Source organism: Symbiopectobacterium purcellii (assembly GCF_052050035.1).
In the GTDB taxonomy this organism is placed as follows: Bacteria; Pseudomonadota; Gammaproteobacteria; order Enterobacterales; family Enterobacteriaceae; genus Symbiopectobacterium; species Symbiopectobacterium purcellii_A.
In genome coordinates this window covers 56884-114554 of record NZ_CP189880.1, presented here as the reverse complement: position 1 = coordinate 114554, position 57671 = coordinate 56884, and the positions used below count along the sequence as shown (strand labels likewise).

General features: G+C 50.6%; 42 protein-coding genes and 11 pseudogenes (2 of these 53 only partly in view). 28 read left to right on the top strand and 25 right to left on the bottom strand.

The window, feature by feature from the left end:
• On the bottom strand, nt 1-5653 hold the 5' portion of the coding sequence (locus tag ACQGXV_RS00605) for a neuraminidase-like domain-containing protein (protein ID WP_440862530.1). 1862 nt of this gene lie to the left of the window's left edge; only the first 5653 of its 7515 coding nucleotides appear in the window; its start codon is at nt 5651-5653; the stop codon falls past the left edge of the window.
• 1282 nt (nt 5654-6935) lie between these two features.
• Here ACQGXV_RS00605 and ACQGXV_RS00600 point away from each other — a divergent pair.
• Nucleotides 6936-7082, top strand: coding sequence for a hypothetical protein (locus ACQGXV_RS00600; RefSeq protein WP_440862608.1), 147 nt, complete (start codon nt 6936-6938; stop codon nt 7080-7082).
• Nucleotides 7083-7111: 29 nt separating this feature from the next.
• On the opposite strand, the gene ACQGXV_RS00595 is transcribed toward ACQGXV_RS00600, so the two are convergent.
• The 8 genes and pseudogenes from ACQGXV_RS00595 to ACQGXV_RS00560 all read right to left on the bottom strand — a co-directional run bounded on the left by ACQGXV_RS00595 (nt 7112) and on the right by ACQGXV_RS00560 (nt 13249).
• Nucleotides 7112-8149: an IS3 family transposase gene (locus tag ACQGXV_RS00595; RefSeq protein ID WP_440862529.1), complete on the bottom strand. Its 1038-nt coding sequence runs from the start codon at nt 8147-8149 to the stop codon at nt 7112-7114.
• The gene (locus ACQGXV_RS00590; protein ID WP_440862606.1) at nt 8146-8490 is read right to left on the bottom strand and encodes a transposase; all 345 of its coding nucleotides are present in this window, start codon (nt 8488-8490) and stop codon (nt 8146-8148) included. Before ACQGXV_RS00590 ends, ACQGXV_RS00595 begins: the two co-directional genes overlap by 4 nt.
• A 51-nt stretch (nt 8491-8541) precedes the next feature.
• Nucleotides 8542-10169, bottom strand: a pseudogene (locus ACQGXV_RS00585) (ISL3 family transposase).
• Nucleotides 10170-10197: 28 nt separating this feature from the next.
• On the bottom strand, nt 10198-10431 hold the full coding sequence (locus tag ACQGXV_RS00580; protein WP_440862528.1) for a transposase: 234 nt from the start codon (nt 10429-10431) through the stop codon (nt 10198-10200).
• A gap of 143 nt (nt 10432-10574) precedes the next feature.
• On the bottom strand, nt 10575-11126 hold the full coding sequence (locus tag ACQGXV_RS00575; RefSeq protein ID WP_440862527.1) for a single-stranded DNA-binding protein: 552 nt from the start codon (nt 11124-11126) through the stop codon (nt 10575-10577).
• A gap of 100 nt (nt 11127-11226) precedes the next feature.
• Nucleotides 11227-11562, bottom strand: a complete 336-nt coding sequence (locus tag ACQGXV_RS00570) for a TrfB-related DNA-binding protein (RefSeq protein WP_440862526.1) — start codon at nt 11560-11562, stop codon at nt 11227-11229.
• Nucleotides 11563-12064: 502 nt separating this feature from the next.
• Nucleotides 12065-12705, bottom strand: a pseudogene (locus ACQGXV_RS00565) (replication protein RepA); the annotation flags it as partial.
• Nucleotides 12706-12925: 220 nt separating this feature from the next.
• Nucleotides 12926-13249: a hypothetical protein gene (locus ACQGXV_RS00560; RefSeq protein ID WP_440862525.1), complete on the bottom strand. Its 324-nt coding sequence runs from the start codon at nt 13247-13249 to the stop codon at nt 12926-12928.
• A gap of 186 nt (nt 13250-13435) precedes the next feature.
• Here ACQGXV_RS00560 and ACQGXV_RS00555 point away from each other — a divergent pair.
• Together ACQGXV_RS00555 and ACQGXV_RS00550 are read left to right on the top strand one after the other, a co-directional pair.
• Nucleotides 13436-13786 (top strand): annotated as a pseudogene (locus ACQGXV_RS00555) (transposase); the annotation flags it as partial.
• Between the two features lie 369 nt (nt 13787-14155).
• Nucleotides 14156-14470: an RAQPRD family integrative conjugative element protein gene (locus tag ACQGXV_RS00550; protein ID WP_440862524.1), complete on the top strand. Its 315-nt coding sequence runs from the start codon at nt 14156-14158 to the stop codon at nt 14468-14470.
• A gap of 262 nt (nt 14471-14732) precedes the next feature.
• Here ACQGXV_RS00550 and ACQGXV_RS00545 read toward each other — a convergent pair whose 3' ends face one another.
• Together ACQGXV_RS00545 and ACQGXV_RS00540 are read right to left on the bottom strand one after the other, a co-directional pair.
• Entirely contained in the window at nt 14733-15110 is a 378-nt protein-coding gene (locus tag ACQGXV_RS00545; protein ID WP_440862523.1) for a type II toxin-antitoxin system VapC family toxin, read from the bottom strand.
• Nucleotides 15110-15313 (bottom strand): type II toxin-antitoxin system VapB family antitoxin, encoded by a 204-nt coding sequence (locus ACQGXV_RS00540; protein ID WP_440862522.1) that lies wholly within the window; start codon nt 15311-15313, stop codon nt 15110-15112. The genes ACQGXV_RS00545 and ACQGXV_RS00540 overlap by 1 nt, the downstream gene beginning before the upstream one ends.
• A 393-nt stretch (nt 15314-15706) precedes the next feature.
• On the opposite strand from ACQGXV_RS00540, the pseudogene ACQGXV_RS00535 reads away from it, so the two are divergent.
• The 12 genes and pseudogenes from ACQGXV_RS00535 (at nt 15707) to ACQGXV_RS00480 (ending at nt 26247) form a co-directional block, all read left to right on the top strand.
• Nucleotides 15707-16512: pseudogene (locus ACQGXV_RS00535) on the top strand (IS5 family transposase).
• 33 nt (nt 16513-16545) lie between these two features.
• Nucleotides 16546-17680: pseudogene (locus ACQGXV_RS00530) on the top strand (IS3 family transposase).
• Between the two features lie 15 nt (nt 17681-17695).
• A pseudogene (gene istA / locus ACQGXV_RS00525) lies at nt 17696-18847 on the top strand (IS21 family transposase); the annotation flags it as partial.
• Nucleotides 18844-19614, top strand: a complete 771-nt coding sequence (istB, locus tag ACQGXV_RS00520; protein ID WP_440862521.1) for an IS21-like element helper ATPase IstB — start codon at nt 18844-18846, stop codon at nt 19612-19614. The pseudogene istA and the gene istB, both read left to right, overlap by 4 nt.
• 132 nt (nt 19615-19746) lie before the next feature.
• A pseudogene (locus tag ACQGXV_RS00515) lies at nt 19747-19971 on the top strand (phospholipase D-like domain-containing protein); the annotation flags it as partial.
• Nucleotides 19972-20121: 150 nt separating this feature from the next.
• On the top strand, nt 20122-20388 hold the full coding sequence (gene repA, locus ACQGXV_RS00510; protein ID WP_440862520.1) for a replication regulatory protein RepA: 267 nt from the start codon (nt 20122-20124) through the stop codon (nt 20386-20388).
• A 224-nt stretch (nt 20389-20612) separates the two neighbouring features.
• Nucleotides 20613-20687 carry a RepA leader peptide Tap gene (tap, locus tag ACQGXV_RS00505; RefSeq protein WP_440862605.1) on the top strand — a complete coding sequence of 25 codons (75 nt, stop codon included), beginning with the start codon at nt 20613-20615 and terminating at the stop codon, nt 20685-20687.
• Nucleotides 20680-21771, top strand: coding sequence for a Replication protein (locus ACQGXV_RS00500; protein ID WP_440862519.1), 1092 nt, complete (start codon nt 20680-20682; stop codon nt 21769-21771). The genes tap and ACQGXV_RS00500 overlap by 8 nt, the downstream gene beginning before the upstream one ends.
• 1171 nt (nt 21772-22942) lie before the next feature.
• Nucleotides 22943-23917, top strand: a complete 975-nt coding sequence (locus ACQGXV_RS00495) for an IS30 family transposase (RefSeq protein ID WP_440862518.1) — start codon at nt 22943-22945, stop codon at nt 23915-23917.
• A 169-nt stretch (nt 23918-24086) separates the two neighbouring features.
• A complete protein-coding gene (locus ACQGXV_RS00490) occupies nt 24087-24737 on the top strand; it encodes a recombinase family protein (protein ID WP_440862517.1) in 651 nt (216 codons plus the stop codon).
• A gap of 74 nt (nt 24738-24811) precedes the next feature.
• A complete protein-coding gene (locus ACQGXV_RS00485) occupies nt 24812-25765 on the top strand; it encodes an Rpn family recombination-promoting nuclease/putative transposase (RefSeq protein ID WP_440862516.1) in 954 nt (317 codons plus the stop codon).
• A 263-nt stretch (nt 25766-26028) separates the two neighbouring features.
• Nucleotides 26029-26247, top strand: a complete 219-nt coding sequence (locus tag ACQGXV_RS00480; RefSeq protein ID WP_440862604.1) for an amidohydrolase family protein — start codon at nt 26029-26031, stop codon at nt 26245-26247.
• 467 nt (nt 26248-26714) lie between these two features.
• Here the strand turns inward: ACQGXV_RS00480 and ACQGXV_RS00475 are convergent.
• A pseudogene (locus ACQGXV_RS00475) lies at nt 26715-27854 on the bottom strand (IS256 family transposase).
• A gap of 556 nt (nt 27855-28410) precedes the next feature.
• On the opposite strand from ACQGXV_RS00475, the gene ACQGXV_RS00470 reads away from it, so the two are divergent.
• The 5 genes from ACQGXV_RS00470 to ACQGXV_RS00450 all read left to right on the top strand — a co-directional run bounded on the left by ACQGXV_RS00470 (nt 28411) and on the right by ACQGXV_RS00450 (nt 30440).
• Nucleotides 28411-28893, top strand: coding sequence for a transposase (locus tag ACQGXV_RS00470; protein WP_440862515.1), 483 nt, complete (start codon nt 28411-28413; stop codon nt 28891-28893).
• Nucleotides 28890-29186, top strand: a complete 297-nt coding sequence (locus ACQGXV_RS00465) for a transposase (protein WP_440862514.1) — start codon at nt 28890-28892, stop codon at nt 29184-29186. Before ACQGXV_RS00470 ends, ACQGXV_RS00465 begins: the two co-directional genes overlap by 4 nt.
• A 139-nt stretch (nt 29187-29325) precedes the next feature.
• Nucleotides 29326-29907: a recombinase family protein gene (locus ACQGXV_RS00460; RefSeq protein ID WP_440862513.1), complete on the top strand. Its 582-nt coding sequence runs from the start codon at nt 29326-29328 to the stop codon at nt 29905-29907.
• Complete coding sequence (locus ACQGXV_RS00455) at nt 29888-30190, top strand: DUF1640 domain-containing protein (RefSeq protein WP_440862512.1); 303 nt, start codon at nt 29888-29890, stop codon at nt 30188-30190. The genes ACQGXV_RS00460 and ACQGXV_RS00455 overlap by 20 nt, the downstream gene beginning before the upstream one ends.
• A 1-nt stretch (nt 30191) precedes the next feature.
• A complete protein-coding gene (locus tag ACQGXV_RS00450; RefSeq protein WP_440862511.1) occupies nt 30192-30440 on the top strand; it encodes a DUF2442 domain-containing protein in 249 nt (82 codons plus the stop codon).
• Nucleotides 30441-30681: 241 nt separating this feature from the next.
• Here ACQGXV_RS00450 and ACQGXV_RS00445 read toward each other — a convergent pair whose 3' ends face one another.
• Nucleotides 30682-31656, bottom strand: coding sequence for an IS30 family transposase (locus tag ACQGXV_RS00445; protein WP_440862510.1), 975 nt, complete (start codon nt 31654-31656; stop codon nt 30682-30684).
• Between the two features lie 141 nt (nt 31657-31797).
• Here ACQGXV_RS00445 and ACQGXV_RS00440 point away from each other — a divergent pair, with 141 nt between their 5' ends.
• Together ACQGXV_RS00440 and ACQGXV_RS00435 are read left to right on the top strand one after the other, a co-directional pair.
• A complete protein-coding gene (locus ACQGXV_RS00440; RefSeq protein ID WP_440862509.1) occupies nt 31798-32076 on the top strand; it encodes a hypothetical protein in 279 nt (92 codons plus the stop codon).
• Nucleotides 32073-32432, top strand: a complete 360-nt coding sequence (locus ACQGXV_RS00435) for a DUF2726 domain-containing protein (RefSeq protein ID WP_440862508.1) — start codon at nt 32073-32075, stop codon at nt 32430-32432. The genes ACQGXV_RS00440 and ACQGXV_RS00435 overlap by 4 nt, the downstream gene beginning before the upstream one ends.
• 25 nt (nt 32433-32457) lie before the next feature.
• Here the strand turns inward: ACQGXV_RS00435 and ACQGXV_RS00430 are convergent, their stop codons facing one another.
• From ACQGXV_RS00430 to ACQGXV_RS00415, 4 genes are all read right to left on the bottom strand, one after another.
• The gene (locus tag ACQGXV_RS00430; protein ID WP_440862507.1) at nt 32458-32796 is read right to left on the bottom strand and encodes a plasmid partitioning/stability family protein; all 339 of its coding nucleotides are present in this window, start codon (nt 32794-32796) and stop codon (nt 32458-32460) included.
• 6 nt (nt 32797-32802) lie between these two features.
• The gene (parM, locus tag ACQGXV_RS00425) at nt 32803-33759 is read right to left on the bottom strand and encodes a plasmid segregation protein ParM domain-containing protein (protein ID WP_440862506.1); all 957 of its coding nucleotides are present in this window, start codon (nt 33757-33759) and stop codon (nt 32803-32805) included.
• 296 nt (nt 33760-34055) lie between these two features.
• Nucleotides 34056-34979 carry an IS5 family transposase gene (locus tag ACQGXV_RS00420; protein WP_440862505.1) on the bottom strand — a complete coding sequence of 308 codons (924 nt, stop codon included), beginning with the start codon at nt 34977-34979 and terminating at the stop codon, nt 34056-34058.
• A 65-nt stretch (nt 34980-35044) separates the two neighbouring features.
• Nucleotides 35045-35269, bottom strand: a complete 225-nt coding sequence (locus ACQGXV_RS00415; RefSeq protein WP_440862504.1) for a hypothetical protein — start codon at nt 35267-35269, stop codon at nt 35045-35047.
• A 288-nt stretch (nt 35270-35557) separates the two neighbouring features.
• Here ACQGXV_RS00415 and ACQGXV_RS00410 point away from each other — a divergent pair, with 288 nt between their 5' ends.
• On the top strand, nt 35558-36481 hold the full coding sequence (locus ACQGXV_RS00410; protein WP_440862503.1) for an IS5 family transposase: 924 nt from the start codon (nt 35558-35560) through the stop codon (nt 36479-36481).
• A gap of 85 nt (nt 36482-36566) precedes the next feature.
• The gene (locus ACQGXV_RS00405; RefSeq protein WP_440862502.1) at nt 36567-37775 is read left to right on the top strand and encodes an IS256 family transposase; all 1209 of its coding nucleotides are present in this window, start codon (nt 36567-36569) and stop codon (nt 37773-37775) included.
• Between the two features lie 1124 nt (nt 37776-38899).
• Here ACQGXV_RS00405 and ACQGXV_RS00400 read toward each other — a convergent pair.
• The 5 genes and pseudogenes from ACQGXV_RS00400 to ACQGXV_RS00380 all read right to left on the bottom strand — a co-directional run.
• A pseudogene (locus tag ACQGXV_RS00400) lies at nt 38900-40966 on the bottom strand (RHS repeat-associated core domain-containing protein); the annotation flags it as partial.
• A gap of 71 nt (nt 40967-41037) precedes the next feature.
• Entirely contained in the window at nt 41038-45321 is a 4284-nt protein-coding gene (locus ACQGXV_RS00395; protein ID WP_440862598.1) for a SpvB/TcaC N-terminal domain-containing protein, read from the bottom strand.
• A gap of 48 nt (nt 45322-45369) precedes the next feature.
• A complete protein-coding gene (locus tag ACQGXV_RS00390) occupies nt 45370-52884 on the bottom strand; it encodes a neuraminidase-like domain-containing protein (protein ID WP_440862597.1) in 7515 nt (2504 codons plus the stop codon).
• 834 nt (nt 52885-53718) lie between these two features.
• Entirely contained in the window at nt 53719-54750 is a 1032-nt protein-coding gene (locus tag ACQGXV_RS00385; protein WP_440862596.1) for an IS3 family transposase, read from the bottom strand.
• Nucleotides 54747-54869, bottom strand: a complete 123-nt coding sequence (locus tag ACQGXV_RS00380; RefSeq protein ID WP_440862595.1) for a hypothetical protein — start codon at nt 54867-54869, stop codon at nt 54747-54749. The genes ACQGXV_RS00385 and ACQGXV_RS00380 overlap by 4 nt, the downstream gene beginning before the upstream one ends.
• A gap of 123 nt (nt 54870-54992) precedes the next feature.
• Between ACQGXV_RS00380 and ACQGXV_RS00375 the strand changes: the two genes are divergently transcribed.
• A complete protein-coding gene (locus ACQGXV_RS00375) occupies nt 54993-55133 on the top strand; it encodes a hypothetical protein (RefSeq protein ID WP_440862594.1) in 141 nt (46 codons plus the stop codon).
• Nucleotides 55134-55142: 9 nt separating this feature from the next.
• On the opposite strand, the gene ACQGXV_RS00370 is transcribed toward ACQGXV_RS00375, so the two are convergent.
• Nucleotides 55143-55433, bottom strand: a complete 291-nt coding sequence (locus ACQGXV_RS00370) for a transposase (protein ID WP_440862593.1) — start codon at nt 55431-55433, stop codon at nt 55143-55145.
• Between the two features lie 157 nt (nt 55434-55590).
• Between ACQGXV_RS00370 and ACQGXV_RS00365 the strand changes: the two are divergent.
• Nucleotides 55591-55986: pseudogene (locus ACQGXV_RS00365) on the top strand (ATP-binding protein); the annotation flags it as partial.
• A gap of 46 nt (nt 55987-56032) precedes the next feature.
• Here ACQGXV_RS00365 and ACQGXV_RS00360 read toward each other — a convergent pair.
• Both ACQGXV_RS00360 and ACQGXV_RS00355 read right to left on the bottom strand, forming a co-directional pair.
• Nucleotides 56033-56167: pseudogene (locus ACQGXV_RS00360) on the bottom strand (amidohydrolase family protein); the annotation flags it as partial.
• A 41-nt stretch (nt 56168-56208) separates the two neighbouring features.
• Nucleotides 56209-57186 (bottom strand): Rpn family recombination-promoting nuclease/putative transposase, encoded by a 978-nt coding sequence (locus ACQGXV_RS00355; protein WP_440862592.1) that lies wholly within the window; start codon nt 57184-57186, stop codon nt 56209-56211.
• Between the two features lie 161 nt (nt 57187-57347).
• On the opposite strand from ACQGXV_RS00355, the gene ACQGXV_RS00350 reads away from it, so the two are divergent.
• Nucleotides 57348-57626 (top strand): transposase, encoded by a 279-nt coding sequence (locus ACQGXV_RS00350; RefSeq protein ID WP_440862591.1) that lies wholly within the window; start codon nt 57348-57350, stop codon nt 57624-57626.
• Nucleotides 57623-57671, top strand: the 5' end (the start) of a protein-coding gene (locus tag ACQGXV_RS00345) for an IS3 family transposase (RefSeq protein WP_440862590.1). Its footprint extends 737 nt past the window's final position; only the first 49 of its 786 coding nucleotides appear in the window; it begins with the start codon at nt 57623-57625; the stop codon falls past the right edge of the window. Before ACQGXV_RS00350 ends, ACQGXV_RS00345 begins: the two co-directional genes overlap by 4 nt.

Genomic DNA, 57671 nt, shown 5'->3' with positions numbered 1-57671 from the left:
GAACGTACCACATTTTGGCTTCTTTTAGTGTATCGCGTTCAAGCTGGCGGTATGCCGCGTCGCCGCGGGCGATTAACAAGTCAAGGTACGACATAAAGGTGGCGACCTTATAGTGCATCGGGTCCGCCTGCGCCACCGCGTCCGGGTCGCTGGAATCTATCTGGCTAGATTTCCAGATGGTTTCCTCCTCCAGCGGCCGCACGTTCCATACCCAGTTTGCAGGCTGGTTATTCACCAGATAGCCATACGGGTTCCAGACGTATTTAATCCAGTGCATGGCTTCAGTAAATTTACTTTCGTTCAGCAGGCGCTTAAACACCATCATCGGGACATAGTAGAACATCTCCCAGAAGTAGAGGGCATTGGCGCCGCTGAAGTCCATCGGTTCAGTTGTCTGGTCGTTTAATATAATAACATTAGAAAACATGGTGATGTCTGATATATCGGGGTTCAGTTCAACAGTGGTATCAGTGGCGTCTGTATATTTAAAATGAGCCCCCACATTATCTGCATCGGTGGTTGTTTTGTTTGTAAGCAGAAACACCTTGGCAATGTAAGTTGGATGTAAAATATTGTCTTTATTCGCTAAAGGAATAAACAGCCTAACGCTTAAATATTCATCAGTAAACATCCCTGAATATATTTTATATATGTTATTATCATCAATAACATGTCTGAGATTGAGAGAAAACTCACGGCTTTCACCATGAACCGCCGGATTGTACGCAGGAAGAATAAAATCGACATAAAATCCAATGCCCAGCTTCGGTTCTTGCAGTTCTTGGGTATCCATTGATAGTACGGCATTCAGCCCTCTGTTCGCCTTGGAAATAAGCTTTTTAGCAAACAGCGTATTCACCCTCACGCGATAAACTCCGTATTCCAGATACTGCGCATAGGTATCCGTACGGTTAATGGAAATGATTGGCATGGTGTTTTCATCCACCCGGATCAAGGTAATACCTAATGTATCAGAACCGAGAAAACGAAGATCCCCTTGGGGGGCTGTAGCGTTTATCTTTAATTCAAGCCGAGTGATATTGTTGCTGAATGCACTGAGAGGGATTGAGATATTTTTTTCTAAAAAAGAAAATCCTGTTCGTTCAAAGGAGTAAGCCTGATAGTTATCTGCCGTAAAACTTGCACTTACGGGACCGCTAACGGAAAGTATTATACTATTCAAGTCTATTGTTGTATCAATTTTTTTAAAATCACCAAAACATAATTCGACTGGGGTTTTATTTACACGTGATGCCTCCGACATAAAGGCATATACATAGTTATCAGCTTTTATATTATTAGATGTCCATTCTCTACGGTCGTACACATTTTTTTTAAATGGATACGGGTCACCATAGCAGTAGTAATTTAGATAACTAGTATTAGGATAATTAAAGCAATAAATAGTATCATTAAGAGCCGGCTCTATATTATCTAGCACCTTAATAAAGCAAGTTACGCTATTAATAACACATTCAAAGTTCCTGCCAGAGTGCTGTGAGATTGTGCTCCGAAGCTTAGTGTTCGGCACATAAAAAACATCACCCTCATTCCATAGGTAATTCATCATATTAACCAGAGTGCCGCTTCTCCCATCTGATTTTAGGTTGTAACCTATATTTCCGGAGACGTTAAATTTAATATTTGCGTCGGTACCCACTATGCTAGAAGAGATGTTTTCCCATTGAACATTATTCAGACTAGTATAGTTACCATATCCCAATTCATGATCAACTTCGGAAACATCTAAGATATTTACTTTTGTCTTTCCGCCGGTGTAAGGCGTATTAATCCTGAGAGTGGATGTGGTGTCCATCTGAAGATAGATATAACCAGCCATTTTGGCGACGAGATCAGCGGAAGCTATTTCAATCTGACCATCGATAGATATAATCAACCCGCTGGTTCCGGATGGTAAATTAGAATAATCGTCTTCTTTTTTATAAAAGAAGACGTAGAGTTTTTCCTGCTCCACATCTTTTGCACTGTACATGCTGTAGCCAGCAATATCCGTACTGGAGGTAGGCAGGTTAGTACTGTCGAGTTCAATGGTTATGGGTGCACTCCAAGTGCCGTCATGCAGGATATGCGTATATTTTAGCTGGCATTCCGTGTATTCTTGGGGCGTACTGTCGCCCGTAATTAACTTTACCCTACCTTCCACCCAGGTCAGATACAGTCGCGACTGAAATATGACAGGGCGCACCATACTATTTATGGGCGACAGCCCGACGGTAATTTTTTTCCACTCGCTCCAGGCGTTGGCAGGGAGCTTGCCGTCAGACATTTCATCAATGACCGCGCTACGCCAGTAGTACTCTCCGATAGCCGATTTGCCAATCAGGTATGTCTTACCACTACTTTTATTGACACCGTCATGGTAGCCGCTGATAACATCAAGGTTGGATACTTCCTCAAAGCGGGTCATGTAGGTTTTAAACGCGTCTTCTACAATATCATCGGTCAGCTGGCTCTGGCTAAGCGTCTGCAGCATCTCGTCCATCATGCCGGTCTGCCCGATACGCAGCGTCGGGTCAATGTAGTTTTCGGGATAATAAGCCAGCTGCGACACCCCCGCCCAAGTGCTGTAACTTTTGTTGTAAGTGTCCCAGTCGCTGGCAAAGAAGGTTTTCGACTTCACTTCGAAGACCACATCCTCTTCCTGAAGGCTAAGCGCACGGTTGATGTACAGCTGCACACTGGTTATGGCCTCCGCAATCCGGGTAGTTTTAATCTGGGCCGACACTTGGTTGTCAATCAGCAGCCAGCTGTATAGCTTGTCACGGCTGATCACCCATGACGGTGCGATATTTTTGATAACGTACCCGCTAGCGGCCGCGCTGATCGCTTCGTCCAGAGTGGCGCTCAGCTGTGCGGTCTGATTCGTATTCAGTCCGGCCTGCAGGGCGTAACTGGCGGCATCCCAGTCGGCATCCGGCGAGGTATGAGTCAGTTTCACCAGCATGGCCACGTTCGCCGGGCTGATGTGGAAGGTGGTAGCAACATCCAGCCACTGCAGGGCGTCCCGCAGCTGTATCCAGCTGTAGAAATACGTGTACGAGGAGCACTGCGCCAGCGCCTGGGTAAGCGCCTGCTCATCTAGGTTGAGTGCTGCAGCCACCGTTCTTACGGCAAGGTTGTTTTCTTCAGACCCGAAATTACCACTCAACGAGGTGAGAATTTCAGAGGCAGACGTACCGCAGAGGGAAAGCAACGCGTGCAGCTGTGTCAAATCATACAGCGTGCCGATGTCATGGTTCAGTACGGTGGCTTTTTCGGTAATAATGCTGGGGTGTGCCACCACCCATGACAGTTCTGCTGAACTCATGCCGGTATTGCGCACAATCAGCACCAGCTGTCCCATCACCTGACAGTATGACACCAGCGCGTCGGTCTGGGTGTCTTTGTCTAACAGCGTCAGAAACGCGGACACTGTTAGCGTCTGCGGCTGCAGTTGACTCAGCCACTGAAGGACGGCAGCAGCCGTTTCGGCTGACTCAAGCTGTGTGGCCGCGGCAATAAAGGGGGCTGCCGCGGTTATTAAATCTGCCTCACTGTCATTGCTAAGGTCTTGGCTGGCAAGCCCATTTTTCAGTGTGGTAATCAGGTTTTGAATGTCCGGTGAAAAAGTCGTGCTGAAGCGGTCAGTCAGCATCAGATACAGGTCGCTGACCGTCCAGTTAATCACTTTCAACCACTGCATGTGCCGGTCAATAAAGCCCACCAGTGGTGACAGTGCTTCGCCAGACAGGCTGCCAACAGGTGTTGAAGCATAAGGCGAAACGGACAGCAACATGGCCAGTTCGGTTACGCTCAGAGCGTGGATATCTGCCAGCAGGCTGACGCGGTACAGGGCGGACAAATTTTCAATCGTACAGGTAAAAACCGACGGACTTGTGTCGCCCGAAACCAGTTTCCAGAGCGTGTACAGTTCCGTATCATTAACACCAAAAGCGCGCTTTATCACACCTGTGTGGAAAGTATCGGTGAACTCGTCCGGATCGTCGGGATCTAGCGTAATGGTGACGCCGTTAGCAAAAAACTCGGTACCATTCAGCATTGGCGTGTTAAATAGACGCGTAAAGGCGCTGGCCTGGTTACTGTGCGCCGTCTGCCCGATAGCCGCGCCGGAAAGCACGATGGAGGCAGATACACCAATTCCGTAGCGCTGCATATTATAATGCACTTGGAACAGCTGTCTGAGAACATCAGGAGTAAGATTAAAATTACTATTGCTGCTCTCAACAATGTTGCGGATATCTGACGGGTCAATGCCGATGGCTTTGTAAAGCCGGATGAGTTTGTTCAGTTTCAGCAGGAAAAAATTAAATGGATATGTAGTCTGCTGAAAAATAAAAGAGCTGTACGCACCGCTGGAGTTAGTGGTTCTGCTAATTCCTATTTCAACAGGGTTGCTTAACTGTGCTTCACTTAATGAAAAGGTGATGGAGTAAGGTGTATTGATTTTGGGGATGAATTTTTCGGTTGCGAGCAAGTCATCAGATAAAAAACTTTCTGTACCAATGGAGAAATCAGTATAGGATAAGGCGTGAGAAAAATTGTAATTGAACTGAAACTGTCCTCCTCCCAAAGGGAGTAATTCAGCATAATTCAAATTGTTTGTGTTGTCGCCATTTTTGCGGGTCATCAGTAGCGCATTTAGCTGACCATCTGACTCCAGTAATGAAATCAGATGATCATCCTGGTAATACTCTACGCCCGGCATTATAATGTCAAATGGTCTTAAAATTCTCAGCAGCGAACTCATTTCATCGAAGGTTATCCCATACCAGTTGGAGAGATAAGTGATATCCTGGAAAGGGGTTATGGGAATATCCCCGAAATTTTCCTTGATCAGGTCATCCACATTATCTTCAGTAATGTCCTCGGTCAGGATTTTCTGCAGCTCAGGTGAAATGTCCCCTTGAATACTGAGCAGCGCGGCGGTATCCATTTCCGACGAGACGGTGGGATTATTACGGAACGAAGCAAACTCAGGGTCCTGCATGGTGATGCACTGGCGGACCATTTCATAACTCTGGTTGTAAGGTGTGTCACTGGTCTGTCTGTAAGTCGCGAGCATATTCATAACGGCGTCATAGTCTTTATCTTCCTGCTTCTGAATATTATTCAACAGCAGTTCGTTAGACAGGGACAGGGTGGACAGCTCATCATCCATGTTGGTCTGGGACAGGGAAAGGGATGCCAGATCCGGACGACGATTGTCGAGGTGGTAATGTGATGTTTCCGGGTGCAGGTCCCTGGCCTCCCGGTACAGTTCAGTTAGATACGCTGCCGGTGAGAACATTGATGCCACGGAGCCGGTTTTTACGAAGCTGCTGGACCGCGCAGGAAACAGGTCGTCATAGCCGCCCAGCATGGGTGACTGCTGGATGCCTAACCGGACGGCGCTCTCAAGCTGGGGATTAGCTCTACTTAGAATGCGGGATTCCGCCATTTTGTTTTCTTGCAGTTCTTTCTGCGCCAGCTGATAGAGGAAGTTCTTTTCGCCCCAGCTGAGCGCGTCACCGGCCAGCGCTTTTACTTCGGAAAATGAGCGGATCATGATGTGCGGCAGGGTGATCTGTTCATTTGGGGAATAATTATTCCGGCTGGCGTTCAGCTTGCCAAGTATTTCGTCGATTAGATACATATAAAATCCTCATCTCATTATTAAAGCATGGGATAACAGGTGAAGACAGAGCTTTTTTTTGCATGTCTATAATGTTTGGCTCACTAGGCTGTGTCCCTTAATTAATTTTCACTGATTGGAAATGAGAAAAACACATCGAATCTGTTCGTTTTTTGGACTGATTTTGGGTGTTTTTACTGTCAAAAACAGCCTGCTTTGTACGATTTTTCATCTATCGTGCAATTAAGGGACACAGCCTAAGTCTGAGCTTCAAACAGCGCCTTTTTTGACTCCCACCTTAGCGGAAAAATATAAGTAGTCTTCTCATTCTACGGAAAGCGCGCTTTCCGGGCGTAAAGTGTATGATTCAGGGAAAGGCAGTAATGACGTCGGGACCACGAAGCTCCCCAAGAAAATTTATCCGCATGGCTGATTCAATCGTTTATTAATTACTTATAGGTAAGTATTGACTATAAACAGAAAGATTTGGAATTTCTGAAATTTATGCTTTTCGTTAAATTGATTTAAAATCAATACATTAACAATATTTTACTTGATTTATATTATACTTAATTTCTCAATTAAAAGCTGAATTCTGGAGTTTTATTTTTCATCTAAATTTAATTTAGAATAAAAAACCGAAGATGTGTTTTTTTTTACTTTTTTATATTTATCACCATTAATAAGATGTTTCGACAATAATTAACTGAATTTTACGGCGTTATTGAATAATAGTGAATAACGCTGTTATGACACGCCTGTTTTGGAGTAACATGCTGATAACCTCTCGATACATCGGCGTTTTTGAATAAATTAAGACGTTGTTTTATAATGGTTATTATAAGAAACAACAATGAAAAAATCTGTCTATAATGACTTTCCTTAGGTTAACATTTTGATTTTTTGGTTAAAAAATAAATTTTCCATAACAGAATATTATCCTATTGATTCAAAATTAATACAAATTAATTACGGTGCATGTTAAGGTAGTTGCCGCCCCAGTATGATTCATACGGCCTGCTTTTCCCGTTCCGGATTTAGCCACACTTCGTCCTGCCGATCCCAGTTTCTTGTTGGCCCTGACCAACGATGCGGGTTCTGCATTTTTGCTGCCTCATACACCGATTTTCGCTTTACCAGCAACTGGCTGTCTTCGTCTCTGCGGTGAGTGTCAAGGTGTCAGGCGACAATTACAAAATGCCCCTTGGCGTCAATTACCATTAAAAAAAGTGACAGATTCCTTTCTGTAAAATGCGGCTGTATGACTTACAGAATCCTTCCGCTTTTTAGCCATAACTGTTCGGTGCTCACTTCGCTGCGCTCCGCCTCAGTCCTGACTAAAAAGCGTTACTGGGTGGAAACCTTCGTCGGCTGGTACAACGAAGAACATCGCCACAGCGGCATCCGCTACGTCACACCGGGTCAGCGGCACAGGGGTGAAGATCGGTGAGTGTCAAGGTAGTTGTCGCCTCCGTTAACTCATGCAGCGGGAGTTCCCCGCTCAGGATTTAGCCATACTTCGTCCTGCCGACTCCAATTCCGTGTTTGACTTGACCAACGATGCGGATTTCGCATTTTGGCTGCCTCATACACCGATTTACGCTGCGTCAGCAGCAGGCGGTCTTCGCCCCTGTGGCGCTGACCTGGCGTCACATACCGAATGGCGCTATGGAGATGCTCTTCGTTGTACCAGGCGACGAAGCTTTCCACCCAGGTTCGAGCCTCTTCCCGCGTAGCGAAGCCTTTTTCCGGCCACGCTGGTGCATATTTCAGCGTTTTGAAAAACGATTCAACATACGCGTTATCATTGCTCACGCGAGGCCGACTGTGCGATGGCGTTATCTTCAGTTCCGCAAGCTTTACCTGTAGCACCTGGGATTTCATCGGCGCACCGTTATCCGCATGCAGCACTAGCGGCTGCTGCCAGCAGCGCTCACTCAGCACCGTGCGCCCCAGCAATTCTGCTGCATTTTCTCCACTTTCAACGGCATACACTTCGTAACCGACGATTTTTCGGCTGAACACATCTTCTATCAGATACAAGTAAAACCAATGGCCTGCCGTCAGCGACTTCAGCCAGGTGATATCCCACGCCCATAGCGGGTTGGCTGCCGTCGCCTTCCAGGTTGATATCGCCTTGCGGCGCGGCTTTCGTTGCCGGCCACGACGGGCCATTTCTCCGGCTCGCCGCAGCATTCGATAGAAAGTCGCCTCGCTGGCGATAGAGCGGCCCTCATCTACCAGATGTGGAACTATCTGCGCAGGAGGCAGGCTGGCGAACCGCGGCTCATGGTAGATGGCCAGAATCTGCCGTTCTTCTTCAGCACTGAGTTTATTTTTCGGCACGGGCCGTGGCCGTGGCGTTATGGCTCGTCGGTCGTCGGGCACCTGTTTCCAACGCTGTAGCGTTCGTTCGCTCAACCCCACACTGCAGCAGGCTTTGCTCACCCTGGCGCCGGCATTTACGGCTTCCTGCACTATCGCCATCAACCGTAGCCTGTCAGTGGTACGCGTCATTCGTCCCCGCTTTCCTGGTCGAACAACGCTTTGAACTTTTTTTCCAGTATCAACAGCGCAGCAGCTTCTGCCAGCGCCTTATCCTTGCGGGCTATTTCACGGTTAAGCTGTTGAATGTCCTTTTGCTGTTTTTTGACGATCACTTTTTCTTCCCGCTGGCTGGTCTGCATAAATTGCTCCTTCCACTGCTGTATCTGCTCAGGATAAAGGCCTTTACGGCGACAATATTCGGCAATAGCGTGTGCAGACAGAGGTGCCGTTTCAACGAGAACGGCAAAGCGCGCTTCCTGCGACCATTCTTGAGACGGTTTATCTCCCGCCTCTGCAGCCTGGTTAGGAATTTGTCGCTACCGATGTAAAACTGGGTCTTCCGCAACTTGGGTGGACCCCCTTCAAGCCAGAGGGCTCATCACCCGACGCCTCAGTAATTCGAACCCGGCACGTCCGTACATCTGCCGCTTCAGCATTTTCAGGCGATTCACATGCCCCTCGACTACACCGTTACTCCATTTGCTGGTAATGGCTTCACATATTGCTGCTGCATCAGCTTCCATCCCGGCTGCAACACGTTGAAGCTCAAGCGGGCCGCTTTCGCTGACGTGAGTGAACCACTTGCTTAGCTGTGGCTTGTTTTTCGTTTTCAAGATCCGGTAGAAGTCCAACGCAAGTTGCTGTGCTATATTTCAGCTGTGGTTCTTTTTCACACATCAGCCCGATGAAGCGGGAGGCATAACTTTCTTCCCCTCTTATTATCCTCCAGGGCATCAACCAACGGCTCACACGCGAAGCTGACGGGAGACGGGCTGGCGCAGTAACAGGTGCGCTCCCACCCTTACGCCATCTGGCAACCTCATCCCTGACGGTGGTTTCGCTACCGGTGAACCCTTTTGCCACCATTTCCCTCCATATCTGGCTGCCATTGTGATTACCGCTTTCACGCTGTTCTTCCAGCCACCGACGCCAGGGATCCAGAAGGCTTGGTTTCCGAGGGCGGGTCGACATTTCAGGGAATGTACCTGATTGAAGCCAACGCCTGACCGTTACGCGTGATAACCCGGTGGTGCGGGATATTTGACGGAGCCCACATCCATTCTTATGCAAGGTTATTACCTCCACCCAGCGTTGGTGGCGTTTATTACGAGTCTGCTGCTTAAGTCGCTCCGGGCGACAGATAACAGATATATGGAGCTGGCTCTACCAGTTCTGGCTCAGGTGGTTTCTTTGGCGACAACTCACTGGCAACAAGACGTATCAGAGGCATATGTCTGTACATCATCCGTTCAAGTGCATCGCCAATGTTTTTCAGCAGGTGCCAGCGATCTGCCACCTGTTTGGCTTGAGGCGCCCCTTCACGTGCTGCTGTGGCATAGATACCGCCGCGATCACGCGAGACAACCTGTATTTCAGGGTATTTTCTGAACCAAGCAGCCAGCGTACGCTGATCGCCACCGGGAAGCAGGACAAGGGGACGGCGAGTATCAAGATTGACTATTAACGTCCCATAACGGTGGCCCCGATGCCATGCCCACTCGTCGATACCGACATGGGGCGTACCTGGCGGTTTAGTCTCTGGGGTATTTATCACCCTGCGAAGAAGAGTATCTGCACTGCTACGGAGACCAGCTGCCGTTGCCGCCCGTCTTCCAGCCTCACCTCCGGCGATTAATCCTAGCTGACGCTGTAAATTTTGTAACGCCTGCGAAGACTGCTGCCGTGAACCGGCGAAAGGAGCCAGCGACTCGGCAAAAATTTTGCGTGAGCAGGATGGGTTACGGCAGTACCAGTGGCGGACGGCAAATACCAGCCACAGTGTCTGGCCTGAACAAGGTAGATGCTGTATTCGGCGTCGCCGACAACTATGAACCGATTTGCTGCGCTTAAGGCATTCAGGACATAGTGCTGTTTTACGCGTGGCACGAAGATGGAGAGTTATCCCATCAGAACTAACAACTTGTCGGTTGGATTGCCATCCGCAAGGCAGCTGTAAAAGCGTCTTCAGTGAAGACATAGCGTTATCCATAACTTAAAACAGCTTAGATCCCTGTTATCTAAAAAGTTTCATTGTTTTGCTTCCACCCAAGTTGCGGAAGACCCAGTTTTACTTTGGCAGGGTGGGTCAGAATTCGATCGGTATTGACAGGAATTCCGGCTTGAGAACGCCAAGCATAAAGCGTATTGGTTGGGATCCCTTCAGAACGGGCGATCTGAACAACTGACTGGTTATGCGGTGGCATCATTCTGGCGATCACAGCTGCTTTACGCTCGGGTGAATAAGTCTTCATTATTGTCGTATCCTGCCCCCTGATTTTTTTCAGTTAGAGGCGACAACTACCCTGACATAGGGGGTGTTCTGCGGCGGGGAGCATTGCGAGAAGGCCGAACTTCAGCCCTCATAAGAAAAGCCCCTCACGGGGCTTTATTTTCATTACAGCGCGTGAATCGCATGGTTAGGGAAGGGAAGTGTGATCGGCGCGAATGGAATATCATCTTCAAAGTCCGGCATCGCGCCCTGTTGTGGTTGCTGCCCTTGCGCCCCCGGTGCAGCAGCTGGCGTACCACTACCGCTAAACTGTGGTTGTTGTGGCTGTCCCCAACCACCGCCCTGACCAGCGGGAGCGCCGCCGCCCTGGCGACCGCCCAGCATCTGCATAACGCCGTTCATGCTAACCACAATTTCCGTTGAGTAGCGATCTTGCTGGTCCTTATCCTGCCATTTGCGGGTACGCAGCTGGCCTTCAATGTATACCTGCGAACCTTTGCGGAGGTATTCACCTGCAATCTCGGCCAGCTTGCCGAAGATAACCACCGTATGCCATTCCGTGACTTCTTTCTGCTCGCCAGTGGCTTTATCTCGCCATGATTCAGATGTGGCAAGGCGCAGGTTAGCGACCGCGCCGCCATTAGGCATATAGCGCATTTCGGGGTCCTGGCCTAAATTGCCAACGAGAATTACTTTGTTAACACCGCGTGAAGCCATAATTTATCCTCCTGATAATGGGAAGCTGTGGGCTTCCCGGAGAAATAATTATCGCAATTTGAAGGGTTTCAGTCAATCTAAGTAAATTAAATATTTACTATTATTTCTTATTCGGGCTATTCTGGTTGATGGCGTATTTTTCGGCTTCCTTCAGCACCTTCAGGGCCATCTTTTCGGGTAGCCAAACGTCAACTTTCCGTAGCTTCTCGCCCTCAAAATCGACGGCTACAGACTGGTACAGATCCCAAATGCGCTTGACCGTGGAACCCACGTTTTGCTTGGTCCGTCCAACACGTTCGGCCACGTCTTTATTGCTTTCCCCTTTAACCAAAACGGAATGACCGATTTCGGTCGATAAGTGGGTAAACGTCTGCATTGCGGGTAAGAGGCGATCCCATTCTTCCTGCGTCATGCTGCGGGTCTGTTTGCGGGCCATAGTCATTCCTGATTAATAACGATTAAACCCATGATATAGCGGGTATCGCTAATGGTCAATGTTAGTAAATAATTATTTTACTCTATTGAGCTAATAGAAAAGAAGGGGGTAGGCCGTCGCGGCAGCAACTGGCCTCCGGGTGAATCAGCGAAGGAAATGCTGATAGCTCTGGATTATAGCGAAAGTTATCGCTTTTAAAAGAGAGTCCGCAACGCTCGCCGCAAGACCTGATTAGGGAGCCGCAGCGCGGCGAGTCTGTCAGGTCGAGGAAGCGTAATTTCCACTGCTGTTAAGTCATACACCGGACGCGCCTTACTCACAGATAGGCGTTGTTAATTACAGGATATATGTATAGGTAGAAATTAAAGGAAAAACATAAAGGATGACCTTACAGGTTTAGGGGGGTAATCTAACGTGGGCTAGGGGGGGCGATTTAACGTGGATAACTTGCTGAATAAACAGGCTTATCCACAAAAGAAAAGGCCCGTTGTGGGCCTTTACATCAGGATTTATACGGTATAGGGGGCGGGAACAATACAGCAGCAGGCCACCTTTAACCTGTTCGACCTTTGCCGCCGGATACACTGAAAGCACCTGTTTCAGCGCTGGCATGAATGCTCGTTTAAAATCCTTGTCGGCATTCTTCCCGCTGTACTCCTGGGCGAACTGCTCCCGCAGCTTCATCCAGTACAGCATGACCGGGCGGCCCTCTATGCGGTGGAGACGGTGAGCAAGCCATGCGTATATATCGAGCGCCAGCGCGGAGCCTTTCAGCACATGTAACGCTCTGTTGTCGAGCGGAACGGCGCTGTCTATCAGGCCGTTATAATAGCCTTCGGACAGGGTGAGTGTTCCCGGCCATAACGTGAGCTGCTTCGCGTCACCATCTTTGATCCAGGCATCAAACTGTTCGACGGGCTGGCCGTTATAGGTCCGGCCCTTAAAGCCCAGCTGCAAACGACACGCGGCCAGCGCCTGCATTTGTGTACGCAGCGTTTTATGACGGGTTCCCTGTGAGTCCATCCCCATAAGGTGAAGAAACTCATTAGCGCTGTGGCCGATGGCGATTTCTCGCGTTTTGTTGCGCAGTGCATACGATGAAATCCAGGCGAACGTGAGTCGCGGCATAGCGCCATAGGGTATTAGACGACAATTACAACCCTTGCTATCGCGTCAATTACCCTAAAGAGGTCATACCAGAAGGAATGTCACTTTTAAATGCTTCCTAAGTTTCCTTTTCCTAGCTCCCTTAACACTAACCAGTAACGCTTTTTAGTCAGGACTGAGGCGGAGCGCAGCGAAGTGAGCACCCAACAGTTATGGCTAAAAAGCGGAAGGATTCTGTAAGTCATACAGCCGCATTTTACAGAAAGGAATCTGTCACTTTTTTTAATGGTAATTGACGCCAAGGGGCATTTTGTAATTGTCGTCTGACACCATAGGGTAACGGCTGCTCTACCGGGCCACTGCCTTCATCAATCCAGCCTGCCTGTACGACGAGCCAGGCATCACCAGAACGGCGCATAAACTCGCGCCCAGCCACCTTAGAACGGGGCAAACCGACCTGGCACAGAATGGAGTGGGTGAATGCCATATCTTCACCTTGCGGCGGCTCCTGCCGGATTAGCGCCGCTGTATCAATGGCTTTTTGTTGCCGTTTGGTTAGCTGTTTGCTTTCCTCTGCCATTGCAATTTTCCGTAGTAATGTAACGCTGAGAAAACACTAGGCTGTGTCCCTTAATTAATTTTCACTGATTGGAAATGAGAAAAACACATCGAATCTGTTCGTTTTTTGGACTGATTTTGGGTGTTTTTACTGTCAAAAACAGCCTGCTTTGTACGATTTTTCATCTATCGTGCAATTAAGGGACACAGCCTAGAGGGCGCTGAAGAGGCCCTGGATGCCTTCGCGGCCAAATGGGATGAGCGGTTCCCGACGATCAGCCCATCGTGGAGAAATAATTGGGAACGTCTCATCGTCATTTTTGATTTTCCGCCGGAGATTCGCAAGGTTATCTACACCACCAACGCGATAGAGTCGTTAAATGCTTCATTGCGCAAGATAACGAAAACGCGACGAATATTTCCAACGGATGACTCGGTGCTAAAATTATTCTATCTAGCCTTGCATAATATCTCGGCTAAATGGACCCTACCAATCAGAGACAGGAAACCGGCTATGAGCCAATTCATGTTGATGTATGGAGATCGGATTTCCGGTTAAGCGATGGAGCCATTTACACGAAATTCTTTACAGACTCCCCAGAGTTCATCGCTGATCTGCCACTTATTGTTTGCCATACTTCCCTCAGAAATTGCCATTACTTATTAACTGACAATTCCTTTTGGGATAGGTTCTATGTACTATTGTTTTTAAATGGACATGTATCCTGTCACCGAAATTGGCTGAAGCGAGTGCTTTGAGAATAGGATTACAAAGTGTGTTTGTGCGCTATTTTCGGATTTTCCGCACTTGTCGATAAATGCCAGGGATCGTTATTGCGGTTCGCTCCCTTTAATTTTCACCAACCCATAAACAATTTCCTACTGCCAGCCTAGCGGCTTTGCGTCAGATATACCGGGAGAGCAGCCTATGCGCCATATGAATACCTTCTGTGCACTGTTACTGACAGTCCTGTCGGTGCTGCAGTGCCAGGCGTCGGAGAAAGATGAACTGGCGCTGGTCATGCGCCAATTGGAGCAGCTTCAAGCAGGACTTGATCGCGCTCGCGTCGTGGCGAACCAGAACCAAGATGCACGCTTCTATTTCGATTATCAGCAGGCCAAGCGAGATATCGCCACCATGCAGCAGGGGATCTCCCGCTATCTGGAGCCATCCCGCGCACAACCTACAACACCCACCGCTGTCACCGGACAGTACCGTGCCGAGGAACCCGCATGGCGATGAACGGTACGCAACAGAATGGGTGGAATGCCGGTACGTGTAGTGACGCGCAATGATGATCGGCCTGACGCGCAATAAATGCACTTTCCCAAACCACATTCCGTGAGAATGAAATCACGTTTCAAATCACTTTATCTGAGAATGAAACCACATTAGCTGATTCCGAACCACATTACTGATTCGCCCGCGCACGTTCCATGAGACGCTCTTCACCACCAGAAAACCATCTGGTTTCTTGGTGGTTGCCTGGGTAGTTTAAATTCTGTCAATGAATCGGCTGATAACTCACATTAAGACGTTTAGCCAACTTCTCAAGCCGCTTATCCCGTGTCCAAAGTCTCGCCCCTGGTGTTATAAGGGTTGATGCCAGTAATGTAATATCAACCAGACCACATCCAAGACCGTATAGCTTTTCGTTCTCAATGAATGCCATCACCTCGATGATAGTGGCCTGATGACTTTGTGGTAACAGCCCCAGATCACTAAGCGTTCTCAGTCTTGGAGCCGGAGGTGTACCACAGGCTATCTCTGCAAGAATCATCGGATGTGTCAGAACCAGGTCCCGAACCAGCAACTGGACCAATCCGTCATTCCTGTTTTTGAAATGGTCAACCCAGACGGACGTATCAACCAAAATAGTCATTATGCGGATGGCTCCTCGCGGCGGCGAGGGATCATCTGCATTTCAGGCGATGAACCGCCGAGCGACGCCAGCCTTTTTGCCGCCTGTACCCGAATAAACGTTTTCACAGCCTCCCGGAAAATATCAGCTTTATCCATATCGGGATCGGCCATTTCCAGCGCCTGCGCATACAGCACATCATCAATTGTGACTGTAGTTCTCATAATACCACCTCACGAGATTCATATATTGATGCTATCTTGCATCAAAAACAGAGTCAAAGCAATTAACAAGAAAAGATAAATATAGCAGGGTAATCTTGCGTTGATTTCCACAATGAGTTTTCTAACGATAATTCAAACAGAAATTATGCCGATCTGTAACCATCAGAAAATCGGCCGTTTTTCTGGTTGTCAGACGACAATTACAAAATGCCCCTTGGCGTCAATTACCATTAAAAAAAGTGACAGATTCCTTTCTGTAAAATGCGGCTGTATGACTTACAGAATCCTTCCGCTTTTTAGCCATCAACTGTAGTGGTTGAATAATCAGGACACTAAGAACCTATCCCAAAAGGAATTGTCAGTTAATAAGTAATGGCAATTTCTGAGGGAAGTATGGCAAGCAATAAGTGGCAGATCAGCGATGAACTCTGGGGGAAAATGGTTCCGTTGCTCCCGGAACACAAAACCCACCATCCGCTGGGTACGCATCGCAGGCGGGTTGATAATCGTGCCGCAATGAACGCCATTCTCTTTGTGCTCAGAACCGGTTGCCAGTGGAATGCCCTGAATGCCACCGGAATATGCTCGTCAAGCTCCGCTCACCGCCGCTTCCAGGAGTGGCGGGATGCAGGAGTTTTTGAACGGTTCTGGCAGAACGGGTTGCTGGCCTGCGAGCAGCTGGATGCTATCGACTGGTCATGGCTGTCGATAGATGGTTGTATGACGAAGTCACCGCTGGCAGGCTCAAAAAAACAGGACGGAATCCCACAGACCGGGGGAAACAGGGTGTAAAGCGTAGCCTGATGACCGATGCGAACGGGCTTCCCCTCTCTCTGGTTGTCTCAGGGGCAAATACCCACGACATAAAGCTGGTTGCTGATACTCTCGACGCCCTTCAGACGGGCAGACCCGGCAGAAAGCTCCGCCTCTGTCTGGACAAAGGCTATGAAGCCGGATGGCTGGAGGCCTGTCTGAAAAGTCGTCGTTACGAACCTCATATCCAGTCAAGGAAAGAGGAGTCGGAAGCCATCAAAAACACGGATTTTAAAGCTCACCGCTGGGTAGTGGAGAGAACGCACAGCTGGATGAATCGCTTTCGTCGGGTTCTGACTCGCTGGGAGAAGAAAGTCGAAAATTATGAGGCGATGCTGCATTTTACCTGCGGCATCATTGTCTGGAATAAAATCCTATTGGGATAGGCTCTAAACTTACATCCAAAACGGAGGTGTTTAGTGAACCATAAACGACAATTTACCCCTGAGTTTAAAAAGGAAGCCGTTGCCCTGGTAACAGAGCAGGGCTATACGATAGCCAGGGCAGCAGCATCGCTGGGCATAAGCAACAAAACCCTGCATACATGGGTCTCGCTGGCACGCGAGCAGAGCAACGGCGTACTCAGCGATGATGAACGTGCAGAGTTAAAACGGTTACAAAAGGAAAACAAAGAGTTACGTACAGAGAAGGCGATACTAAAAAAGGCGAGTGCCTTCTTCGCGAAACATATGTCGTGAGATACCGGTTCATTCTCGACAATGCCACTGACTTCAGCGTTCGTACACTCTGTCGGGTCATGCGTGTGACGGCCTCTGCCTGGTATGCATGGCGAAAAAAGCCCGCCGAACCGCTGCAAAAAGACGTGGAGGTACGGGTCAGGTTAAAGGCGCTGTTCGCCGCCAGCAGGCAGGGAGCAGGAAGCCGGACGCTGGTCAAAAGGCTTCGTGGAGAAGGCATCATAATCAGCCGCTGGCGGGTGAGGAAACTCATGCAGGAAGAGGGGCTGGTCTGCCGACAGCGCCGGACTTATAAGGTCACGACAAAACCCCGCCCAGGTGCAGAGGTGGCCCCAAACCTGCTGAACCAGAATTTTAACCCGCCGGGGCCAAATCAGGTGTGGGCGAGTGACATCACGTATCTGAAGACCGGTGAAGGCTGGCTGTATCTGGCGGCTATTATGGATTTGTACTCCCGGCAGATAGTGGGCTGGCAGGTGGACAGACGGATGACCTCATCGCTGGTCTGCGGGGCCCTGATGAAGGCATATAACCTGCGAACTCCCCCGCCGGGCCTGGTGGTGCATACGGACAGGGGGGCGCAGTACACGGGACAACACTTTCAGGCGCTGCTGAGCAGCTACAGGCTGAGGAGCAGTATGGGAGACGTGGGTGCCTGCTGGGATAATGCGGTGATGGAGCGCTTCTGGGGCAGTCTGAAACATGAATGGTTGCTGCTGGTACCCCAACACGGGCTTACATGGAGCAGGATGTGGCGACGTATATCCGCTACTACAACCTAGACAGGCATCATGCCGCTAACGGGGATCTGTCTCCGGTGCGTTATGAACAAATGGCTGAGAAAAAAGTGTCCTGATTTACTTGACCAGTGCAAGTGATGTTCCGCCAGGAACATCAGCCCGGCCTGAGAGCTTTATCTGATTTTACCCAACTCAAGGGGACTGAGATCACCATTAATGGCCGGCCGTTTGAGCATAAACTCTTCCACTTCCGGCTTGAGTGGAGCCGCTGGAGCTGGATGCGGGTGGTCACCGGAGGTGAAAGCGTCACCGCGCTTGCTGAAGGTGTTCAGGAAGCGCTGGGACAACTGGGCGGTGTTCCGCAGGAGCACCGCACCGACAGCCTGTCCGCCGGGTGGAAAAACCTGAGCCAAGACGATCATCGCGATCTAACGGAACGTTATGCTCACCTATGTGAACACTACGGCATGATCCCGTCGCGCAATAACAGCGGGCGCGGCCATGAAAATGGCTCCGTTGAATCGGCCCACGGGCATCTGAAACAGCGCATCCGTCAGGCGCTGTTGCTGAGAAACAGTCATGACTTCGCGACACTGGATGAATACCGGCAGTTCATCACGCAGCAGGTGCTGCGTTATAACCAGCGTAATCATGATCTGCTTCGCCAGGAGCTTACCGTGCTGAAACCGCTTCCCGAGAGGCGTTGTGCGGACTATGAAGAACTGTCAGTCCGGGCGAGCAGCAGTAGCACTATCAATGTCAGGCTTGTGGTGTACAGCGTCCCCTCCCGGGTTATCGGTCAGATGCTTAAGGTCCGTCTGTGGGACGATCGGCTGAGCTGTTATGTAGGCAGTGAAGAGGTGATGAGCTGCCGCCGTGTTCGTCCAGCGAAGGGAAAACGCCGCGCCCGCAGTATCGACTTCCGGCACGTCATTGGTGGTCTGGTCAGAAAACCCAACGCGTTCTACCACGCTGCGCTGCGTAATGACATCCTGCCGGATGACGAATGGCGTCAGCTCTGGCAACGGATGTGCTCGCGTCTGTGTCCCCAACTGGCCAGCCGGCTGATGGTTAATGCACTGAAACTGGCGGCAGAACAGGAAGATATCTCGCGGGTTGCTCAGGGCGTAAACCAACTGCTGCTGGAGCCTGGAGAGCCCGATGTGCAAAAACTTCTGAATTATCTGAACGTGAAAGGAAGCGGTGAGTTGGCTGCCGGAACGCTGGTTCAACACAGCCTGCGTAGCTATGACCAGTTGTTGCCAAAAGGAGGCCTTGAGTGACTGATATCCATACGCTGGAGAGACTGCTGCGAAAACTCAGGCTGACGCGGGTCGCCTCCGAATGGCACAGTCAGGAAAAACGCGCGCTGGCAGAAGGCTGGACACCGTCACGTTACCTGCTGTCGCTGTGCAGTGAGGAAGCGACACATCGTGAGAGCGAGCGGCTACGGCGTTACATAAAGGATGCCAGGTTGCCTGCGGGTAAATCTGTGTCGGAATATAACTTCGGTCAGGTGCCGGAACTGAACGCAGCCCAGGTCCGTCAGCTGTGTGAAACGACGGACTGGGTTGATGCGGGGGAGAATGTGCTGCTGTTCGGAGCCAGCGGACTGGGCAAGAGCCATCTAGCGGCGGCGATAGTTGACGGTGTTGTAGGTCAGGGCTACCGGGCGCGGTTTTTCAGTGCGGGAGAACTGCTACAGGAGCTGCAAAAAGCGCGGTCGTTGCTGAGACTTAACGAAGTGTTGCTGAAGCTGGATCGCTACCGGGTTATAGTGATAGATGACATTGGTTATGTCAAACGTGACAATGCAGAAACGGGGGTGTTGTTCGAGCTTATCGCGCACCGGTATGAAAGAGGGAGCCTGATCATCACCAGCAACCATCCGTTCAGCACATGGGGAAGTATCTTCGTGGATGAAACGATGGCGGTAGCGGCGGCAGATCGGTTGATCCATCACGCGTATATCTTCGAGTTAAAAGGAGAAAGTTACAGAAAGAAAACGTCAAAAGCGGTAACCCAGCAGTCAACTAAGCAACAATCATAAGGCGGTCAAGGTAGTTGACGACCGGCAAAAGTAATTGACGCCTAATAACTAGCAGGTAACCCGGCGTTTCTGGTTAACACATCCGAACAGTATTTCTGAGGTTATTTCATGCGTAAGTTCACTTTTCGCCAGCTGCCGCTGCGTACAAACGCCCGCTTCGCCATTATGCACGACAAAGTCATTATTGTTGATAATCATACGGTTGAGTCAGGTAGCTTTAATTTCACCAGGTCTAGTGCTTCCCGAAATTCGGAAAACGTTCTGGTGATCCGTGAGGTCCCTGAACTGGCACAGACGTATCTGTCGCACTGGCAATCACGCTGGGATGGCGGTTCAGAATGGCACTCTTCGTACTGAGCTAAATCGCCCCGTTTATTGCTTTTTTCTCCCCCCTATGGGCCGCGCGCCAACGTGGCTCACAGTTTGATGTAAAGTTAAGTCGCTGATTTCAGGAATCTGTAGTATCCTCTGCGAAACGATCCTTGTTTGATCCTTGAGGGGGCAGAGATGTCACAGGTCGTAAACGCAGTTACTTCCTCATCGAAAACGAAGCGTATTTACCGTAAAGGTAATCCAATGTCGCCGTCAGAAAGACAGCAGGCATTGGTTGCCCGCAAGAAAGAAACTCATAAAGAAATTCGTGTGTACGTACAGAGTGCTCTAAAAAATAACCTTCATCGCCTGTGTGCAGCTGAAGGTGTTACGCAGACTGAAATGATTGAAATATTGATCAAGACAGCAACTCAGCGGTTGGAAGAAAGCGTCACGGAATAACTTTCTTGAGTGTTCTTAGATCCGGTGATAGATTACTGATCGTTTTAACAGAATTTTGGCTGGCCACGCCGAAAGGTGGCAAGGGATGGGTTCTGAGGCCGTTTGAACGGAATCCTGAAAAGCAAAAACCCCGATAGTCTCCTTAACTTTGGCGAGTGGAGAGATTACCGGGGCTTACCTAAAACTGTATAGAAGCTGTTGCTCTATGCAGGGAGTATAGTTTTATGCTCAGAAAAGTTCAATACCTTCTGTGTACATTACTCCTTCCGTGCAACATAAGCGCGGGCAGGTTTGGTTGACACCATTCTTTCTCAGGTTCAGCCTGATATCTCTGTTATTTCCCGGCGCGGGTTGTCCAATACGATGCGCAAAGGGAAATCCAAAATTCATCGCCGCTACCAGCCGACGCTTAGCTGTGCTGTTCCGCGCGGTATGGCGGCAAAGGTCGTGGCGCGTCTGAGCAGCCATGACTGGCATCGTAATCCCGATCTGATCGCGCTGCGCCAGCAGGGATATGTGCCCTATACCAAACGTAATGATCCGCACTTTTTGCCAAAGCCGATGCGTCTTTCTGCCCGTTCGGAGAGCCGTGAGGCCCTGAATGCACTCTCCATGGCACTGGCGGCCAACTGCGATTATAACCCGGACAGTGACTATGCTTTCGAAGTCATGGTGCCGTTTGAACAGATTGCCGCCGCAATGGGATGCCTGCACGTCTACGGTAACGGACGTAAAGCTTATGACAGCCCGTTACATGCCCTTTCAGTGCAGGAGCAGCTGGGTTACGTGATTACTTTACGCGGGCAAGATACGGATTCGGGCCAGAACAAGCCGTTGCGCCTCTGGCTGACTGAAAAGTTCTTCACCTCCCGGGGAATTGCAGTGGAGGAAATCCGGCACTGGCTGTGCCAGTTCCGTCAGTGGGCCATCCGGAATGGCCTGACAGAGAGCCTGCGTAAAAAATACGAGCGTCACCTGTTGCGTGTCGAGCGTATCGGCATCGACCTGAAAGACAGACACAGCCTGCGCAACCGCCTGAAGCAAATCAAACGCTGGGTGGTTTCTCCTGACCTGGCCCGGGATAAACAGGCAAAGGTCCGGGAGCTGCAGCAGGGGCTGGACGGTCTGGATAATCGTGAGGCGAAGCGTCTGGACCTGGTACTGGACGGCCTGCAGGCGAATGTCAGCATGATGGCCAGAGCGAAACAGAAACGCCAGAATCCGCTCTATCAGGCCTTTGTCGCCTGGTCTACCAGTGGCAAGGTTATGACGCATCAAGTTAACGCGCTGGAGATGGAGGTCAGTCGGGAGCACCCGGCCCTGTTGAACACCAATCCGGAAGCCTACTATAAACTGCTGCTCGAGCGCGCTGGTATACTCTAATCCCTGTCCTCTTTCTTTTTAACCGTGCCCTGGCTCGGTTTTCGTGTTGCTGCTGCATCAGAAAAGGCAATTTTTATCATCCCGGACACCGTTATTCTGAGGCAATTTTCCAGTTCAGAGCAGCAGTGACGAGATGATGGCAAACTGATGGCCTGCTTTTACCTCATTAACTTCGTACTCTCCTATTAACTTCGAAACCCCCCCTGAGATATCAGTTAATTTCGAACGTTATTCCTGAACAAAATAAGCCCTTTAAAAAGGGAGTATCTTTCGTGCAGGCTAAAGCCAGGCACTCGAAAGTTGCTCCCTCACGTTGTTCGGGCAAACGCCACCCGATAAACCCAAACGTCAGGTGAAGCTTCGTAAAAGCAAAAGCACCTCCCGCCGTAAAACGGCGGGCACTAAGTATTAGTTACAACATTCATAAAAGTGCGACCGATGAAACACCGCTTCTGGAACCTCAGCGCCAAACCCCACCACTGCAAAAGCCGCGCCGCCCCCCGGCCAAAGGCCGGGGGGCGGCGCGGCTTTTATAATGGATGTTGTAACTACCTTCAGCGTGGCTTCTGAAATCTATAGCGGGAAGACTCGAGTACACGCTCGTAAGCGCCTACGGCGCATAACGCGGAGATACGCCCCGGCTACGGCCAAAGGCCTTGCCGTGACCACTCCGACCGCGCACATAAACCTTATAGTAATAGTAAACAAATTTAGCTTTGCAGGGCGAAGGTATCGATAGGTGATTTCTATCAAGCCGTAACCGGCTACGCCGGGCGTTCCGGCGGGAGTGGCTACAACATCCTATGTGACATTCTTTCCGCCGGCATGCGTCGCTAGCGACGCATCTGAAGTCACGCTGCGCACTGCTCGCGCGCCTGAATGAAATGTAAAAACCTTATATTACATTCAGTTAATTTTAACATTGCGCTATAATTAAACAATATTGGTAGACAGCATTAGGGTAACCACATGGCAGATAAGGTGCCTGCGCGCACAGCGTCATCAGACCCGTCGGCGACGGTGCCGCAACGGGTAAGCTGTAGTGGTTGAATAATCAGGACACTAAACTTACATCCAAAACGGCCCCATTCCCAGTCGAAATGCAACAAAGTGACCCACTGGCCAGACCCGGATAAAATCACCGTTCTGGCCCTACTGGAGATCCCGTTGCATGCAGGGAAAACATCTGACTCACAAAGAGCGGTTCTACATCGAAAAACGGCGTGGTGATGGGGTTAACCAGGCCACCATCGCCCGGGAACTGGAGCTTCCTCGTTCTACCATCAGCAGGGAACTCAGACGCAATACCGACGCCGCTTTCAACGGGGTCTATTCCTGCAGAAGGGCCGAAACGTTGGCCAGAGGGCGGCGGCAGAAAACACGGCCGGACAGCGTGATTAACCAGCTTGAACCGCACATTCAGGACGTTATCAGAACGGCGCTGTCTACCCACACCTCACCTGAGGTCATCAGTGGGCGCCTGGTCCTGGAATTTGGCCTGTCCGTCAGCAAGAACTCGCTCTATCGCTATATCCAGCAGGAGCGCCGGGCCGGCGGTGAGCTGTATCAGCAGCTCCCTCATCGGGGTAAACGGTATAACTATCAGACCGATGAGAACAAACGCGGTCCTATTCCCAACCGTGTTGGCATTGAGCAGCGGCCGGCCGTTGCTGACCTCAAGCAGGAACCCGGGCATTTCGAGATTGACACCATCTTTGGCAAAGATCAGAAATCATTCCTGCTGACGGTGGTCGATAAAGCCGTCAAGCTGGTCATCATTCGCAAACTGCCCAACAAGCGAGCAGAGACAGTGGTAGCGGCCTTCAGGGACATCGTTGCCAATACCTTCTGCGAGTTTAAAACCCTGACTGCTGACAACGGTTCTGAATTTTCCCAGCACGGGGAAATTACAAAAGTCACGGGGGCACCGGTCTACTTTGCCCGGCCATATCATTCCTGGGAACGCGGGTTGAATGAGCATACCAACGGGCTGATACGGCGTTTTTACCCGAAGGGAACGGACTTCAATTATGTCACCCATCGCAAGGTTGCAGCACTCGAACACCTGCTCAATACGCGAGGCAGAAAATCGCTGGGTTATCGTTCTCCAAATGAGGTATTTTTAACGCACTTACAGGCGGCATAATGCCCTACCGTTTTGTTGCGTTTCGACTGGGAATGGGGCGTGCCTACACGTTCACATTGGGGTATACCTCAGCCATACCGATATCTGGTATGCTGTTCCATATCAATGTGACCATATAAGTGATACCATAAATAACGCGACCACTTAAACGTGACCATAAGGGTGGAAAATGCTCATTTTTGGATACCTGCGCGCATCAACATCAGAGCAGGATGCTACCCGTGCAAAAAATGCTCTGAAAACATTTGCCCGTCAGCATGGCCAGCGTATCGCTGGCTGGTATGTCGATAATGTCTCCTGTACCACAATGAACCGCCCCGAGCTGCTACGACTACTGGAAGAGGCAGAACCCGGTGATGTCATTCTGACTGAACAGGTCGACCGCCTCTCCCGGCTGGATGACGCTGGCTGGGAAACTCTGCGAAAGCAAATCACTGATAAACAGCTGGCCATCGTCAGTCTTGACCTGCCAACCAGCCATCTGGCGCTGACCAGCGTCATCAGTGATGATTTTACCCGCAGCATGCTGAAAGCCGTGAACGGGATGATGCTCGATATGCTGGCCGCCATTGCCAGAAAGGACTATGAAGACCGAAGACGCCGCCAGGCGGAAGGGATCAGTAAAGCGAAAACCGAGGGCAAATACCGGGGCAGAGTAGCCGATGTGCAGAAACACGAACTGATACGCACACTGCGCCTGGCTCACGGTAAATCCTTACGCGAAACCGCACGTCTGGCCGGCGTTTCTAAAATGACAGTAATCCGGGTCTGCAATGCTCAGAAGGTGGAACCGGAGACCGGTAATACCCGGAATGAATAACCGGGATGACTTCCCGGCAAACAGACTCCGGTGGTGTGGTAACATATGCAGATTATTTTTCAGGGCCAGGACTGATGAAGAAGAAAAACACGACGCCCACGCCTCACGATGCCACGTTCCGGCAGTTCCTGACGCAGCCGGATATTGCCAGGGATTTCATGGAAATCCACCTGCCTGCGGAACTACGCGCGGTCTGCGATCTCAGCACGCTGAAACTGGAGTCCGGCTCGTTCGTTGAGGATGATCTGCGCCAGTATTTCAGCGACGTGCTCTACAGCCTGAAAACCTCTGCCGGCGATGGATACATTCACGTTCTTGTGGAGCACCAGTCGACGCCCGACAGGCATATGGCCTTTCGCCTTATCCGCTATGCGGTGGCCGCCATGCAGCGTCATCTCGACGCTGGCCATAAGACACTGCCACTGGTGATACCGGTACTGTTCTATACCGGTAAACGCAGCCCGTATCCGTACTCCACCCGCTGGCTGGATGAGTTTGACGATCCGGCTCTGGCTGGCAAACTCTACAGCAATGCTTTCCCGCTGGTTGATGTGACCGTCATTCCGGATGATGAAATCGCCGATCATCGCAGTATGGCTGCACTGACATTACTGCAGAAACATATTCATCAGCGGGATCTGGCAGAACTGGTCGATCGGCTGGCGCCCCTTTTACTGGCCGGATATCTGTCTTCATCGCAGGTGATATCACTGGTACACTATATTCTGCAGGCAGGCGAAACATCCGACGCCGAAGCCTTTGTACGCGAACTGGCACAGCGTGTGCCGCAACACGGAGACGCACTTATGACCATCGCACAACAGCTCGAACAGAAGGGCATCGAGAAGGGCATTCAGCTCGGTGAGCAACGTGGTATTGAAAAAGGCCGCAACGAAGGCAAGCTCGAAGGTAAATTCGAAGGTAAACTCGAAGTCGCCCGTACCATGCTGCAGAATGGCCTCGACCACAACACCGTCATGAAAATGACCGGCCTGACTGAAGACGACCTGGCACAAATCCGCCATTAGTCATCCTTTCCTGACACGCCCTGCCTGGCCATCAGCGTATACTGATGGCCAGGGAAAATCTGTATGTTACGGCGAGTGGTATGTTCCTTCGGCTTTGTTGAATAATTTAAGATACTTATTTATATAAGCATTATAAAATTTCAACGACTAATTTTTCCTCTCGGAATGTTTTTTATTGTGCTAACTATTTGATTTGTCGTTCTAACAAAATACATTCTCTGTAAATGCATTCTAACTAAAGAAGATGTAAATCAAACGGTTAAATTATTCAACAAAGCCTGTTCCTTCCTCATTTTTTGGACAGAGCTGTAGCGATAGTAGGTGAGGAGCGTATTCTTTTTTCTACTGATTATCCATTTCAATATCGCCCCGGTAATGATGCGAGGCAATTTCTGGAAAAATGTAATCTTGATGAAACTGGCAAAGCAGCTTTTGCTCACAATAACTGGATGCGCCTGACTCGTGACAGAAATGCTGATTAACTTGAATGGCGGCAAAGCAACTTAAGCCCAATGGTCATAATTGTTTCGATAAATAAGAAAGCTACGCGAAAAGCGTGATTTTTTAAAAAGCTGACGCGCCTTCCTTCAATATTATTCATGTAAAACAGTTGGATACTTTCTTAGCGTGGTTTTTCACACGATTGGTACTCGAACCCCGCCAAAGATATTAGGGCAAAACAACAGACCGAGAGCACTACAGCACCGACCGTTACGCCATGAAAAGCATGAGATGATGAGCCATCATGTTGAGAGGAGTCACGGTTACATTCAGTAAGCGTGTTGCTTAATAGTGAAATAAGGGTGTTTCGGTGATTGAAGTAAATTTTACGCTGTTCTGAGATGGAAATTCCAAAGACCGGCGCTAAGGAGTAAGAAGGTATCATCAATAAAGGGTCTACGATTCCGTAAAATTGAGCCTGTACACGATTCTGTGTAAATGCCTTTTCTCAGTAGTGACCGTCCAGGCGGTCACCGAACTCGATAATAAAGCGGCTCATCGCCATACGCCAGTCCCTCAGCGGCATCGTCCATTTCTGTGATGCTGCCTGGATTGCCAGCCACACCACCTTTTTCACTGCGTCGTCCGTCGGGAACACTGATGGCATGCCGGATCACGCTGTTCAGCGACTCTATGGCATTCGTCGTGTAGATAACCTTGCGGATGTCCGCCGGGTAAGCGAAGAACGTCGCCAGGTTGGCCCAGTTTGACTGCCAGCTCCGACTTATCTGCGGGTAGCGACTGTCCCAGGCGCTGGCGAACGCTTCCAGCGCTTGCTGGCCTGCTTCTTCCGTGGGGGCCCGATAGATGGCTTTCAGGTCACGGGTGACGGCTTTGTAGTCCTTCCAGGAGACGAACCGCAGGCTGTTGCGCACCATATGTACGATGCACAGCTGGATACGGGCTTCCGGATACACCGTGTTGATGGCGTCCGGGAAGCCTTTCAGACCGTCGACACAGGCGATGAGGATATCGTTCAGGCCGCGGTTTTTTAGTTCTGTCAGCACATTGAGCCAGAATTTCGCGCCCTCGTTTTCAGCCAGCCACATACTCAGCAGTTCTTTCTGGCCTTCGATGTTGATACCCAGGGCCAGGAACACGGATTTATTGATGACGCGACTGTCCTGCCGGACCTTCAGGACGATACAGTCAAGATAAACAATGGGATAGACTGCGTCCAGTGGACGACTCTGCCATTCGGTAACCTGCTCCATTACGGCGTCGGTGACCTTCGAGACCAGCGCCGGAGAGACATCAGCGTCATACAGCTCTTTGAACGCTGTGCTATCTCGCGGGTGGTCATCCCTTTGGCGTACAACGATAAAATCTGGTTATCCATCCCGGTGATCCGGGTCTGGTTTTTCTTAACCAGTTGCGGTTCGCAAGAGCCATCACGATCGCGCGGTGTACGCAGCTCCAGCGGGCCATCGTCAGTGATAACCGTCTTTTGGGTATAGCCGTTGCGGGCGTTGGTCGCCGCCTCGACGCTGATTTTTTTCAGCAGGCGATCGAACTGGTTGAGATCGTCAGGGATTTTGAGATTTTTGGCCAGTTCGTTAGCCAGGGCCTGCAACTGTTTTTCGTCCATAAATTAACCTGTTTTTGATGTTGGATTGTACCGCAGGATGTAACTTAAGATTTAGCGCTGTCAGAGTGATCTTTTCTGAGTTGTTTAATACGGTCAGTTGGAAAATATCGGTAGCGACAGGTAGAAAGCAGTGCGGGCTGAAACTCCGTTAAAAACCGGCTTAGCAGCGCGAAGGGCAGTCCGTGGGCATATGGGGCTTCAGGGTTCGCTACGCTCACGTATCGGCGCGCTAAAGCTCCTGTACGCATCTGTAAGCAATTTTCGCGCCTTCCATGCCTGCGGCATAGATTACCCAAAAACAGAAGCAGGTGGGTTAGTTTTACTTCGGCACAGTGGGTCAGATTTCAATTTGCACTGACATATCACTTAGAGATACCTCGCAGGAATCGATTTTAAGGCACCTGTAAGCCTCTCTACGGTGCTTTCTACTGTGAAGGCTGCCAAATTACTTCTACGGGATTACCAGCGTAGAAAGTCAGTTATTGGTAATCTCCCCCTATGTCAGGGTAGTTGTCGCCTCTAACTGAAAAAAATCAGGGGGCAGGATACGACAATAATGAAGACTTATTCACCCGAGCGTAAAGCAGCTGTGATCGCCAGAATGATGCCACCGCATAACCAGTCAGTTGTTCAGATCGCCCGTTCTGAAGGGATCCCAACCAATACGCTTTATGCTTGGCGTGCTCAAGCCGGAATTCCTAACCAGGCTGCAGAGGCGGGAGATAAACCGTCTCAAGAATGGTCGCAGGAAGCGCGCTTTGCCGTTCTCGTTGAAACGGCACCTCTGTCTGCACACGCTATTGCCGAATATTGTCGCCGTAAAGGCCTTTATCCTGAGCAGATACAGCAGTGGAAGGAGCAATTTATGCAGACCAGCCAGCGGGAAGAAAAAGTGATCGTCAAAAAACAGCAAAAGGACATTCAACAGCTTAACCGTGAAATAGCCCGCAAGGATAAGGCGCTGGCAGAAGCTGCTGCGCTGTTGATACTGGAAAAAAAGTTCAAAGCGTTGTTCGACCAGGAAAGCGGGGACGAATGACGCGTACCACTGACAGGCTACGGTTGATGGCGATAGTGCAGGAAGCCGTAAATGCCGGCGCCAGGGTGAGCAAAGCCTGCTGCAGTGTGGGGTTGAGCGAACGAACGCTACAGCGTTGGAAACAGGTGCCCGACGACCGACGAGCCATAACGCCACGGCCACGGCCCGTGCCGAAAAATAAACTCAGTGCTGAAGAAGAACGGCAGATTCTGGCCATCTGCCATGAGCCGCGGTTCGCCAGCCTGCCTCCTGCGCAGATAGTTCCACATCTGGTAGATGAGGGCCGCGCTTGATATTTTGTAGCTGAAAACATAACCACTACTACTGTATCAAAAGTATCCTTTTGGGGATTTGATGAAATACTTTCTCAAAACTATTGTTTTTTACTTTTGATTCACTATTATCAATTTATCTTAGAACTATTGAGATAGAATGATGGCAAAAGTGGGTTACAGAAGAGTCTCCAGCCGCGATCAGCATCTCGACAGACAGTTAAGTGGCGTCACTCTCGACAAGATGTTTGATGAGAAGTGTTCGGCAAAAACGGTGAACCGTCCGGTCTGGCAGGCCTGTCTGAATTATTTGCGTGAAGGTGATGAACTGCACATTCACTCGTTGGACAGGGTGTGTCGCTCTGGAGCCGGGGATGCTGTCAAAATCGTCGAAAGTCTGACGGCGCAGGGCATTACCGTAGAATTCCACAAAGAAGGGATGCGCTTCAATGATGTGATGACCGCCACCCAGAAGGGAGTTTTGGCAATCATCGCCAGTATTGCACAGATGGAACGAGAGCTTATTGCAGAGCGCAGGGATGAAGGGATCATTAAAGCAAGAGAGAAAGGAAAGAAATTTGGCCGACCCCGCGCAGAAGCCTCAGCGGAAGAAATAATCGCGCTGCGGGAGCAGGGATTATCAATGGACGCCATTGCCAGACGACTGGCAGTTGGGCGAGCCACTTTATATCGCATCATCAATTCAAACACTGAGGATCATCATGGCAACGCTTGTTTTTGATACCCATGCTTTTGTTAAAAAACTGACAACCGCAGGAATGCCTGAAGCTCAGGCGGAAATCCTCGCGCAGGAACAGGCCAATCTGATAGAAAACCGCTTGGCTACCAAACTCGATATAGTGACGTTGGAAAAAAATATTGAGATGCAGCTTAGTAAAATAAGGTCTGATGTAGATACAAAAATAGAAACGACTAAATCCGACATCATTAAATGGGTGGCGGGATTGCTTATTGCACAGGCGGCATTGGTGGCAACCCTGCTTAAGTTATTTACCGGGGCCTAACATGAGCGTTTCGCCTAAGGCAGTACGGTTTGATGAATACAACATGTGGGTGACGCTTAGTGACGCCCGCACGCTGGGCGTGCCGCTGGCATGGTTACCGAAACTCATGCACGCCAGCCCGGAGCAGCGTGAACGCTTTGAACTGAGTGCGCGGGGGATTCACTGGGATGAATTGGACGAAGATATTTCCGTAGACGGGCTTATTGCTGGTCGCAGTGATATCACTCAGCGATCACATCACACCGCCTGAATATCGACGCGGGGGAATGTTGTAGTGGGGCTTTGTTGGATAAATCGAACTTTCAGGGGATCGCCGGATCGAGAGTGTAAAAAGATCTGTGTAAATGGCATTTTGAGGAAAACCTTCAGAGGACAAAAAATGCCTATCAGCAACGAACTTATTGACCAACTGCTTCAGGATTGCCACTCCCCTCAGGAGCTTTTGGGTGAATGCCCCATTCCCAGTCGAAACGCAACAAAACGGTAGGGCATTATGCCGCCTGTAAGTGCGTTAAAAATACCTCATTTGGAGAACGATAACCCAGCGATTTTCGGCCTCGCGTATTGAGCAGGTGTTCGAGTGCTGCAACCTTGCGATGGGTGACATAATTGAAGTCCGTTCCCTTCGGGTAAAAACGTCGTATCAGCCCGTTGGTATGCTCATTCAACCCGCGTTCCCAGGAATGATATGGCCGGGCAAAGTAGACCGGTGCCCCCGTGACTTTTGTAATTTCCCCGTGCTGGGAAAATTCAGAACCGTTGTCAGCAGTCAGGGTTTTAAACTCGCAGAAGGTATTGGCAACGATGCCCCTGAAGGCCGCTACCACTGTCTCTGCTCGCTTGTTGGGCAGTTTGCGAATGATGACCAGCTTGACGGCTTTATCGACCACCGTCAGCAGGAATGATTTCTGATCTTTGCCAAAGATGGTGTCAATCTCGAAATGCCCGGGTTCCTGCTTGAGGTCAGCAACGGCCGGCCGCTGCTCAATGCCAACACGGTTGGGAATAGGACCGCGTTTGTTCTCATCGGTCTGATAGTTATACCGTTTACCTCGATGAGGGAGCTGCTGATACAGCTCACCACCGGCCCGGCGCTCCTGCTGGATATAGCGATAGAGCGAGTTCTTGCTGACGGACAGGTCAAATTCCAGGACCAGGCGCCCACTGATGACCTTAGGTGAGGTGTGGGTAGACAGCGCCGTTCTGATAAAGTCCTGAATGTGCGGTTCAAGCTGGTTAATCACGCTGTCCGGCCGTGTTTTCTGCCGCCGCCCTCTGGCCAACGTTTCGGCCCTTCTGCAGGAATAGACCCCGTTGAAAGCGGCGTCGGTATTGCGTCTGAGCTCCCTGCTGATGGTAGAACGAGGAAGCTCCAGTTCCCGGGCGATGGTGGCCTGGTTAACCCCATCACCACGCCGTTTTTCGATGTAGAACCGCTCTTTGTGAGTCAGATGTTTTCCCTGCATGCAACGGGATCTCCAGTAGGGCCAGAACGGTGATTTTATCCGGGTCTGGCCAGTGGGTCACTTTGTTGCGTTTCGAGTGGGAATGGGGCTTTTGATGCTGTTAATGCCGGTTTAGAACCAATAAAATATCACTATCCGGTGGTGTCACTGCAACAGGTATCGGCGCAACTTAACTTTAAAGTGTGGGAACGGTCAAAAATTTGTTGTTACTTCCGTTGCCTTGATTCAGGGGACTATTTTAAAATGAATTTGTTTTTCAATGCCAAAACAGGAGGGCACTATGCTTCACAACAAGGCGGTATTGATTTTAAATCATCTGGCCTTTTAGGGGAATGCTTTTTACTGGATATTGTGATAAATGAAAAAGGTTATCCGATATTAAAAAGTGCACGAAGGCTTGACGATCAGGGAGTGTTATGAATATTAAAGAACGTAGCCTGTTAAGTGAAGATGAATCTGAAATTTATTCTAATCTTAACCGCTTAATGCCCGAAGGTGTTGTTGTTTTTGTCAAAGTAAAACTGTCGGAATTTTTAACACCTACCGCTGAATATGGGACAGAACTATTTTACCATGATTTCCTTGAGTTGAACAATTTAACAGCCCCGTTTTTATTGTTTGATGTGAAGAATAAAAAAGTATGCAAGGTAATTACATTTACCAATGAATCTAAAAAAAAGACAACACATGAATTAAGGAAGATGCTTGAAATCTGCCAAATTCCTTTGATAGAAGTTGGCAGTATTGCTGAATTGTACACCTGTGAACTTTTTTGAGAATAGCAATAAAAATCAGAATGATTTATTCATCACCGAATACTGATTTACTGTTCTTTTTTGTGATATCTTTAGGTGATAAAGGTTTTGTATCTATGTTTAATTCTTTCTGACCTTGCTTATCTGTTGTGGTTTCATGTGAAAAAGATTTTATCAGTCTGGATATATCAGATGCTTCAATTCCTTTTTCTGTAATCATGGCGCAAATCATGTTAGGAAGGCGTGGATCTATTGATGTTAATGCAAGTCCTGCAACTAATAGTGATTTAGAAGATAAGTTCTTCTTTGTATCAAGGGTTTCTATCGCAAACTTATCGACGATATTCGTAGGTGTTAATGCAATGGATAGTCTTTTCCGTTCCATCAGTATTTACCCCATAGTGAAAAGGCCATTGACCAAATCAAATTGTGGATGAGAGGAAACGAAAAAGCGGTCGTTACGAACGTTGCAGAAATCTTTTATCGCTTGACTGATAAGCTCAGATCCACCACCAATGACCATGATATGGCTATATCCTTTAAATTTTCTTATCGAATCGATTACTCGCTCATTAAGACGAATATTTGCCCTTTCAATGGCTTCTTTTACGCTCTTTATTTTTGCTGGATTATTTATGTTTTTATCGAAAAAATCATGGTTGTTTCGATTGATAATGAAAAGATCTGCCATATGGTTTGACGCATATGTTTTTGCTTCTATGAGTGCATTTTTAACTTCTTCTGTTATCAATGAAACACCTGTATGCGGATCGCCATAGATATTGATGACATCTGTCATTTGTCCAGATATTTGTGAAATATCTAGTGTAGTTCCGCCTATGTCAACGATAAGCAGTGATTGGTTTGTATCCATATCAGACAGAATTTCAAATCCAGCCGGTATTGATTCTGGCCTGACAGTAATTGAATCAAATTTAAACATTGGTGTTTCTTTGCTATTACTGACTTTTCTCATTAAGCTGGATTTTTTCCGCTGAATATTTTCTTTATTTATCTGTTTGTTTGTGTCGTAGTATTCTGACAAGGGTAGGGTCACGACGATATCTATCGTCTGTGGTTCGATTCCTGTTTGCAATAGAGCATGATGAACGGCTAGTGTATTAGCAGCGCTGTATTGCCACTCAATGTTATTTGTATTCAATGCTGTTGAATCATGGCGATCAAAAGAGTATTTTTCTCCATCGATATCGTAGTTAACTATATTACTGTTGCCAAAATCTGCTTTCCAGCCACGTTTAAACGCAGTGGGTACGGCAAGTCTTTTGTCGTCGCCTTCCTCCCATTTTACTTTTATGCTAGTTGACCCATCATCTACATAAATTTTCATAAAAAATCCTATATAAAGTTATTATTTAAAATAAAAAACATAAATTTTATGTATATTAGCATGGAAAAATGCGATATTCAACACAAAAAATAATTTTATTTACTCATTTTAGTATAAAAATTATGTAAATTTATGCCAGTGCGTGTCTTTTGTCATAGGTTTAACCATTTTCTATCTATGGGTAGGTGCAGGGGAAAAGGACTAGATGAAGAGTATTTTAAACATTTTGAAGTTTCACCGGGCTTTGTTGAATAAATCAGAATTAGCCGACAGGATGACTCCCTCTGCTACACCTGTTATCCGATCCTGACGCTGTGTGGCATACCCAACAACGTCATACGATTCAGCGCTTTGACCATCGCCATGGCTTCACCCACCTGAGCATCGTAGTCACGCAGGCTCAGGTGGCCACCCAGCAAAGTTTTTATGCGGAACATCGCTGTTTCTGCCACTGAACGCCGGTGATAACCCACTTTCTTTTTCCACATATCATTACTCCCGCTCAGACGCTGATTCGCCACCGCATGGTTACGTTCATGGTACTTGTCCGGCCAGTATTTGGCTCCGCTTCGCGGCGGGATAAGGGCCCTGATTTTCTTTCTCAGCAACGCATCGTGGCAGTAACGGGCGTCATAAGCACCGTCTGCTGACACTTCCCTGATTTTCCGGTGGGTTTGGTTAATCAGGCCCGGCAGTGCCTGCGCATCTGTCGTTCCACTGAGCGATAAGTCGGCACAGATAATCTCATGCGTCGCACTGTCTGCTGCCAGATGAAGCTTGCGCCACACTCTTCGTCTGTCAGCCCCATGCTGCCTGACTTTCCATTCACCTTCGCCAAAGACCTTCAGACCGGTACTGTCGATGACCAGATGCGAGATTTCACCACGCGTTGGCGTTTTTATGCTGATACTGACGGTTTTTGCCCGCCGACTGACCAGAGAGTAGTCCGGGCAGCGCAGTGGCAGGCTCATCAGTGTAAAAACCGAGTCGACAAAGCCCTGTAATGCCCGGAGCGACAGGTTAAACACGCGCTTTATCATCAAAACCGTGGTAACAGCCATATCGGTGTAGTAAAGCGGCCGACCACGACCTTCAGGCGAAGCACTGTCAGTCCATGCAGCGATGGCGGACTCATCAAGCCAGACCGTCAGGGAGCCGCGTTGTCTGAGTGCTTTGTTGTAGGTGGGCCAGTTGGTGATTTTAAACTTTTGCTTTGCCATGGGGAGCTGCTATCGGGAGCGATGATAGTGCTCTGATCCGGCGATCCCCTGAAAGTTCGATTTATTCAACAAAGCCAACCGCCGGGTAACGTACTGAGCAAGGATAATGGCAATTTCTTATGGCGAACGACCTCCTCGTGCTCATGAAAAACATCCAGCACCTGAGAAGATTCTACCGTCATCCCCAGAATATCCGTCATCGCGGCATTGGTATAATCCTGAGATTTCGCATCAGTAAAGCCACAGGGGATCGTCAAACTTTGGCAAAATTGCTTGATGGGGCTGTTCATGCAACACCCCCTACTTTCAGAAGGGATGTACGCTGGCGGGGTGTCAAATTGCGTGAAAGGCGCGCAAATTTAGCGAGGATCGCCGGTCTTGCACTATAGACACGCTTACAGAAAATGGGATGCAGATTTTTAGGGCAAGTTTTCAGTGGGGTAGTAGCCATAATAGCAACCTCAGTAAGTAGCTGGTTTTCGCTACCACTGGAGTTCCTACAGGCTTTGTTGAATAAATCGAACTTTCAGGGGATCGCCGGATCAGAGCACTATCATCGCTCCCGATAGCAGCTACCCATGGCAAAGCAAAAGTTTAAAATCACCAACTGGCCCACCTACAACAAAGCACTCAGACAACGCGGCTCCCTGACGGTCTGGCTTGATGAGTCCGCCATCGCTGCATGGACTGACAGTGCTTCGCCTGAAGGTCGTGGTCGGCCGCTTTACTACACCGATATGGCTGTTACCACGGTTTTGATGATAAAGCGCGTGTTTAACCTGTCGCTCCGGGCATTACAGGGCTTTGTCGACTCGGTTTTTACACTGATGAGCCTGCCACTGCGCTGCCCGGACTACTCTCTGGTCAGTCGGCGGGCAAAAACCGTCAGTATCAGCATAAAAACGCCAACGCGTGGTGAAATCTCGCATCTGGTCATCGACAGTACCGGTCTGAAGGTCTTTGGCGAAGGTGAATGGAAAGTCAGGCAGCATGGGGCTGACAGACGAAGAGTGTGGCGCAAGCTTCATCTGGCAGCAGACAGTGTGACGCATGAGATTATCTGTGCCGACTTATCGCTCAGCGGAACGACAGATGCGCAGGCACTGCCGGGCCTGATTAACCAAACCCACCGGAAAATCAGGGAAGTGTCAGCAGACGGTGCTTATGACGCCCGTTACTGCCACGATGCGTTGCTGAGAAAGAAAATCAGGCCCCTTATCCCGCCGCGAAGCGGAGCGAAATACTGGCCGGACAAGTACCATGAACGTAACCATGCGGTGGCGAATCAGCGTCTGAGCGGGAGTAATGATATGTGGAAAAAGAAAGTGGGTTATCACCGGCGTTCAGTGGCAGAAATAGCGATGTTCCGCATAAAAACTTTGCTGGGTGGCCACCTGAGCCTGCGTGACTACGATGCTCAGGTGGGTGAAGCCATGGCGATGGTCAAAGCGCTGAATCGTATGACGTTGTTGGGTATGCCACACAGCGTCAGGATCGGATAACAGGTGTAGCAGAGAGCCTGTACATAGATTTGTGTAATTGCCTGATTTTGATATGTTCAATCCAACATCAAAAACAGGTTAATTTATGGACGAAAAACAGTTGCAGGCCCTGGCTAACGAACTGGCCAAAAATCTCAAAACCCCTGACGATCTCAACCAGTTCGATCGCCTGTTGAAAAAAATCAGCGTCGAGGCGGCGCTCAACGCCGAAATGACCCATCATCTCGGCTACGATAAAAATCAGCCCAGACCGGCGACCAACGCCCGCAACGGCTATACCCAAAAGACGGTTATCACTGACGATGGCCCGCTGGAGCTGCGTACACCGCGCGATCGTGATGGCTCTTTCGAACCGCAACTGGTTAAGAAAAACCAGACCCGGATCACCGGGATGGATAACCAGATTTTATCGTTGTACGCCAAAGGGATGACCACCCGCGAGATAGCAGCAGCGTTCAAAGAGCTGTATGACGCTGATGTCTCTCCGGCGCTGGTCTCGAAGGTCACCGACGCCGTAATGGAGCAGGTTACCGAATGGCAGAGTCGTCCACTGGACGCAGTCTATCCCATTGTTTATCTTGACTGTATCGTCCTGAAGGTCCGGCAGGACAGTCGCGTCATCAATAAATCCGTGTTCCTGGCCCTGGGTATCAACATCGAAGGCCAGAAAGAACTGCTGGGTATGTGGCTGGCTGAAAACGAGGGCGCGAAATTCTGGCTCAATGTGCTGACAGAACTAAAAAACCGCGGCCTGAACGATATCCTCATCGCCTGTGTCGACGGTCTGAAAGGCTTCCCGGACGCCATCAACACGGTGTATCCGGAAGCCCGTATCCAGCTGTGCATCGTACATATGGTGCGCAACAGCCTGCGGTTCGTCTCCTGGAAGGACTACAAAGCCGTCACCCGTGACCTGAAAGCCATCTATCAGGCCCCCACGGAAGAAGCAGGCCAGCAGGCGCTGGAAGCGTTCGCCAGCGCCTGGGACAGTCGCTACCCGCAGATAAGTCGGAGCTGGCAGTCAAACTGGGCCAACCTGGCGACGTTCTTCGCTTACCCGGCGGACATCCGCAAGGTTATCTACACGACGAATGCCATAGAGTCGCTGAACAGCGTGATCCGGCATGCCATCAAAAAGCGTAAGGTGTTCCCGACGGACGACGCAGTGAAAAAGGTGGTGTGGCTGGCAATCCAGGCAGCATCACAGAAATGGACGATGCCGCTGAGGGACTGGCGTATGGCGATAAGCCGCTTTATTATCGAGTTCGGTGACCGCCTGGACGGTCACTACTGAGAAAAGGCATTTACACAGAATCGTGTACAGGGTCTACAGGGTCTGTACAGGCTCTATCAGGCAAAGCTAACCCCCCGGGTTGCAAGCCGAATCGCACCAGTAGCCGCGTTTATAGCGACGTTTCTTGCTGCAGCAGGCAAAACAAAACGTCTCAGCTGGGTCATTGCCCACCCTCCCACAGTATTAACCACATTTCCAAGCTGATTAATTCTGGTTCGGAAATGTGCATCTGGTGCAGTGATACTTAACGCAGTGCCAATCCCACCGGCCGCAGCCCCAATACTGCTTCCTGTCCATTCATTCAAACCGCCAACTGAAATATTTCTTCGTAAAAATGAGAACACCGCTCCGCCTAATCTTCTGCCCACAAATCTTGTCAGAAAATTATTACCTACATAGTTTGTTATTATTGACTGGGCGCATCTTCTAGCAATCTCTCCACCAACGATATTAAACGCATATGAGACAGCATTATCGGCATACCGGCCAACCATACCTCCAATATAACTACCATTGCCGGTGTTTTCCCCAACAGAGGTACTACCGTGCGTACCTGTAATAAATCCACCAACAGCCCCAAAAGTTGCGGACGTGACTTCCATTGCATAGCTAACACCACTACCTGCCATTGTATTAACCGTGCCAACTGCAACACCCGCAGCGTGCGCTCCTCCCATCCCCCGGTCAGAATTGGCAATAACGCCCCCCATTGTGCCGGAAATTCCCCCCGCGACCCCCGCAATGGCCGTACCCTGAATTCTTGCTCCGGTCAGGTGAGCAGTTGCACTCCCCAAAGCTGCACCAGCGGCTGCATTAGTCGCGACTGATTTCCCTTGCACTCTTCGTGATATAAACTTCGCAGCGCCCGAGGTTATTTTATTTATGTTCCATCCAGCTATTGCACCAATCACAAATGCACCAGCTCCGATAGCTGCTACCACCCCTAAGGCAAGACCAGCAGTTGCTGCTACTGCTACTGCTATACCCGCAACTGCCACCCCTCCAGCAATAGCTCTGGTTACTTTCATTCCACGGGACAGTGATGCTCCCATGCCTTCATCCTCTCTATGAAGACCAAACGCGGCCAGTCTGAAAATATCTCTGTTTCGGTTTTGTGTTGATTCCCCTGCTCCATCGTCACAGGTAACAGGATTATTCTGCACCATTCGGAACAGGTTAAGTCCGTCCACCGTCCCCGCCGGGTCTGTACTAAGCCATCTGCCCACCCACGGCTGATAATACCGATACCCGTAGTAGTACAGCCCCGTCGCGTCCCGTTCCTTGCCTGAGTACCGAACTGTCTTGTAGTTCGCCTCCACCGCGCTGCGTGCCGTCCACAACGCCGTGCCCCCGTACGGGTAGTACTCTTCCATGCTGATGATATTGCCATCGCCGTCCAACTCCAGCTGACTGCTGCTGGTCAAATTGTCGTAACTGTATCGTATCTGGTCATTGCTGATATCCTCCGGTATTCCACTCTCCCAGTGCAGTACCCGCACCTGCGCACGGCCCGCTTCACCAACGGTAATCACCTGCAGGCTTTCCGTTTCTGTGTTACCGCTGGCCATGGTTAGGAGCTCCAGCCAAGGCAGGTACAGCGCCCGCTGCGTCTGCGTACTGTTACCGGTTTTCTGCCCGCTGACCTTCAGGACGCGCTGGCTGCCCGCGTCATAGCGGTAGCTCTCGCGGTCATCCGTACCGCCGTCACGCACCACCGGCGTCACCTTCAGCAGCTCGTTCCGGGCGGTCCAGGCAAGGCTCTGGCCCGGCTGCAGCTGTGTTTGCTGCCCACCCGCGGTGAACAGCGCGTCCACCTCCGCCGGGTTATCCGTCAGCGTGCTCAGCACGCCCCGGTTGCTGCGGTCACTTATGGTGATATTTGTGGTGTAACTGTTGTTTGTCGCCGGTGCGCTGTGGCGGATTTGCGTCAGATTGCCGGCTTCATCGTAGGTATAGTTGCGGGTATAGTTTGTAAACGCTGAGCTGTCGGTGGGAAGGGGAACGGTGGCGGTCGGTGAGCTGCTGCCCTGCTGTCCTGCATTTGCCATCTCGCGCCCGGTGGCGCTGACCAGCTGGTACAGGCTGTCGTAGACGTACGCGTTCTCCGGCACCACTTTCTGGTTGCGCCAGAAGCGGGTCTCTTCAGCGTCGTTACTGATTTTCAGGACATTACCCACCGGGTCATACTCATAGCGCAGGTCCTGCAGCACCTTAGCACCCGAGGCGTGTCCTGCCGGACGTTCCGTTTTAATGCCGGTCAGGCGCTGCGTCTCTGCCTCGTAGGTGTACGTGGTCACCACGCCGTTGCCGTGCTCTTCGCGCAGCTTCTGCCCGGCGGCAGAGTATGTCAGGGACTTCACGACAGTCTGTTCTTTTCCGCCCTTCAGCGTCAGCCAGCTGCCCGACAGCAGGCCCGCCACGTCGTACGCCACCCGCTGCAGGTTTCCCTTCGCATCCGTGGTGGTCAGCATCCCCCCGGTGGCGTCAGCCGTGGACAGGGTGGTGTATGTTTCGGCATCGAGCAGGTCGTTCCAGACGGAGGCGCCTGTCCCCTGCCAGTCGGCAGCTGTGTCCGGGTTATCCGCGTCCTTCAGCAGGCGGCGGGTGACGGAGAGGGGGGAGCCGGTCAGGGCCACGCTGTCGGTCTGCGTCAGGCCGGCTGTATCGTAGTGGCTGACACAGGCTCCGGCGAGGTTCAGCGCCTTCTCCTCAACAGAGTTACCGGCATAGATGAAGCGCTCCGTGATGCGGGCAGCTTCACCGGTGACCTGCTCCGTAATACTTAACGGACGTCCGGGCAGGGTTGCGTCCTCATACTGCCAGCTGCGGGTTACCGCCTCACTTCCGTCCTCCGTACCGTCGTCAGCGGTGCTGATGTTACTGACTGCCATAAACGGCCGGCCTGCGGCATCGTTCAGCGCCACAGTGATGCCATTATCCACACCCTGCGAACGCAGAACGTTGCCGGTCAGGTCTGTGAGGTAGCTGAAGTTCGCCAGCCCGGCGTCGTGCAGGCGCGGGTCGGCACTTTGCGTCAGAAAGCCGCGGGCGTCGTACTGATGGCGGGTGATGCGCTCATTGGTCACGTCCGGGGCATCAGGGTGACGGTAGTACGCGATATCGCGCACTATCAGGCCGCGGTTGTCGAGGACCGCTACTGAAGGGGTTTTGTTGAACAGTGATGTGCTCATGGGTGGGTTACCTCCGTCCGTATCAAGTGAAAGTACCGGCAGTTAGGCTGCCGGTAGGTGTGTTACGCCGCTCAGTCAGTTTCGTCGGACGTGTCGTTCTCATCCTCGCTGACCAGGAACCATGGCGTGAACAGGGTGCGACGCAGCCAGCCCTTCGCTGTCTGCACCTGGTACTCACGGCCGGGCGGGTCGTAAAGGTGGGTGTCGGCATACAGGTCCTGACGGGCACTGTCGTCGCTGACGTATTTCCAGTCGCTCAGGAAATACGGCTGGTACGTGCGGACTGGCTGCCCCTTGTTGTTATATTCCGTGCGTCCTGTTATGGCCCAGCGAAAGGTCGTTTGCGCAACGGCAGGTGTCCCGTCAGCCCCGACGACCAGTGAGCCATCCTCCGCACGCTGCCAGGCTTCACCATCCGCCTGACGGGTGGATGCCTGTAATACCCGGCCAAAACCGTCGCTGAACGTCACCTGCTGCCGGATTTGCTGTGAGCTGTCGCTGTCGTAGCGGTCGGTGGTCAGCGTCACCACGTGCGGCGGCAGTTTTCCCGCACCCTCACGCGTCCAGCTGTCGGCCACGTACAACATGCACTGCGCCACAGGAAGCGGGGCAACAAGCGCCAGTGCGGCGTCAGCTGTATCCGGTATGGTTATACTGGTGTCACTGTATCCCGCTGCCACGCCACGTTCCGTACCGCTGAAGCGCAGTGAGGTGACCCGTCCAAGCGCATCCATTGTGACAGTCTGCACGTTATCGTTCGCATCGGTTACGCTGGCCGGTGTCAGAAAACGCCAGTCATACTCTGCGGTGGTTGTAAACCCGGCACCATCTTCCATCTGCGTTATCACGCAGTCATGCGCATCTCGAGTAACCAGCACGGCGCAGGTAAGCGGGCTTTCCCGAAAAGCGACCAACAGCTGGAAGTGCTCAGTAGTTCCATAAGTGGCGTACCCCTGCCGAACCGTCCACAAGCCACTGTCTGATTCGCCCGCACGGGGGAAAAGATATCCAGACTGACCGTATCCTGCGGACGTTAGCGTGTCTGCGGGAAAATTATCTGCCAAGGCGCTGACGGTATCGCCATCCAGCACGGCGGTTTCCGTAAAAGCCTGCAGCGGTGGAAAAGCCGGAATCCCATCCGTCACTTCACCCTGAGCGTCTAGGTACCGGATTCTTTTCTGTCCGGCGAAAGTATATCCCTTCCCGGATCCAACGGGACTGTCGCTGCCCAGAAGGGACTCCAGCGTCAGACCTTCGTCCGGTACGTCACTTCCTGTAAGGGTGATGGCATCGCTGCGCGAGGCATCAGCTAGCCCAGGTAGCCAGACACCCGCAGCCACATCCTTCAGATTATACCATCGAGCCTGCTGCAGTGTCAGGCGAAGGCTCTGCTGCTGTTCATCAAAGCTGGCGCCAAACAGTCCGTCAGGTAGCGTATCGAGGTACGGGCTGGCGGCTGGCTGGCTGCGGCGTGGATAGCTGATGCTTACCTGCCTCAGTGGCTGGCCGTACTCATCACAGGACAACAATACTTGCTGGCTGCACTGTGGGTCACTGCTGACCCGCTCGTAAGAGTACGTCCGACTTTCCGCAGCACACGACCAGATGACCGGATACGTTCCTACCTCATCAATCATCCGCACCTGCGGCCGGTTTTCCGTAACGGTGTAAGGCACATCTGCTTGGTTGCTTTCATCTGCACCATACAGCTCGCTGCGCAGCAGCTGGCCTTTCAGCCCCCGATTCAGCCAGAAGACCCTCTCTTCGTCCGGTGAGTATGCCCGCTCATCATCGCCGCTGCCGGTGGTAAAGCGTGGCGTGAAGCCGGTGAAGGCAGCCGCATCTTCCTGCCAGTATTCGTCCGCCAGACGTTTATCAATTGGGGGTAACCCGGTGGCATACCAGCTGCGCCTGACCGCGGGGAAGCTGATGACCCCTGAGGTCCCCTGGCCGTCCGTGATGTCGGTATCTGTCACCTCCACAAAACCAAATCCGCGGAATTCCCGCTCCCGCCCGTCCCAAGCACCGTGCCGGTAGCGTACGGTACTTACCAGACGGTTTCCGGTGATTTCGTCAGTTACTTCTGTGCGGCATAGCGTGTGCAGGGCGAACGGCAGTTCACTAGCTGGAACGGATTTTCCTGCTGCCGCAGAATCCGCCTTCTCATCCAGCCAGAACTGCGCTGAACTGCGGTAATAAAGCGCATGGTTCATCCCCATTCCGTTGTTCATCCCGTTCAGCAGCCACGGCTTATTTACTGACAGGTGGCAGACCCAGCTGCGCGGTACCGGATGCGTTACCGTCAGCATCAGGCTGGCCACGCCCAACCCCTGAATATCCGCCAGCTGCAGGCTGCAGGTGCGGTCATAACGCACGCCGTCCGGCAATTTTACGCTGAACGGTGCGGCAAAGCCGTTACCGCTCTGGTTTATATATACATCCAGCCGGTCGGTAAGTGCATAAATCAGGTCGGTGGTACCAGTGCCGTCAATGTCTGCCAGATACAGCTGGTCAGGGTTAAACGTGGCGGCTGGCTGGCTGAACCCGGAGAAACTCACCGGAAGACCAAAGCGGCCATGGCCCAGGTTAGGCCAATAGCATACCCCCGATGGCCTAACCTCCACCAAGTGCTGCTGGCCACTACCGGCCATATCGCTAAAAGCCACCAGAACTTGTTCGTCCTTTCCGGGTACGGGCAGTGTAATACCTGCCGCCTGCAAGGTATTCCTCGCTTTCGCCCAGCCCTCTCCGGTACCGCCGTAGAAACGTACGCTTTTGGGTCCGATAAGCGCCAGATCTATCAGGCCTGCGCTGGTGATATCGGCCAGCAGTGCACGCGGATGAGCGTATTCTACCGGCAGGGCGGAAAGAGGAGTGAAATAGCGCCACTCGCGATCAGGGGAGCGCGCATAAAAGCCCGCCACGCCCGGCGCGATGACCACCCACTCCAGATAACCATCGCCGTTCAAGTCCGCCAGAATGCCGCCCTTCCTCAGTGTGGGGATGGCGAAAAGAGGCGCCGCTTTTTCCCAGGTCACCGCATCGGTGTCATCCCCAGCAGGTCTTACTGGTGGACGGTACCACCATGCACCACCGTCCTGATACAGGATGCCGGCAATGCCTTCCCCGTTCAGGTCAACCAGCTGGTATGGCTGAAGCATGTTCATGTTTGCTAGGTCATCACGCTGCTGCCATTCGGCGACACCGGCTTGAGGTGGAATGAAGTTCTGCCAGTCAAACGTCAGCGGCGGCAGGCTACGTATCGTACCGCCCGGCTCATACGCCACCTTCTGTATTCCTTTCAGGGTGGCGACAGATGCGGTTTCGTTATAATCAAATCGCAGACATGACACGAGTTTCGGAAGATCAGTCTCTTTTTCTTTTCCTGACAGAGCGCTGATGCAGTGAAACATCAGCACCTGACGGCAGAGGCGACGCGTACGCACCTCAAATCCATACTCATAACCGGAAAAACTGTCCTGCCGGCATAACCAGCTGCCGCTGCCGGGCATCAGCCAGTCCGGAGCTGTGGCTGTATCACGTTCGCCATAATCCATCGCCAGGATGAACAGCCAGTCCGTGGCTGCCGGCACCGTGACAAGGCCGGGTAGCGTGCGGGCGGCCTTTTTGTTGCCGTACCAGGCCGCCACAGGGTAGCGCTGTGCCGTAGCATCCGGGTGCGCCGATGTTTCTGTTGCATCACATCCGGATTCATTCTCAGCGCGGTACTGCCAGTAAATCTGCTCACCGTTCTGTGACACCGAGGACTCTGCCAGCCAGACCGCTGTCTGTGACGCATCAGCAGGATGACTGATGCGCGCCTGCGCGTTACGCCCCAGTAAATGTACCTGGCCATCAGGCTCATATATCACCCAGAAGTTCGTACCTGTATCACCTACAGGCATCCAGATCTCCATCCTGCTAAAGGTGATTTCTGTCCTGGAACGATAGGCGTTTACTGAAAAATTTCCTCCTAAATCAACACCAAGAAGCGTGGTGGCCGTGCGGGTTTCTGGTTCGCCGCTGGCGGTCAACACAGGAACCAGCACCTCACCGTCCGCACCAGTATATTCATCGGTACCGTCATACGATGGCACGCCCCTGAGTGTTCGCAGGCGAATGGCGAGCAGATTCAGTCCCCACCCCATACCGAACGGCCCGTTGCCGCTACGGCTGTGGTAGCTGAGCGCCAGAGAGGGGGCATACCCTCTTCCGGCACTGATCGGCAGAGGAATGCTCAGAATCGCAGCACCGTCCGGACCCGCAGAAGCTATATTACCCTTCAGGCCGCTTATTGCACCACCACCTGAAGGCAGAGAGGGGGGAGTCAGGCGCGGTTGTTCTGTATTTTGCATAACAGGTTCTCCACAGGCTCCCGCGCGGGGAGTCTGATACCGTTATAATCAGCTGACGATGGTGTAGCGGATATGCAGGATGATGTCCGTCATGCTCAGTAGCAGCCCTTTCTGGCTCCCGTCAGCCTCAGGAAAACTCAGCGTCAGCATGCCGGAATCATTGACCGGTATCCCCTCAAACGGCAGCCAGCGTCCGTCATTAAAGTCCATTTGGAACTGGCCGCTGTCGTTGATGCCGTTCGACACTGCTGTCGCCGTACAACCCCGGGGCAGTGACACGCTGCCGCCATAGCTGAGCACCGCCCGTACATCCTGGTACGGCCCAACCAGTGTTGGCAAGGTGACGCTGATTTGCTTAATACGCCGGGTATTACCCAGTGAGGAAGGATAATCATTACCAATGTTCAGGTCAGAGAGCGTCAGGGTGGCCTGCAGCTGTTTATCACTGGTCACGGAGAGGCCGTTACCAGCGGCGCCGACGCTACCGCTGCCGGTAGTCACCAGATTGACTATCTGGTCAGCAAGCGTGAAGGCGTCGGAGGAGAGTCCGGCGTAAACCTCCGACAGGCAGACGGTACGCGTCACCTCTTTCTCGCGCTGGTCTTTCTCCAGATAATTCTGCTCCATTTGCGCCAGGTTCAGCATAAGGGTTTCGCCCGCCATTAGGCCGGCATAGGTGCTCTGCCAGGCTCCGGAACGGATAAACGAAGTCTCAGTGTCTCGCGCCCACTGGTACGCTTTCTGCGCCATCAGACAGCGGGAAACGGTCAGGTCATAGAATTGATAGTAGATGGAGACCAGTTTCCCACGCAGCCAGTTGTATAGCACCTTACTGGTGAACTTCTTCTTCAGAAATGTCATCTGTACATGCGTTTGAGCCTGCTGGGTCTCCAGATACGCCTTCTGCAGCAGGGCTGCTTCACGTCGAACCGCCATCGTGTCAAGCTGAGCATTGATTTGATTAACCTCGGACTGAGCCGCATCGCGCTGGATTGCCCAATCCTGACGGCGCCTACGATATATCTCAGACTGGCTGAGACGATCCGAGGTGATGCGGGATACATTTCCGGCAATCTCTATGCCATAACCAAGCGCGCGGGAAATACTGCCATAGTGGGAGCCACCAAATGCCATGCCGTAGATATTGGGCAATGCGTCTAACCCTGCGGCGACGGTTTGAAAAGCGCTGGCCGTGGTGGACACTACCGATGCGTAAAGTGCCAGATCCATCACCTGTTTTTCGACGGCGCTAATATCCTCATCATACAAAGTGGTGTAACTCTCAAGACGCGCCTGCGCGCCGCGGAGGTTGATTTCAAGCGCGACCTTATCCGCATCAATCTCTTTGATAGTTCTGTTCTGCAGGGCAATGCTCTGCAGAATCAGTTCGGCACCTTGTGCCTGCATCAGCTCCGACAGGGCCTCTGCATCCTGGCGCTCAGTGATATCGAGCAGCGTTCTGCCGAACTGGGTCAGTTGCGTTGTCATGCTTCGGGCGCTTTCCAGTATCACCGGGAAGCGGTATAGCGGCATTACTGCATCAGGCATGTCACTATTGTCCTGAGAGCTTATCACCGCCGCGCTAAGCAGCGCCGCAGGGTCGGCCGGCGTGGCATAAATGGGTAGTGATAGCGGACTGCCGTCAATGGACAGGTTATGACGTAGGTTGTACAGGCGTTGCGCTAGCGTCTGCCAGTAACCAGCCAGCTTCCCGTTTTTCTGCGGCAGGAACAGGGTAGTCAGCGAGTTGCTGTTGGATAACTTACCGGAGGCACGCTGCTGCCGCACCATCATGAGCGAATGCTGGGTCAGGGTTTTCGTGGTCTTATCAGCCGCATCGCTCAGACGTGGGGAGTTCCAGGCTGTAGCGTTTTTCATGTAGGGCTCATCGCCAAGAATGTCCATCGCCTGAACGTACCACATTTTGGCTTCTTTTAGTGTATCGCGTTCAAGCTGGCGGTATGCCGCGTCGCCGCGGGCGATTAACAAGTCAAGGTACGACATAAAGGTGGCGACCTTATAGTGCATCGGGTCCGCCTGCGCCACCGCGTCCGGGTCGCTGGAATCTATCTGGCTAGATTTCCAGATGGTTTCCTCCTCCAGCGGCCGCACGTTCCATACCCAGTTTGCAGGCTGGTTATTCACCAGATAGCCATACGGGTTCCAGACGTATTTAATCCAGTGCATGGCTTCAGTAAATTTACTTTCGTTCAGCAGGCGCTTAAACACCATCATCGGGACATAGTAGAACATCTCCCAGAAGTAGAGGGCATTGGCGCCGCTGAAGTCCATCGGTTCAGTTGTCTGGTCGTTTAATATAATAACATTAGAAAACATGGTGATGTCTGATATATCGGGGTTCAGTTCAACAGTGGTATCAGTGGCGTCTGTATATTTAAAATGAGCCCCCACATTATCTGCATCGGTGGTTGTTTTGTTTGTAAGCAGAAACACCTTGGCAATGTAAGTTGGATGTAAAATATTGTCTTTATTCGCTAAAGGAATAAACAGCCTAACGCTTAAATATTCATCAGTAAACATCCCTGAATATATTTTATATATGTTATTATCATCAATAACATGTCTGAGATTGAGAGAAAACTCACGGCTTTCACCATGAACCGCCGGATTGTACGCAGGAAGAATAAAATCGACATAAAATCCAATGCCCAGCTTCGGTTCTTGCAGTTCTTGGGTATCCATTGATAGTACGGCATTCAGCCCTCTGTTCGCCTTGGAAATAAGCTTTTTAGCAAACAGCGTATTCACCCTCACGCGATAAACTCCGTATTCCAGATACTGCGCATAGGTATCCGTACGGTTAATGGAAATGATTGGCATGGTGTTTTCATCCACCCGGATCAAGGTAATACCTAATGTATCAGAACCGAGAAAACGAAGATCCCCTTGGGGGGCTGTAGCGTTTATCTTTAATTCAAGCCGAGTGATATTGTTGCTGAATGCACTGAGAGGGATTGAGATATTTTTTTCTAAAAAAGAAAATCCTGTTCGTTCAAAGGAGTAAGCCTGATAGTTATCTGCCGTAAAACTTGCACTTACGGGACCGCTAACGGAAAGTATTATACTATTCAAGTCTATTGTTGTATCAATTTTTTTAAAATCACCAAAACATAATTCGACTGGGGTTTTATTTACACGTGATGCCTCCGACATAAAGGCATATACATAGTTATCAGCTTTTATATTATTAGATGTCCATTCTCTACGGTCGTACACATTTTTTTTAAATGGATACGGGTCACCATAGCAGTAGTAATTTAGATAACTAGTATTAGGATAATTAAAGCAATAAATAGTATCATTAAGAGCCGGCTCTATATTATCTAGCACCTTAATAAAGCAAGTTACGCTATTAATAACACATTCAAAGTTCCTGCCAGAGTGCTGTGAGATTGTGCTCCGAAGCTTAGTGTTCGGCACATAAAAAACATCACCCTCATTCCATAGGTAATTCATCATATTAACCAGAGTGCCGCTTCTCCCATCTGATTTTAGGTTGTAACCTATATTTCCGGAGACGTTAAATTTAATATTTGCGTCGGTACCCACTATGCTAGAAGAGATGTTTTCCCATTGAACATTATTCAGACTAGTATAGTTACCATATCCCAATTCATGATCAACTTCGGAAACATCTAAGATATTTACTTTTGTCTTTCCGCCGGTGTAAGGCGTATTAATCCTGAGAGTGGATGTGGTGTCCATCTGAAGATAGATATAACCAGCCATTTTGGCGACGAGATCAGCGGAAGCTATTTCAATCTGACCATCGATAGATATAATCAACCCGCTGGTTCCGGATGGTAAATTAGAATAATCGTCTTCTTTTTTATAAAAGAAGACGTAGAGTTTTTCCTGCTCCACATCTTTTGCACTGTACATGCTGTAGCCAGCAATATCCGTACTGGAGGTAGGCAGGTTAGTACTGTCGAGTTCAATGGTTATGGGTGCACTCCAAGTGCCGTCATGCAGGATATGCGTATATTTTAGCTGGCATTCCGTGTATTCTTGGGGCGTACTGTCGCCCGTAATTAACTTTACCCTACCTTCCACCCAGGTCAGATACAGTCGCGACTGAAATATGACAGGGCGCACCATACTATTTATGGGCGACAGCCCGACGGTAATTTTTTTCCACTCGCTCCAGGCGTTGGCAGGGAGCTTGCCGTCAGACATTTCATCAATGACCGCGCTACGCCAGTAGTACTCTCCGATAGCCGATTTGCCAATCAGGTATGTCTTACCACTACTTTTATTGACACCGTCATGGTAGCCGCTGATAACATCAAGGTTGGATACTTCCTCAAAGCGGGTCATGTAGGTTTTAAACGCGTCTTCTACAATATCATCGGTCAGCTGGCTCTGGCTAAGCGTCTGCAGCATCTCGTCCATCATGCCGGTCTGCCCGATACGCAGCGTCGGGTCAATGTAGTTTTCGGGATAATAAGCCAGCTGCGACACCCCCGCCCAAGTGCTGTAACTTTTGTTGTAAGTGTCCCAGTCGCTGGCAAAGAAGGTTTTCGACTTCACTTCGAAGACCACATCCTCTTCCTGAAGGCTAAGCGCACGGTTGATGTACAGCTGCACACTGGTTATGGCCTCCGCAATCCGGGTAGTTTTAATCTGGGCCGACACTTGGTTGTCAATCAGCAGCCAGCTGTATAGCTTGTCACGGCTGATCACCCATGACGGTGCGATATTTTTGATAACGTACCCGCTAGCGGCCGCGCTGATCGCTTCGTCCAGAGTGGCGCTCAGCTGTGCGGTCTGATTCGTATTCAGTCCGGCCTGCAGGGCGTAACTGGCGGCATCCCAGTCGGCATCCGGCGAGGTATGAGTCAGTTTCACCAGCATGGCCACGTTCGCCGGGCTGATGTGGAAGGTGGTAGCAACATCCAGCCACTGCAGGGCGTCCCGCAGCTGTATCCAGCTGTAGAAATACGTGTACGAGGAGCACTGCGCCAGCGCCTGGGTAAGCGCCTGCTCATCTAGGTTGAGTGCTGCAGCCACCGTTCTTACGGCAAGGTTGTTTTCTTCAGACCCGAAATTACCACTCAACGAGGTGAGAATTTCAGAGGCAGACGTACCGCAGAGGGAAAGCAACGCGTGCAGCTGTGTCAAATCATACAGCGTGCCGATGTCATGGTTCAGTACGGTGGCTTTTTCGGTAATAATGCTGGGGTGTGCCACCACCCATGACAGTTCTGCTGAACTCATGCCGGTATTGCGCACAATCAGCACCAGCTGTCCCATCACCTGACAGTATGACACCAGCGCGTCGGTCTGGGTGTCTTTGTCTAACAGCGTCAGAAACGCGGACACTGTTAGCGTCTGCGGCTGCAGTTGACTCAGCCACTGAAGGACGGCAGCAGCCGTTTCGGCTGACTCAAGCTGTGTGGCCGCGGCAATAAAGGGGGCTGCCGCGGTTATTAAATCTGCCTCACTGTCATTGCTAAGGTCTTGGCTGGCAAGCCCATTTTTCAGTGTGGTAATCAGGTTTTGAATGTCCGGTGAAAAAGTCGTGCTGAAGCGGTCAGTCAGCATCAGATACAGGTCGCTGACCGTCCAGTTAATCACTTTCAACCACTGCATGTGCCGGTCAATAAAGCCCACCAGTGGTGACAGTGCTTCGCCAGACAGGCTGCCAACAGGTGTTGAAGCATAAGGCGAAACGGACAGCAACATGGCCAGTTCGGTTACGCTCAGAGCGTGGATATCTGCCAGCAGGCTGACGCGGTACAGGGCGGACAAATTTTCAATCGTACAGGTAAAAACCGACGGACTTGTGTCGCCCGAAACCAGTTTCCAGAGCGTGTACAGTTCCGTATCATTAACACCAAAAGCGCGCTTTATCACACCTGTGTGGAAAGTATCGGTGAACTCGTCCGGATCGTCGGGATCTAGCGTAATGGTGACGCCGTTAGCAAAAAACTCGGTACCATTCAGCATTGGCGTGTTAAATAGACGCGTAAAGGCGCTGGCCTGGTTACTGTGCGCCGTCTGCCCGATAGCCGCGCCGGAAAGCACGATGGAGGCAGATACACCAATTCCGTAGCGCTGCATATTATAATGCACTTGGAACAGCTGTCTGAGAACATCAGGAGTAAGATTAAAATTACTATTGCTGCTCTCAACAATGTTGCGGATATCTGACGGGTCAATGCCGATGGCTTTGTAAAGCCGGATGAGTTTGTTCAGTTTCAGCAGGAAAAAATTAAATGGATATGTAGTCTGCTGAAAAATAAAAGAGCTGTACGCACCGCTGGAGTTAGTGGTTCTGCTAATTCCTATTTCAACAGGGTTGCTTAACTGTGCTTCACTTAATGAAAAGGTGATGGAGTAAGGTGTATTGATTTTGGGGATGAATTTTTCGGTTGCGAGCAAGTCATCAGATAAAAAACTTTCTGTACCAATGGAGAAATCAGTATAGGATAAGGCGTGAGAAAAATTGTAATTGAACTGAAACTGTCCTCCTCCCAAAGGGAGTAATTCAGCATAATTCAAATTGTTTGTGTTGTCGCCATTTTTGCGGGTCATCAGTAGCGCATTTAGCTGACCATCTGACTCCAGTAATGAAATCAGATGATCATCCTGGTAATACTCTACGCCCGGCATTATAATGTCAAATGGTCTTAAAATTCTCAGCAGCGAACTCATTTCATCGAAGGTTATCCCATACCAGTTGGAGAGATAAGTGATATCCTGGAAAGGGGTTATGGGAATATCCCCGAAATTTTCCTTGATCAGGTCATCCACATTATCTTCAGTAATGTCCTCGGTCAGGATTTTCTGCAGCTCAGGTGAAATGTCCCCTTGAATACTGAGCAGCGCGGCGGTATCCATTTCCGACGAGACGGTGGGATTATTACGGAACGAAGCAAACTCAGGGTCCTGCATGGTGATGCACTGGCGGACCATTTCATAACTCTGGTTGTAAGGTGTGTCACTGGTCTGTCTGTAAGTCGCGAGCATATTCATAACGGCGTCATAGTCTTTATCTTCCTGCTTCTGAATATTATTCAACAGCAGTTCGTTAGACAGGGACAGGGTGGACAGCTCATCATCCATGTTGGTCTGGGACAGGGAAAGGGATGCCAGATCCGGACGACGATTGTCGAGGTGGTAATGTGATGTTTCCGGGTGCAGGTCCCTGGCCTCCCGGTACAGTTCAGTTAGATACGCTGCCGGTGAGAACATTGATGCCACGGAGCCGGTTTTTACGAAGCTGCTGGACCGCGCAGGAAACAGGTCGTCATAGCCGCCCAGCATGGGTGACTGCTGGATGCCTAACCGGACGGCGCTCTCAAGCTGGGGATTAGCTCTACTTAGAATGCGGGATTCCGCCATTTTGTTTTCTTGCAGTTCTTTCTGCGCCAGCTGATAGAGGAAGTTCTTTTCGCCCCAGCTGAGCGCGTCACCGGCCAGCGCTTTTACTTCGGAAAATGAGCGGATCATGATGTGCGGCAGGGTGATCTGTTCATTTGGGGAATAATTATTCCGGCTGGCGTTCAGCTTGCCAAGTATTTCGTCGATTAGATACATATAAAATCCTCATCTCATTATTAAAGCATGGGATAACAGGTGAAGACAGAGCTTTTTTTTTGCATGTCTATAATGTTTGGCTCACTAATTCTGAGCTTCAAACAGCGCCTTTTTTGACTCCCGCCTTAGCGGAAAAATATAAGTAGTCTTCTCATTCTACGGAAAGCGCGCTTTCCGGGCGTAAAGTGTATGATTCAGGGAAAGGCAGTAATGACGTCGGGACCACGAAGCTCCCCAAGAAAATTTATCCGCATGGCTGATTCAATCGTCTATTAATTACTTATAGGTAAGTATTGACTATAAACAGAAAGATTTGGAATTTCTGAAATTTATGCTTTTCGTTAAATTAATTTAAAATCAATGCATTAACAATATTTTACTTGATTTATATTATACTTTATTTCTCAATTAAAAGCTGAATTCTGGAGTTTTATTTTTTATCTAAATTTAATTTAGAATAAAAAACCGAAGATGTGTTTTTTTTACTTTTTTATATTTATGACCATTAATAAGATATTTCGACAACAATTAACTGAATTTTACGGCGTTATTGAATAATAGGGAATAACGCTGTTATGACACGCCTGTTTTGGAGTAACATGCTGATAACTCCTCGATACATCGGCGTTTTTGAATAAATTAAGACGTTGTTTTATAATGGTTATTATAAGAAACAACAATGAAAAATCTGTCTACAATGACTTTCCTTAAGTTAACCTTTTGATTTTTTTCGTTAAAAAAATAAATTTTCCATAACAGAATATTACCCTATTGATTCAAAATTAATACAAATTAATTACGGTGCATGTTAAGGTAGTTGCCGCCCCAGTTGATTCATACGGCCAGCGTTTCCCGCTCCGGATTTAGCCACACTTCGTCCTGCCGCTCCCAGTTTCTTGTTGGCCCTGACCAACGATGCGGGTTCTGCATTTTTGCTGCCTCATACACCGATTTTCGCTTTACCAGCAGCAGGCGGTCTTCGCCCCTGTGGCGCTGACCTGGCGTCACATACCGAATGGCGCTATGGAGATGCTCTTCGTTGTACCAGGCTACGAAGCTTTCCACCCAGGTTCGAGCCTCTTCCAGCGTAGCGAAGCCTTTTTCCGGCCACGCTGGTGCATATTTCAGCGTTTTGAAAAAAGATTCAACATACGCGTTATCATTGCTCACGCGAGGCCGACTGTGCGATGGCGTTATCTTCAGTTCCGCAAGCTTTACCTGTAGCACCTGGGATTTCATCGGCGCACCGTTATCCGCATGCAGCACTAGCGGCTGCTGCCAGCAGCGCTCACTCAGCACCGTGCGCCCCAGCAATTCTGCTGCATTTTCTCCGCTTTCAACGGCATACACTTCGTAACCGACGATTTTTCGGCTGAACACATCTTCTATCAGATACAAGTAAAACCAATGGCCTGCCGTCAGCGACTTCAGCCAGGTGATATCCCACGCCCATAGCGGGTTGGCTGCCGTCGCCTTCCAGGTTGATATCGCCTTACGGCGCGGCTTTCGTTGCCGGCCACGACGGGCCATTTCTCCGGCTCGCCGCAGCACTCGATAGAAAGTCGCCTCGCTGGCGATATAGCGGCCCTCATCTACCAGATGTGGAACTATCTGCGCAGGAGGCAGGCTGGCGAACCGCGGCTCATGGCAGATGGCCAGAATCTGCCGTTCTTCTTCAGCACTGAGTTTATTTTTCGGCACGGGCCGTGGCGTTATGGCTCGTCGGTCGTCGGGCACCTGTTTCCAACGCTGTAGCGTTCGTTCGCTCAACCCCACACTGCAGCAGGCTTTGCTCACCCTGGCGCCGGCATTTACGGCTTCCTGCACTATCGCCATCAACCGTAGCCTGTCAGTGGTACGCGTCATTCGTCCCCGCTTTCCTGGTCGAACAACGCTTTGAACTTTTTTTCCAGTATCAACAGCGCAGCAGCTTCTGCCAGCGCCTTATCCTTGCGGGCTATTTCACGGTTAAGCTGTTGCCCCATTCCCACTCGAAACGCAACAAAGTGACCCACTGGCCAGAACGGTGATTTTATCCGACTCTGGCCAGTGGGTCACTTTGTTGCGTTTCGAGTGGGAATGGGGCTTGAATTTCGTTTTGCTGTTTTTTGACGATCACTTTTTCTTCCCGCTGGCTGGTCTGCATAAATTGCTCCTTCCACTGCTGTATAGCCAAGCGACATTATTTTGATAACAGCCAGCTATGCTTCTTTGCCGCATATCAGGGCATAGGATGTAATCATTTTTAAGTCGGTTGGCTATATCTGCTCAGGATAAAGGCCTTTACGGCGACAATATTCGGCAATAGCGTGTGCAGACAGAGGTGCCGTTTCAACGAGAACGGCAAAGCGCGCTTCCTGCGACCATTCTTGAGACGGTTTATCTCCCGCATCTGCAGCCTGGTTAGGAATTCCGGCTTGAGAACGCCAAGCATAAAGCGTATTGGTTGGGATCCCTTCAGAACGGGCGATCTGAACAACTGACTGGTTATGCGTTGGCATCATTCTGGCGATCACAGCTGCTTTACGCTCGGGTGAATAAGTCTTCATTATTGTCGTATCCTGCCCCCTGATTTTTTTCAGTTATAGCTAAGCGACATTATTTTGATAACAGCCAGCTATGCTTCTTTGCCACATATCAGGGCATCGGCTGTAATCATTTTTAAGTCGGTTGGCTATAGAGGCGACAACTACCCTGACATAGGGGGTAGGTCAGGGCTACAGGGCGCGGTTTTTCAGTGCGGGAGAACTGCTGCAGGAGCTGCAAAAAGCGCGGTCGTTGCTGAGACTTAACGAAGTGTTGCTGAAGCTGGATCGCTACCGGGTGATAGTGATAGATGACATTGGTTATGTCAAACGTGACAATGCAGAAACGGGGGTGTTGTTCGAGCTTATCGCGCACCGGTATGAAAGAGGGAGCCTGATCATCACCAGCAACCATCCGTTCAGCACATGGGGAAGTATCTTCGTGGATGAAACGATGGCGGTAGCGGCGGCAGATCGGTTGTTCCATCACGCGTATATCTTCGAGTTAAAAGGAGAAAGTTACAGAAAGAAAACGTCAAAAGCGGTAACCCAGCAGTCAACTAAGCAACAATCATAAGGCGGTCAAGGTAGTTGACGACCGGCAAAAGTAATTGACGCCTAATACCGGGGCAATATTGAAATGGATAATCAGTAGAAAAAAGAATACGCTCCTCACCTACTATCGCTACAGCTCTGTCCAAAAAATGAGGAAGGAACATACCACTCGCCGTAACATACAGATTTTCCCTGGCCATCAGTATACGCTGATGGCCAGGCAGGGCGTGTCAGGAAAGGATGACTAATGGCGGATTTGTGCCAGGTCGTCTTCAGTCAGGCCGGTCATTTTCATGACTGTGTTGTGGTCGAGGCCATTCTGCAGCATGGTACGGGCGACTTCGAGTTTACCTTCGAGCTTGCCTTCGAGCTTGCCTTCGAGCTTGCCTTCGAGCTTGCCTTCGTTGCGGCCTTTTTCAATACCACGTTGCTCACCGAGCTGAATGCCCTTCTCGATGCCCTTCTGTTCGAGCTGTTGTGCGATGGTCATAAGTGCGTCTCCGTGTTGCGGCACACGCTGTGCCAGTTCGCGTACAAAGGCTTCGGCGTCGGATGTTTCGCCTGCCTGCAGAATATAGTGTACCAGTGATATCACCTGCGATGAAGACAGATATCCGGCCAGTAAAAGGGGCGCCAGCCGATCGACCAGTTCTGCCAGATCCCGCTGATGAATATGTTTCTGCAGTAATGTCAGTGCAGCCATACTGCGATGATCGGCGATTTCATCATCCGGAATGACGGTCACATCAACCAGCGGGAAAGCATTGCTGTAGAGTTTGCCAGCCAGAGCCGGATCGTCAAACTCATCCAGCCAGCGGGTGGAGTACGGATACGGGCTGCGTTTACCGGTATAGAACAGTACCGGTATCACCAGTGGCAGTGTCTTATGGCCAGCGTCGAGATGACGCTGCATGGCGGCCACCGCATAGCGGATAAGGCGAAAGGCCATATGCCTGTCGGGCGTCGACTGGTGCTCCACAAGAACGTGAATGTATCCATCGCCGGCAGAGGTTTTCAGGCTGTAGAGCACGTCGCTGAAATACTGGCGCAGATCATCCTCAACGAACGAGCCGGACTCCAGTTTCAGCGTGCTGAGATCGCAGACCGCGCGTAGTTCCGCAGGCAGGTGGATTTCCATGAAATCCCTGGCAATATCCGGCTGCGTCAGGAACTGCCGGAACGTGGCATCGTGAGGCGTGGGCGTCGTGTTTTTCTTCTTCATCAGTCCTGGCCCTGAAAAATAATCTGCATATGTTACCACACCACCGGAGTCTGTTTGCCGGGAAGTCATCCCGGTTATTCATTCCGGGGATTGCCGGTCTGCGGTACTGTAGTGGTTGAATAATCAGGACACTAAACTTACATCCAAAACGGAGGTGTTTAGTGAACCATAAACGACAATTTACCCCTGAGTTTAAAAAGGAAGCCGTTGCCCTGGTAACAGAGCAGGGCTATACGATAGCCAGGGCAGCAGCATCGCTGGGCATAAGCAACAAAACCCTGCATACATGGGTCTCGCTGGCACGCGAGCAGAGCAACGGCGTACTCAGCGATGATGAACGTGCAGAGTTAAAACGGTTACAAAAGGAAAACAAAGAGTTACGTACAGAGAAGGAGATACTAAAAAAGGCGAGTGCCTTCTTCGCGAAACATATGTCGTGAGAGACCGGTTCATTCTCGACAATGCCACTGACTTCAGCGTTCGTA

Coding starts and splice junctions, on each gene's coding strand:
- ACQGXV_RS00595 (WP_440862529.1), bottom strand. CDS start 8,149: ATGACGCGTACCACTGACAGGCTACGGTTGATGGCGATAGTGCAGGAA.
- ACQGXV_RS00580 (WP_440862528.1), bottom strand. CDS start 10,431: ATGAAGACTTATTCACCCGAGCGTAAAGCAGCTGTGATCGCCAGAATG.
- ACQGXV_RS00575 (WP_440862527.1), bottom strand. CDS start 11,126: ATGGCTTCACGCGGTGTTAACAAAGTAATTCTCGTTGGCAATTTAGGC.
- ACQGXV_RS00570 (WP_440862526.1), bottom strand. CDS start 11,562: ATGGCCCGCAAACAGACCCGCAGCATGACGCAGGAAGAATGGGATCGC.
- ACQGXV_RS00560 (WP_440862525.1), bottom strand. CDS start 13,249: ATGGCAGAGGAAAGCAAACAGCTAACCAAACGGCAACAAAAAGCCATT.
- ACQGXV_RS00550 (WP_440862524.1), top strand. CDS start 14,156: ATGCGCCATATGAATACCTTCTGTGCACTGTTACTGACAGTCCTGTCG.
- ACQGXV_RS00545 (WP_440862523.1), bottom strand. CDS start 15,110: ATGACTATTTTGGTTGATACGTCCGTCTGGGTTGACCATTTCAAAAAC.
- ACQGXV_RS00540 (WP_440862522.1), bottom strand. CDS start 15,313: ATGAGAACTACAGTCACAATTGATGATGTGCTGTATGCGCAGGCGCTG.
- repA (WP_440862520.1), top strand. CDS start 20,122: ATGTCACAGGTCGTAAACGCAGTTACTTCCTCATCGAAAACGAAGCGT.
- ACQGXV_RS00495 (WP_440862518.1), top strand. CDS start 22,943: ATGCAGGGAAAACATCTGACTCACAAAGAGCGGTTCTACATCGAAAAA.
- ACQGXV_RS00490 (WP_440862517.1), top strand. CDS start 24,087: ATGCTCATTTTTGGATACCTGCGCGCATCAACATCAGAGCAGGATGCT.
- ACQGXV_RS00485 (WP_440862516.1), top strand. CDS start 24,812: ATGAAGAAGAAAAACACGACGCCCACGCCTCACGATGCCACGTTCCGG.
- ACQGXV_RS00470 (WP_440862515.1), top strand. CDS start 28,411: ATGAAGACTTATTCACCCGAGCGTAAAGCAGCTGTGATCGCCAGAATG.
- ACQGXV_RS00465 (WP_440862514.1), top strand. CDS start 28,890: ATGACGCGTACCACTGACAGGCTACGGTTGATGGCGATAGTGCAGGAA.
- ACQGXV_RS00460 (WP_440862513.1), top strand. CDS start 29,326: ATGATGGCAAAAGTGGGTTACAGAAGAGTCTCCAGCCGCGATCAGCAT.
- ACQGXV_RS00455 (WP_440862512.1), top strand. CDS start 29,888: ATGGCAACGCTTGTTTTTGATACCCATGCTTTTGTTAAAAAACTGACA.
- ACQGXV_RS00450 (WP_440862511.1), top strand. CDS start 30,192: ATGAGCGTTTCGCCTAAGGCAGTACGGTTTGATGAATACAACATGTGG.
- ACQGXV_RS00445 (WP_440862510.1), bottom strand. CDS start 31,656: ATGCAGGGAAAACATCTGACTCACAAAGAGCGGTTCTACATCGAAAAA.
- ACQGXV_RS00435 (WP_440862508.1), top strand. CDS start 32,073: ATGAATATTAAAGAACGTAGCCTGTTAAGTGAAGATGAATCTGAAATT.
- ACQGXV_RS00430 (WP_440862507.1), bottom strand. CDS start 32,796: ATGGAACGGAAAAGACTATCCATTGCATTAACACCTACGAATATCGTC.
- parM (WP_440862506.1), bottom strand. CDS start 33,759: ATGAAAATTTATGTAGATGATGGGTCAACTAGCATAAAAGTAAAATGG.
- ACQGXV_RS00420 (WP_440862505.1), bottom strand. CDS start 34,979: ATGGCAAAGCAAAAGTTTAAAATCACCAACTGGCCCACCTACAACAAA.
- ACQGXV_RS00415 (WP_440862504.1), bottom strand. CDS start 35,269: ATGAACAGCCCCATCAAGCAATTTTGCCAAAGTTTGACGATCCCCTGT.
- ACQGXV_RS00410 (WP_440862503.1), top strand. CDS start 35,558: ATGGCAAAGCAAAAGTTTAAAATCACCAACTGGCCCACCTACAACAAA.
- ACQGXV_RS00405 (WP_440862502.1), top strand. CDS start 36,567: ATGGACGAAAAACAGTTGCAGGCCCTGGCTAACGAACTGGCCAAAAAT.
- ACQGXV_RS00395 (WP_440862598.1), bottom strand. CDS start 45,321: ATGCAAAATACAGAACAACCGCGCCTGACTCCCCCCTCTCTGCCTTCA.
- ACQGXV_RS00390 (WP_440862597.1), bottom strand. CDS start 52,884: ATGTATCTAATCGACGAAATACTTGGCAAGCTGAACGCCAGCCGGAAT.
- ACQGXV_RS00385 (WP_440862596.1), bottom strand. CDS start 54,750: ATGACGCGTACCACTGACAGGCTACGGTTGATGGCGATAGTGCAGGAA.
- ACQGXV_RS00380 (WP_440862595.1), bottom strand. CDS start 54,869: ATGGGGCAACAGCTTAACCGTGAAATAGCCCGCAAGGATAAGGCGCTG.
- ACQGXV_RS00370 (WP_440862593.1), bottom strand. CDS start 55,433: ATGAAGACTTATTCACCCGAGCGTAAAGCAGCTGTGATCGCCAGAATG.
- ACQGXV_RS00355 (WP_440862592.1), bottom strand. CDS start 57,186: ATGAAGAAGAAAAACACGACGCCCACGCCTCACGATGCCACGTTCCGG.